The organism is Sporosarcina newyorkensis (genome assembly GCF_900167515.1).
GTDB classification, from domain to species: Bacteria; Bacillota; Bacilli; order Bacillales_A; family Planococcaceae; genus Sporosarcina; species Sporosarcina newyorkensis.
In genome coordinates, this window is the sequence record NZ_FUYJ01000002.1 from 346,028 (window position 1) to 403,698 (window position 57,671).

At 42.8% G+C, this 57,671-nt stretch carries 56 protein-coding genes and 2 pseudogenes (2 of these 58 running past the window's edge); 48 read left to right on the forward strand and 10 right to left on the reverse strand.

All coding sequences use genetic code 11. From position 1 onward, the window contains the following. From B5D59_RS05890 to B5D59_RS05905, 4 genes are all read left to right on the forward strand, one after another. Positions 1 to 339, forward strand: partial view of a sensor histidine kinase gene (locus B5D59_RS05890; RefSeq protein ID WP_176132514.1) — the final stretch only. It extends 810 nt beyond the left edge of the window; the window shows 339 of its 1,149 coding nt (coding positions 811-1,149); the start codon falls outside the window, past its left edge; it ends in the stop codon at positions 337 to 339. 28 nt (positions 340 to 367) lie between these two features. Next, positions 368 to 1,048, forward strand: a complete 681-nt coding sequence (locus B5D59_RS05895; protein WP_040758372.1) for a response regulator — start codon at positions 368 to 370, stop codon at positions 1,046 to 1,048. A gap of 74 nt (positions 1,049 to 1,122) precedes the next feature. Beyond that, positions 1,123 to 1,686 carry a nuclear transport factor 2 family protein gene (locus tag B5D59_RS05900; protein ID WP_078817233.1) on the forward strand — a complete coding sequence of 188 codons (564 nt, stop codon included), beginning with the start codon at positions 1,123 to 1,125 and terminating at the stop codon, positions 1,684 to 1,686. Positions 1,687 to 1,857: 171 nt separating this feature from the next. Next, the gene (locus B5D59_RS05905) at positions 1,858 to 2,235 is read left to right on the forward strand and encodes a YhjD family protein (RefSeq protein ID WP_040758371.1); all 378 of its coding nucleotides are present in this window, start codon (positions 1,858 to 1,860) and stop codon (positions 2,233 to 2,235) included. Here B5D59_RS05905 and B5D59_RS05910 read toward each other — a convergent pair. The 3 genes from B5D59_RS05910 to B5D59_RS05920 form a co-directional block, all read right to left on the reverse strand. Next, positions 2,198 to 2,734 carry a competence protein ComK gene (locus B5D59_RS05910; RefSeq protein WP_009765877.1) on the reverse strand — a complete coding sequence of 179 codons (537 nt, stop codon included), beginning with the start codon at positions 2,732 to 2,734 and terminating at the stop codon, positions 2,198 to 2,200. The two genes, B5D59_RS05905 and B5D59_RS05910, sit on opposite strands and share 38 nt — an antisense overlap. Positions 2,735 to 2,890: 156 nt before the next feature. Next, a complete protein-coding gene (locus tag B5D59_RS05915; protein WP_078817235.1) occupies positions 2,891 to 4,054 on the reverse strand; it encodes a M20 family metallopeptidase in 1,164 nt (387 codons plus the stop codon). Positions 4,055 to 4,199: 145 nt separating this feature from the next. Further along, positions 4,200 to 4,709 (reverse strand): antibiotic biosynthesis monooxygenase family protein, encoded by a 510-nt coding sequence (locus B5D59_RS05920; RefSeq protein WP_009765875.1) that lies wholly within the window; start codon positions 4,707 to 4,709, stop codon positions 4,200 to 4,202. Positions 4,710 to 5,142: 433 nt separating this feature from the next. Between B5D59_RS05920 and hemE the strand changes: the two genes are divergently transcribed. The 3 genes from hemE to hemY are packed head-to-tail and all read left to right on the forward strand — an operon-like array spanning position 5,143 to position 8,604. Further along, complete coding sequence (hemE, locus tag B5D59_RS05925; protein WP_078817236.1) at positions 5,143 to 6,186, forward strand: uroporphyrinogen decarboxylase; 1,044 nt, start codon at positions 5,143 to 5,145, stop codon at positions 6,184 to 6,186. A gap of 39 nt (positions 6,187 to 6,225) precedes the next feature. Next, positions 6,226 to 7,152 carry a ferrochelatase gene (hemH, locus tag B5D59_RS05930; RefSeq protein ID WP_078817237.1) on the forward strand — a complete coding sequence of 309 codons (927 nt, stop codon included), beginning with the start codon at positions 6,226 to 6,228 and terminating at the stop codon, positions 7,150 to 7,152. Positions 7,153 to 7,188: 36 nt separating this feature from the next. Beyond that, positions 7,189 to 8,604: a protoporphyrinogen oxidase gene (hemY, locus tag B5D59_RS05935; RefSeq protein WP_245799467.1), complete on the forward strand. Its 1,416-nt coding sequence runs from the start codon at positions 7,189 to 7,191 to the stop codon at positions 8,602 to 8,604. Positions 8,605 to 8,850: 246 nt separating this feature from the next. On the opposite strand, the gene yhfH is transcribed toward hemY, so the two are convergent. After that, complete coding sequence (yhfH, locus tag B5D59_RS05940) at positions 8,851 to 8,976, reverse strand: protein YhfH (protein ID WP_009765871.1); 126 nt, start codon at positions 8,974 to 8,976, stop codon at positions 8,851 to 8,853. A gap of 206 nt (positions 8,977 to 9,182) precedes the next feature. Here yhfH and lplA point away from each other — a divergent pair, with 206 nt between their 5' ends. From lplA to B5D59_RS05990, 10 genes are all read left to right on the forward strand, one after another. Beyond that, entirely contained in the window at positions 9,183 to 10,175 is a 993-nt protein-coding gene (gene lplA / locus B5D59_RS05945) for a lipoate--protein ligase (protein WP_078817239.1), read from the forward strand. Beyond that, positions 10,172 to 10,384 (forward strand): hypothetical protein, encoded by a 213-nt coding sequence (locus tag B5D59_RS05950; RefSeq protein ID WP_078817240.1) that lies wholly within the window; start codon positions 10,172 to 10,174, stop codon positions 10,382 to 10,384. Before lplA ends, B5D59_RS05950 begins: the two co-directional genes overlap by 4 nt. Positions 10,385 to 10,465: 81 nt before the next feature. Continuing rightward, positions 10,466 to 11,167, forward strand: coding sequence for a response regulator transcription factor (locus B5D59_RS05955; protein WP_009765868.1), 702 nt, complete (start codon positions 10,466 to 10,468; stop codon positions 11,165 to 11,167). Continuing rightward, positions 11,167 to 12,234 (forward strand): sensor histidine kinase, encoded by a 1,068-nt coding sequence (locus B5D59_RS05960; protein WP_078817241.1) that lies wholly within the window; start codon positions 11,167 to 11,169, stop codon positions 12,232 to 12,234. The genes B5D59_RS05955 and B5D59_RS05960 overlap by 1 nt, the downstream gene beginning before the upstream one ends. A 1-nt stretch (position 12,235) precedes the next feature. Continuing rightward, positions 12,236 to 12,994: an ATP-binding cassette domain-containing protein gene (locus B5D59_RS05965; RefSeq protein ID WP_143759334.1), complete on the forward strand. Its 759-nt coding sequence runs from the start codon at positions 12,236 to 12,238 to the stop codon at positions 12,992 to 12,994. Next, a complete protein-coding gene (locus tag B5D59_RS05970; protein WP_078817242.1) occupies positions 12,966 to 14,900 on the forward strand; it encodes an FtsX-like permease family protein in 1,935 nt (644 codons plus the stop codon). The genes B5D59_RS05965 and B5D59_RS05970 overlap by 29 nt, the downstream gene beginning before the upstream one ends. 733 nt (positions 14,901 to 15,633) lie before the next feature. Beyond that, positions 15,634 to 17,187 (forward strand): fatty acid--CoA ligase family protein, encoded by a 1,554-nt coding sequence (locus tag B5D59_RS05975; RefSeq protein ID WP_009765864.1) that lies wholly within the window; start codon positions 15,634 to 15,636, stop codon positions 17,185 to 17,187. Between the two features lie 142 nt (positions 17,188 to 17,329). Next, complete coding sequence (locus tag B5D59_RS05980) at positions 17,330 to 19,300, forward strand: S9 family peptidase (protein ID WP_078817243.1); 1,971 nt, start codon at positions 17,330 to 17,332, stop codon at positions 19,298 to 19,300. 116 nt (positions 19,301 to 19,416) lie between these two features. Next, positions 19,417 to 20,862 carry an aspartate ammonia-lyase gene (gene aspA / locus B5D59_RS05985; protein ID WP_139365954.1) on the forward strand — a complete coding sequence of 482 codons (1,446 nt, stop codon included), beginning with the start codon at positions 19,417 to 19,419 and terminating at the stop codon, positions 20,860 to 20,862. Between the two features lie 563 nt (positions 20,863 to 21,425). Then, positions 21,426 to 21,719 (forward strand): late competence development ComFB family protein, encoded by a 294-nt coding sequence (locus B5D59_RS05990; RefSeq protein ID WP_078817245.1) that lies wholly within the window; start codon positions 21,426 to 21,428, stop codon positions 21,717 to 21,719. 21 nt (positions 21,720 to 21,740) lie between these two features. Here B5D59_RS05990 and B5D59_RS05995 read toward each other — a convergent pair whose 3' ends face one another. After that, positions 21,741 to 22,550 carry a flagellin gene (locus B5D59_RS05995; protein WP_078817246.1) on the reverse strand — a complete coding sequence of 270 codons (810 nt, stop codon included), beginning with the start codon at positions 22,548 to 22,550 and terminating at the stop codon, positions 21,741 to 21,743. Positions 22,551 to 22,662: 112 nt separating this feature from the next. Between B5D59_RS05995 and B5D59_RS06000 the strand changes: the two genes are divergently transcribed. Continuing rightward, the gene (locus B5D59_RS06000) at positions 22,663 to 23,061 is read left to right on the forward strand and encodes a flagellar protein FliS (RefSeq protein ID WP_078817247.1); all 399 of its coding nucleotides are present in this window, start codon (positions 22,663 to 22,665) and stop codon (positions 23,059 to 23,061) included. Between the two features lie 40 nt (positions 23,062 to 23,101). On the opposite strand, the gene B5D59_RS06005 is transcribed toward B5D59_RS06000, so the two are convergent. Both B5D59_RS06005 and B5D59_RS06010 read right to left on the reverse strand, forming a co-directional pair. Beyond that, positions 23,102 to 23,308, reverse strand: coding sequence for a hypothetical protein (locus B5D59_RS06005; protein ID WP_078817248.1), 207 nt, complete (start codon positions 23,306 to 23,308; stop codon positions 23,102 to 23,104). 61 nt (positions 23,309 to 23,369) lie between these two features. Continuing rightward, entirely contained in the window at positions 23,370 to 24,146 is a 777-nt protein-coding gene (locus B5D59_RS06010) for an enoyl-CoA hydratase-related protein (protein WP_078817249.1), read from the reverse strand. A gap of 704 nt (positions 24,147 to 24,850) precedes the next feature. Here B5D59_RS06010 and B5D59_RS06015 point away from each other — a divergent pair. From B5D59_RS06015 to B5D59_RS06075, 13 genes are all read left to right on the forward strand, one after another. After that, positions 24,851 to 25,699: a DegV family protein gene (locus B5D59_RS06015; protein WP_078817371.1), complete on the forward strand. Its 849-nt coding sequence runs from the start codon at positions 24,851 to 24,853 to the stop codon at positions 25,697 to 25,699. Positions 25,700 to 25,774: 75 nt separating this feature from the next. Further along, positions 25,775 to 27,088, forward strand: a complete 1,314-nt coding sequence (locus B5D59_RS06020) for an ATP-dependent helicase ComFA (RefSeq protein WP_078817250.1) — start codon at positions 25,775 to 25,777, stop codon at positions 27,086 to 27,088. Further along, on the forward strand, positions 27,085 to 27,702 hold the full coding sequence (locus B5D59_RS06025; protein WP_078817251.1) for a ComF family protein: 618 nt from the start codon (positions 27,085 to 27,087) through the stop codon (positions 27,700 to 27,702). The genes B5D59_RS06020 and B5D59_RS06025 overlap by 4 nt, the downstream gene beginning before the upstream one ends. 6 nt (positions 27,703 to 27,708) lie before the next feature. After that, complete coding sequence (locus B5D59_RS06030) at positions 27,709 to 28,125, forward strand: TIGR03826 family flagellar region protein (protein WP_078817252.1); 417 nt, start codon at positions 27,709 to 27,711, stop codon at positions 28,123 to 28,125. A gap of 122 nt (positions 28,126 to 28,247) precedes the next feature. Beyond that, on the forward strand, positions 28,248 to 28,514 hold the full coding sequence (flgM, locus tag B5D59_RS06035) for a flagellar biosynthesis anti-sigma factor FlgM (protein ID WP_040758361.1): 267 nt from the start codon (positions 28,248 to 28,250) through the stop codon (positions 28,512 to 28,514). Between the two features lie 18 nt (positions 28,515 to 28,532). Next, positions 28,533 to 29,036: a flagellar protein FlgN gene (locus tag B5D59_RS06040; RefSeq protein WP_078817253.1), complete on the forward strand. Its 504-nt coding sequence runs from the start codon at positions 28,533 to 28,535 to the stop codon at positions 29,034 to 29,036. A 15-nt stretch (positions 29,037 to 29,051) separates the two neighbouring features. Further along, entirely contained in the window at positions 29,052 to 30,578 is a 1,527-nt protein-coding gene (flgK, locus tag B5D59_RS06045) for a flagellar hook-associated protein FlgK (protein ID WP_078817254.1), read from the forward strand. Between the two features lie 18 nt (positions 30,579 to 30,596). Beyond that, on the forward strand, positions 30,597 to 31,463 hold the full coding sequence (gene flgL / locus B5D59_RS06050; protein WP_078817255.1) for a flagellar hook-associated protein FlgL: 867 nt from the start codon (positions 30,597 to 30,599) through the stop codon (positions 31,461 to 31,463). 69 nt (positions 31,464 to 31,532) lie between these two features. Continuing rightward, positions 31,533 to 32,084 carry a DUF6470 family protein gene (locus B5D59_RS06055; RefSeq protein WP_078817256.1) on the forward strand — a complete coding sequence of 184 codons (552 nt, stop codon included), beginning with the start codon at positions 31,533 to 31,535 and terminating at the stop codon, positions 32,082 to 32,084. Positions 32,085 to 32,121: 37 nt separating this feature from the next. Then, positions 32,122 to 32,553 carry a flagellar assembly protein FliW gene (gene fliW / locus B5D59_RS06060; protein ID WP_078817257.1) on the forward strand — a complete coding sequence of 144 codons (432 nt, stop codon included), beginning with the start codon at positions 32,122 to 32,124 and terminating at the stop codon, positions 32,551 to 32,553. 1 nt (position 32,554) lies between these two features. After that, positions 32,555 to 32,776, forward strand: coding sequence for a carbon storage regulator CsrA (gene csrA / locus B5D59_RS06065; protein WP_078817258.1), 222 nt, complete (start codon positions 32,555 to 32,557; stop codon positions 32,774 to 32,776). Positions 32,777 to 33,069: 293 nt separating this feature from the next. After that, entirely contained in the window at positions 33,070 to 33,894 is an 825-nt protein-coding gene (locus B5D59_RS06070) for a flagellin N-terminal helical domain-containing protein (RefSeq protein WP_078817259.1), read from the forward strand. Positions 33,895 to 34,332: 438 nt separating this feature from the next. Further along, positions 34,333 to 34,647 carry a hypothetical protein gene (locus tag B5D59_RS06075; RefSeq protein WP_078817260.1) on the forward strand — a complete coding sequence of 105 codons (315 nt, stop codon included), beginning with the start codon at positions 34,333 to 34,335 and terminating at the stop codon, positions 34,645 to 34,647. 163 nt (positions 34,648 to 34,810) lie between these two features. Here B5D59_RS06075 and B5D59_RS06080 read toward each other — a convergent pair whose 3' ends face one another. Next, on the reverse strand, positions 34,811 to 35,404 hold the full coding sequence (locus B5D59_RS06080) for a hypothetical protein (protein WP_078817261.1): 594 nt from the start codon (positions 35,402 to 35,404) through the stop codon (positions 34,811 to 34,813). Positions 35,405 to 35,920: 516 nt separating this feature from the next. Between B5D59_RS06080 and B5D59_RS06085 the strand changes: the two genes are divergently transcribed. The 14 genes and pseudogenes from B5D59_RS06085 (at position 35,921) to B5D59_RS06150 (ending at position 51,888) form a co-directional block, all read left to right on the forward strand. Next, complete coding sequence (locus B5D59_RS06085) at positions 35,921 to 36,520, forward strand: DUF8042 domain-containing protein (RefSeq protein ID WP_078817262.1); 600 nt, start codon at positions 35,921 to 35,923, stop codon at positions 36,518 to 36,520. Next, positions 36,507 to 38,375, forward strand: a complete 1,869-nt coding sequence (locus B5D59_RS06090; RefSeq protein ID WP_176132515.1) for a motility associated factor glycosyltransferase family protein — start codon at positions 36,507 to 36,509, stop codon at positions 38,373 to 38,375. The genes B5D59_RS06085 and B5D59_RS06090 overlap by 14 nt, the downstream gene beginning before the upstream one ends. Then, positions 38,372 to 39,373, forward strand: a complete 1,002-nt coding sequence (locus B5D59_RS06095; protein ID WP_078817264.1) for an NAD-dependent 4,6-dehydratase LegB — start codon at positions 38,372 to 38,374, stop codon at positions 39,371 to 39,373. The genes B5D59_RS06090 and B5D59_RS06095 overlap by 4 nt, the downstream gene beginning before the upstream one ends. Beyond that, on the forward strand, positions 39,370 to 40,530 hold the full coding sequence (locus tag B5D59_RS06100) for a LegC family aminotransferase (protein ID WP_078817265.1): 1,161 nt from the start codon (positions 39,370 to 39,372) through the stop codon (positions 40,528 to 40,530). Before B5D59_RS06095 ends, B5D59_RS06100 begins: the two co-directional genes overlap by 4 nt. Continuing rightward, positions 40,527 to 41,663, forward strand: a complete 1,137-nt coding sequence (neuC, locus tag B5D59_RS06105; RefSeq protein ID WP_078817266.1) for a UDP-N-acetylglucosamine 2-epimerase — start codon at positions 40,527 to 40,529, stop codon at positions 41,661 to 41,663. Before B5D59_RS06100 ends, neuC begins: the two co-directional genes overlap by 4 nt. Continuing rightward, positions 41,660 to 42,739, forward strand: coding sequence for an N-acetylneuraminate synthase (gene neuB, locus B5D59_RS06110; protein WP_078817267.1), 1,080 nt, complete (start codon positions 41,660 to 41,662; stop codon positions 42,737 to 42,739). Before neuC ends, neuB begins: the two co-directional genes overlap by 4 nt. Beyond that, entirely contained in the window at positions 42,732 to 43,361 is a 630-nt protein-coding gene (locus tag B5D59_RS06115; protein ID WP_078817268.1) for an acetyltransferase, read from the forward strand. Before neuB ends, B5D59_RS06115 begins: the two co-directional genes overlap by 8 nt. Continuing rightward, a complete protein-coding gene (locus tag B5D59_RS06120; protein ID WP_078817269.1) occupies positions 43,358 to 44,410 on the forward strand; it encodes a nucleotidyltransferase family protein in 1,053 nt (350 codons plus the stop codon). Before B5D59_RS06115 ends, B5D59_RS06120 begins: the two co-directional genes overlap by 4 nt. After that, the gene (locus B5D59_RS06125; protein ID WP_078817270.1) at positions 44,403 to 45,083 is read left to right on the forward strand and encodes an acylneuraminate cytidylyltransferase family protein; all 681 of its coding nucleotides are present in this window, start codon (positions 44,403 to 44,405) and stop codon (positions 45,081 to 45,083) included. Before B5D59_RS06120 ends, B5D59_RS06125 begins: the two co-directional genes overlap by 8 nt. Positions 45,084 to 45,329: 246 nt before the next feature. Further along, positions 45,330 to 46,319: pseudogene (locus B5D59_RS06130) on the forward strand (transposase). A 397-nt stretch (positions 46,320 to 46,716) separates the two neighbouring features. After that, complete coding sequence (locus B5D59_RS06135) at positions 46,717 to 47,802, forward strand: DUF2920 family protein (protein WP_078817271.1); 1,086 nt, start codon at positions 46,717 to 46,719, stop codon at positions 47,800 to 47,802. Between the two features lie 814 nt (positions 47,803 to 48,616). Next, positions 48,617 to 48,729, forward strand: a pseudogene (locus tag B5D59_RS06140) (flagellin); the annotation flags it as partial. A 599-nt stretch (positions 48,730 to 49,328) separates the two neighbouring features. After that, positions 49,329 to 50,648, forward strand: a complete 1,320-nt coding sequence (locus B5D59_RS06145; RefSeq protein ID WP_078817272.1) for a serine/threonine-protein kinase — start codon at positions 49,329 to 49,331, stop codon at positions 50,646 to 50,648. A 718-nt stretch (positions 50,649 to 51,366) separates the two neighbouring features. After that, positions 51,367 to 51,888 (forward strand): hypothetical protein, encoded by a 522-nt coding sequence (locus tag B5D59_RS06150; protein ID WP_078817273.1) that lies wholly within the window; start codon positions 51,367 to 51,369, stop codon positions 51,886 to 51,888. Positions 51,889 to 51,917: 29 nt separating this feature from the next. Here the strand turns inward: B5D59_RS06150 and B5D59_RS06155 are convergent, their stop codons facing one another. Next, on the reverse strand, positions 51,918 to 52,964 hold the full coding sequence (locus tag B5D59_RS06155) for a hypothetical protein (RefSeq protein ID WP_078817274.1): 1,047 nt from the start codon (positions 52,962 to 52,964) through the stop codon (positions 51,918 to 51,920). Positions 52,965 to 53,452: 488 nt separating this feature from the next. On the opposite strand from B5D59_RS06155, the gene B5D59_RS06160 reads away from it, so the two are divergent. Continuing rightward, on the forward strand, positions 53,453 to 53,698 hold the full coding sequence (locus tag B5D59_RS06160; RefSeq protein ID WP_078817275.1) for a hypothetical protein: 246 nt from the start codon (positions 53,453 to 53,455) through the stop codon (positions 53,696 to 53,698). 121 nt (positions 53,699 to 53,819) lie between these two features. On the opposite strand, the gene B5D59_RS06165 is transcribed toward B5D59_RS06160, so the two are convergent. Further along, complete coding sequence (locus tag B5D59_RS06165; protein WP_078817276.1) at positions 53,820 to 54,092, reverse strand: hypothetical protein; 273 nt, start codon at positions 54,090 to 54,092, stop codon at positions 53,820 to 53,822. Between the two features lie 890 nt (positions 54,093 to 54,982). On the opposite strand from B5D59_RS06165, the gene B5D59_RS06170 reads away from it, so the two are divergent. Both B5D59_RS06170 and B5D59_RS06175 read left to right on the forward strand, forming a co-directional pair. Beyond that, positions 54,983 to 56,341 carry a reverse transcriptase domain-containing protein gene (locus B5D59_RS06170; protein WP_078817277.1) on the forward strand — a complete coding sequence of 453 codons (1,359 nt, stop codon included), beginning with the start codon at positions 54,983 to 54,985 and terminating at the stop codon, positions 56,339 to 56,341. Between the two features lie 811 nt (positions 56,342 to 57,152). After that, positions 57,153 to 57,671: the 5' portion of an IclR family transcriptional regulator gene (locus B5D59_RS06175; RefSeq protein ID WP_078817278.1), read on the forward strand. Its footprint extends 249 nt past the window's final position; the window shows 519 of its 768 coding nt (coding positions 1-519); it begins with the start codon at positions 57,153 to 57,155; its stop codon lies off the right edge, out of view.

Below are 57,671 nucleotides of genomic sequence, written 5' to 3' on the forward strand. Positions count from 1 at the left end.
CTAACTATACATTTTCAGAGCAGTGGAGCTGAGAGAAGATTTGATTCCAACTTTGAAGTGGGGATTTTCCGCCTCGTTCAAGAATCTGTCAATAACTGCATCAAGCATGCAAAAACAGATGAAATTTGGGTGAAAATCGAGTGGTTGCGTGAAACTGTAAATATACTCATAAAAGACAAAGGTTGCGGTTTTGATACAAATGAAGTGAAAGATAAATCATTTGGGTTAATTGGAATGCAAGAACGCGTGGATTTATTAAAGGGAGAAATGAAAGTTATTTCGAGTATTGGTGAAGGAACTTCGCTTCTTTTCCGAATCCCGCTAGATGAAGAAAGATAAGCTACATAAAGACTTGGAGGAACAGAACATGGAATCAACGAAAATTTTAATAGTGGATGATCATCAATTATTTCGCGAAGGGGTTAAACGCATTTTAGACTTTGAAGAGTCGTTTAACGTAGTAGCGGAAGGTGATGACGGGAGTGAAGTGGTTGAATTGTTCGAACAATTTCAGCCGGATGTAGTACTAATGGATATTAATATGCCCCGTATGAACGGTGTAGATGCTACGGAGCAATTGGTGAAGGAATACCCGGACGCAAAAGTGATCATGCTATCCATTCATGACGATGAGTCCTATGTGACACACGCTTTGAAAACGGGGGCACTTGGCTTCATGCTGAAAGAGATGGATGCCGATGCGATTGTACAAGCGATCAAAGTAGTGGCTGCTGGGGGATCATATTTGCACCCGAAAGTTACACATAACTTAGTATCAGAATTCCGCCGCTTGAGTGAGAGAGAACATAAGGGATCTTTCCAGCAAAACGACATTCGCCGTCCGCTTCATTTATTGACGAAACGGGAATGTGAAGTATTGCAATTGCTGACGGATGGACAAAGCAACAGGACGATCGGTGAAACATTGTTTATTTCCGAAAAAACAGTGAAAAACCACGTCTCCAGTATCTTACAAAAAATGAATGTAAACGACCGGACACAAGCAGTTGTCACGGCAATTAAAAATGGTTGGGTAGAAGTAAAATAATTATCTTTATAAAAAGAAAAAGGACCTTTGCTGAATTAAGTTAAAAGGTCTTTTTCTCTATGTAGGAGGAAAAAATGAAGAAAAAATTAGCAGCCGCATCTATTAGCGTCGCACTGATTTTGGGTGCATGTTCGAATGCGGGAGAAACCAATCCAAATGACATCGACAACGGGGAAGCGGCTCCGGGCAGCGGGGCGATCGACCATGGTGTCGACGATAACAAAGTGGGCTTTAGCATGTCGGGTGATCAAATCGAAGAAGCATCGGATGTTCCGGACGAAGAAAAGAAAAAAATTCTCGCAGCATTCGACCGATATATTGAAACGTTGAACAACAAGGACGTGGATGGTTATCTGGCTACGTTGTCTAAAGAAGGCTATGATCTGAAAGAAGAGCGTAAAGCGACAGAAGAAATGCTGAACACAACAGACATGAAGCGCGAGGCAGATAACGAAACAATCGTAAAATATGATAAAGATACAGCTCAATTGTTTGCTACGATGAAAACGACTTTTACTGATTTGGAAAGTGGAGTAGAAAATGTTCCGGAAGGTCGCCAAGTGACAGTGTTCCATAAAGAAGATGGCGCGTGGAAAGTCTTCTCGATTCATTTTATCGGGGATGAACCACAAGAATAAAAGGCTTTCAGCCAAAAACTGCACCCTGCTTGTTAGGTATGATCTAACAAGTGGCGGTGCAGTTTTTGTATGAAGAGAAACAAAAATTACCATACTAATACTGCTTGCTTTATGAGCTTAAAGGAATTATAATCAGTATGCGAACATAAGTTCTTATAGGAGGCGATGTTTATGCCTTTGATTCCTGCGGAGGCATTGCCGTATTTGGAGAACCATATTTATTTGCCCATGCTAATGACCATTCTAGAAAGAGATCGACAATTAGTGGAAAAAGTCCCCTTTAAACTGAAAAGTCCCTATCTGAATTTGCTGGAAGATGCAATGAATTCGGTAACGACAGATTTGCAAAAAACTGCTGTATATTTGCGGCAGCACAAGATGAAAGTAATCCGACAATCTTCAGATGAGTTATTCACAGAATATCTATTCGTGCATGATGGCTATGAAGACTACCGCCGTTACTTAAACGTACGCTTGCGGAACCGTACAGAAGAGCTATTAAATCAGTATCTCAGGAAATTGGAGAGTCAGAATTTTTTGGCTCCATGATCATATAGTAAGAACTTCTCAGTTCTTCCTGAGCGTTATCAAAACGCTCGGAAAGGAAATGCGACAGTGCAAGTTGCCGATAGACCGTAGCGATGGAAGTGTTTAAAGACATCCGAGTATCATTTTTTAGAACGACCGAGACTCCATCCTTATGCTGGTGCGCATCTTTTACGGCATGATAGGCAATCCAAGAATTTTTATGGAGCGATGGGGACAATAAAGGAAAAAACAGTAGTGGCCGATCGTTTGAATGGGTCAGCATGATCGGCGGTTTAGGCCGTTTCTTTAAGTCGCTTTTTGAACTGTTGATAATCGAATCGAAATTTGTACGATAATGCGTGCAAGAATCCCTCATGATTTCCAAAGGTGTTTTCTCGACAATGAAAGTTCGATCATTTTCTACTACTTTTGTATAGTAAGGATTCGAATGTTGCCCGTGAAGTAATGCAAAAGTATGAAATGTGACTACGTAAGACGATAAATTTTGTTGATTTACCATAGCGTACCCTCCCCTTTCATAGGACAATATAAGTGTTTCTCTCATTATATGACAGAAAAAACTAAAATCAACAACAAAATACAGAAAAGGTGAATTATTTAGTTAACTACATGAAAAAAGGCTGCCAACAGAATAAAATATGTTGACAGCCTACGTTCACTTTTGGTATTCGATTGCTGCAGCGCCGAGAGTTTTTGCCGCTGCCATCATCGCTTTTTCATCGATGTCGAATCGAGGATGATGGTGAGGATATGCGTCCGTCGGTTTAGCTCCTGTAAAGAAGAAGGTGCCCGGTACTTTTTCCAGGTAATAAGCAAAATCTTCTCCACCCATCTGTGGTTTCATTTCTTCAACACCTGCCAAATCAGGAATTGACTCAGCGACAGATTTAAGGAAAATTGTTTCTTTGACATGATTGACTACTGCAGGATAGCCGCGGGTATACTCTACTTTAATCTGGCAATCATTTGCAATAGCGGTACCTTCCGCCACGCGGCGAATCTCCTGTTCCATCAAATCACGGAGTTCTTGTGTGAATGTCCGAACCGTCCCAACGATCACTGCCTGATCGGCAATGACGTTGTATGCGTTATCCGAAATGAATGATCCGACAGATAAGACTGCCGATTCAATGGGATCAACACGTCTAGAGACGATCTGCTGTAAGTTCATGACCAATTGGGAGCCGATGACAATAGAGTCCTTTGTTTGGTGAGGAGAGGCGCCGTGTCCGCCAGCTCCCTGAATAGTGAAGTGGAAACGATCGGGTGCTGCCATGATCGGACCGTCTGCATAATAAATGACACCCGACTCAAACAAAGACCAAAGATGCGTACCAAAAATGACATCTACTTCATCCAGACAACCGTCTTCAATCATGGCGATCGCACCGCCAGGAGCCAGCTCTTCTGCGTGCTGGTGAATAAACACATATTCACCTGCCAACTCTTCTCGCATTTCGTGGATTGCCTTCGCAAGCTGGAGAAGTGTCGCAGTATGGCCGTCATGGCCGCAAGCGTGCATGACTCCCGGAACTTTAGAAGCATAAGGTGTGTCTTTTTGATCTTGAATAGGCAATGCATCAAAATCAGCACGCAACGCGACAGTCTTTCCAGCTTTTCCGCCTTTAACTTTAGCCACAACTCCATTGCCACCAACGCCAGTACGAACGTCAACACCTAATTGTTTATAAAAATCCGCAATATAGGCAGCAGTCTTTTCTTCTTTAAATGAAATTTCGGGGTTCATATGTAAATGGCGGCGAATCTCTACCATGTCATCATATGATTGTTCTAATTTCTTGAATAATAAATCTCTCATCAAAATTCCCCTTTCAACCTAAGTACGAAACTATGCATCCTAGCTACTAGTATAGCAATGCGAAAGGACAGCCGCAAATAGGGCAGTCTGATAATTCAGGCGAAAGCAGAGCTGAAGGAGGAAAAGAAGGTTTGACGTGGATACGTCAAATCTCCTCAGTAGGTGTTTTGTATGTGGCGGTATAAGGTGCGCTCGAAAAAATATGCAAAGTGGCTCCGCCTTGGTCTTTAAAATTATTAGGGTTGGAAAGTTTTGAACCAGGGGAGTTATGCCATAGTTCATAAAGCCGCTTCTCTGTCCATTCAGTCAGTATGATGTACGTGTCGGAACCGATAGGACGTAACAGACGAAAAGCAATGAAACCTGGAAGGTCTTTCAATTTAGTGCCCATCGTTTTGTAGTGATGTTCAAAAATCGGTTTGCCTTCGTCGGTGACTGCAACGTTATCCAAAGCATAATATCCGTTCTCAGAAAGCTGCCCTTCTGCTCCTACAACCTCATATTTTCTTGGAGTTTGGAAAACGGATGCTCCACTAGTTTCGTGAAGCAAAAGTGTATGACCACCGCCATTCATTAAGATGATCGATTCGTTCTTGTACTTTTCTTTAACCTTTTCCATAAAGTCAATAGTTCCTGTTGTCATATAAATATTCATCAATAGTTCCTCCTTTGGCTAGTAACATACGAATTAAACGGCTGAATCCAGTCGATCGTGTTCTATCTTATCCTGTTTGTGTATTCTATAGTAAATAGTTCCCCTTAATACTAAAAATCAAACTCAAAGTAAGTTAGTTAGGGGGAATGATTGTCTAAAACATGGCGAAGTGGTCAAGAAGCAAAGCACAAAATTATGACAAAGGGGCAATTCGCTATACATTGACTTATCAACAGTTTATGATGAGAAACGAATAATAATTTAACTTCACTCTACCGTGCTTGAATTTCAACGGAGTGAAATTAAAGCCTCCAGCGAATGTCACAGATTTTTAAAGGGAATTTTCGAGTGAGTTCGAAAAAATCTGGACACAATTGCGCCGAGGCGTAATTGATTGATAAACGTAAAATAATGGAAAGAGGGATCGGTAAACATGACAACGTTTAATGATACGTTGCTGCGTGCTGCCAGAGGAGAAGAGATTGGCCACACACCTGTGTGGTTCATGCGTCAAGCAGGACGTTCGCAACCGGAATACAGAGAGATTAAAGAGAAGTACTCCTTGGAAGAGATCACGCACCAACCTGAATTATGTGCATATGTGACGAAATTGCCTGTCGATCAATACGATGTAGACGCGGCTATTTTATATAAAGATATTGTAACACCATTAGTTGGAATCGGAATTGACGTGAAGATAAAGTCCGGCGTTGGCCCAGTCATTTCTAACCCGATACGTTCGATAAAAGATATCGAGAAACTTGGAGAGTTTTCGGCAGAAGACCAAGTTCCATACGTTTTGGACACGATTAAAATCTTGACCCAAGAACAACTGAATGTACCGTTGATTGGTTTTGCTGGAGCACCTTTTACACTTGCCAGCTACATGATCGAAGGGGGACCTTCCCGCAGTTATAATTTAACGAAATCCTTCATGGTGTCTGAACCAGAGGCTTGGTTTGCGTTGATGGATAAATTAGCGGACATGACGATTGCCTATATTCAGGCGCAAGTGGCAGCCGGAGCAAAAGCTGTTCAAATATTTGATTCGTGGGTAGGTGCACTAAACGTGTCAGACTACCGTATCTTTATTAAGCCAACGATGACACGTATTTTCTCAGAACTTCGCAAGTTAAACGTTCCATTGATCACATTTGGCGTAGGTGCGAGTCATCTGGCAAATGAATGGCATGATCTTCCTGTCGACGTAGTAGGACTGGATTGGCGATTGTCCGTTAAAGAAGCAGGAGAACGCGGGTTGACAAAGCCGCTTCAAGGGAACTTAGATCCATCCATGCTGTTGGCGGATTGGTCGATCATTGAAGAACGCGCGAAACGAATTGTCGAAGAGGGTGTCGAACACGGCAGCCATATCTTTAATTTAGGCCATGGTGTCTTCCCAGAAGTACAGCCGGCTACATTGAAACGTTTGACAGCTTTCGTGCATGAATATAGTGCACAATTGCGCTCAAAATAAACTGAAGAATAATGTATTAAAACCAATGAGGTGAACAATATGACAAAGAAGAAAATGGGTCTGCTTGTGATGGCGTATGGAACACCATACTCAGACGAAGACTTGGAACCCTACTACACGCATATCCGCAGAGGTCGTCCGCCGGCACCTGAGCAATTGGAAGATCTGCGCAATCGCTATGAAGCAATCGGAGGGATTTCACCGTTAGCTAGAATAACGGAAAATCAAGCGAACGCGTTATGCAACCGTTTGAATGAAGTGCAAGACGATATCGATTTTCAAGTATATGTCGGGCTGAAGCATATCGCTCCGTTCATTGAAGATGCAATACAAAAAATGCATAACGATGGAATAGAAGAAGCTGTATCTATCGTCTTGGCACCTCATTTCTCAACGTTCTCGGTAAAATCGTATAACGGTCGTGCGAAAGAAGAAGCGGACAAGCATGGAATTCGTATGACATCTGTGGAAAGCTGGTACAAACAGCCGAAGTTCATTGACTACTGGGCCAACCAATTGCGTCAGACATATGATGCGATGGACGAGTCTGAACGCAAGCATGCATGTTTGATCGTCTCGGCACATTCATTGCCTGAAAAGATCTTGGCAAATGGCGATCCGTATGCAGATCAGTTGAAAGAAACAGCTAAACTGATTACAGAAGCAGCCGGAGTGAAAACATATGCACTTGGATGGCAGAGTGAAGGACAAACCGACGAGCCGTGGCTTGGACCTGACGTACAGGATTTAACACGTGAGCTGCATGAAACAAAAGGTTACAAGTCCTTTGTTTATACGCCGGTCGGTTTTGTTTCCGATCACCTAGAAGTGTTGTACGACAATGATTACGAATGCAAAGTCGTTTGCGATGAAATCGGAGCGGCGTATCATAGACCTGCGATGCCAAACACAGATCCGTTATTTGTGGATGCGATGGCGGATGCAGTATTAGAAAAGTTAAAGTAAGGTATGGAATCCAGCAAGATCGGAGGGACGAAGGACATGAATGGGCGGAAAAAAGTAGTCATTATCGGCGGGGGCATCACAGGGCTTTCTGCGGCTTATTATATGCAAAAAGAAGTTAATGAACAGGGGTATCCTTTAGATATCACCTTAATTGAGGCTTCACCGGAGCTAGGTGGCAAAATCCAGACAGTGCGCCGAGACGGCTATGTGATAGAACGCGGTCCCGACTCCTTCCTGATCCGTAAAAAGAGCGTAGATCAATTGGCAAGTGATCTCGGAATAGCCGATCAACTCGTCCGAAATGCGACTGGACAAGCCTATATATTACTGCAGGATCAAATGCATCCTATTCCGGCAGGTGCTGTGATGGGGATTCCGACAGAGGTCAAACCATTCATTACATCGGGATTATTCAGTTTAAGCGGAAAACTGCGAGCAGCAGGTGATTTTGTGTTGCCACGCTCCGAAGTATCTGGTGATCAGTCGCTGGGGAAATTCTTCCGTCGACGCTTTGGTACCGAGGTAGTGGAAAATTTGATCGAGCCATTATTGTCAGGTGTCTATGCAGGCGACATTGATCAGATGAGCTTAGAATCTACTTTTCCACAGTTTTATGAAGTGGAGAGAAAGCATCGGAGCTTAATTTTAGGCATGAAAAAAACAACGCCGAAACAGTTGCCGCAGAAAAACAGCCATAGCTCCAAAAAAATGGGTGCTTTCCACACCTTTAGGCAAGGGCTGGAATCTGTAGTAGAGGCGCTGGAAGAACAGCTCGATCCAGTAGTTGTCATGAAAGGGACTCGGGTAATCAAGGTAGATAAGCAAGACGACCGAGTGATTTTGACATTGAGCGATCAGCAACAAATCGAAGCAGATGCAGTGATCATGGCAACGAGTCATTCCGTAGCAAGCCAGTTGTTTGAACCGCATGGTCTGCTGAAGGAACTCGGAACAATCTCAACCACCTCCGTCGCGACCGTTGCACTTGGTTTCCCAAAAAGTGCAATGAAACGCGAAATTGACGGAACGGGTTTCTTAGTGCCACGCAGCAGCAATTACTCAATTACCGCCTGCACACTCGTCGACCGCAAATGGCCAACGACCACACCGGACGATAAAGTGATGGTCAGAGCCTTCGTCGGAAGAATCGGAGAAGAAGCGATCGTCGATTTGCCTGACAGTGAGATAGAGAAAATCGTCCTCAAAGACTTAGGTGAAATCCTAGACTTAGAAGGTCAACCCGAATTTTGCATCATCACACGCTGGAAAGAAGACCGACCGCAATACCGAGTCGGACACAAAGAAAAAATCCTAAGAGCGAGACAAGAACTCCACGAACAATTCCCTATGATTCAACTCGCAGGCGCCTCCTACAACGGAGTCGGCCTGCCCGATTGCATCGACCAGGGAGTAGCCGCAATGGAGAACATCTTGACCGAGCTCTTTAAATAACCAAAACAGCCAGAACGCTATGCTCTGGCTGTTTTTTTATGTGAATTTTTTGATTGATAAATATTATCTGTTAAGAACAGTTCACTTTTAATTTTAGATTTGAAGTTTTAGGTTTTAGATTTTTATTTTTGGGGTGGGAGAAGTTCAAGTTGATTGGAGCGGAAATCAACGGTGTGCAAAGCCTGTATCTATTTCAGACAACAAAAAAAGCGAATATCGAGATATTCGCCGAATGAAAGTTTTATATTATTTAATGTTGCAGTGGTCACATTGATTAGAGTAGCACTCATGCTGCTCTTCGATTTCGTTTCCGCATGTCGCACAAACCTTCGCCGGCAAGTTCTTGAAAAACTCTACGATACTTTCAACCATATCTGATCAATTCCTTTCCCTTGTTGTATAACTCCTTGATATATTCATAGTGTATTATAACAGGTAGCAAAAGTCAACACTCTGCAAATTTATCTGTTAAAATAGGTTCAGACCTTTGGTGACGCGCTTTCCACAGGTTTTGGACAAGTTAAATTGAAAGAATTCACAGAAAATAAATGTGACAAAATTGTGAGGAGAGATAGGAAATGCAATTTATTGACAATAAAGGGGTAACAGATCCACGAATTAACTTGGCAATTGAAGAATATGTCTTAAAGACGATGGACGTCGACAAAGATTCGTATTTACTGTTCTATATCAATGAACCATCGATCATTATCGGTAAGAATCAAAATACCATTGAAGAGATCAACACAGAATTTGTGGATCGTGAAGGCATTCATGTCGTCCGCCGACTATCTGGCGGCGGAGCTGTCTATCATGATCAAGGAAACTTGAACTTCAGTTTCATTACGAAAGATGATGGAGATTCATTCCGGAACTTCAAGAAGTTCACTGAGCCCGTAACGGATGCGCTCGCGAAGATGGGCATCAAAGCAGAACTGCTTGGTCGTAACGATATTCTGATCGATGGACGGAAAATTTCAGGAAATGCACAGTTTGCGACAGGTGGCCGGATGTTCAGTCACGGGACATTGCTGTTTGACACGGATATGGAAGGTGTCGTCAACTCGCTGAAAGTGAAAAAAGACAAAATCGAGTCGAAAGGCATTAAGTCGATCCGCAGTCGTGTTGCCAATATTTCCGAGTTTCTTGAAGAGCCAATTTCGATTGAGCAATTCAGGCAGGAAATATTGAATTCGATTTTTGATGGAGAAGAAAATATTCAATATAAGGAACTGACAGAAGAAGACTGGTCAAATATTCGCAAGCTATCTGCTGAGCGTTACGGAAATTGGGATTGGAACTATGGTCGTTCTCCAAAGTTCAATGTGCAGCAATCGAAACGTTTCCCGGTCGGGGGCATTGATGTACGCTTGTATGTTGTAAAAGGATGTATCGAAGATATCCACATTTATGGAGACTTTTTCGGGGTTGGTGAAGTGGCGGAGATTGAGCAGCAGTTGACTGGCGTAAAATATGAACGTAAAGCGATTACGGAGGCGCTGGCGTCGATGGATGTGGAGAAGATTTTAGGCGGTATTCAATTGGAAGAGTTTGTTGGACTGATTTATTGAATGAAGAGGAAGCGCGTGTCTTGCGAGGCACTGCGCTTTTTTTCGTTAAGGATATGGTTTGGTTCGGTGCAAAAGGAGTTTGGCGCGTTAGTCTGCTGCTTTGGTTCGGTCAGGGTGGAGAATGGTTCGGTTCGTTGTTGGAATGGTTCGGTGTGATGAGAATTACGTTCGGTTCTGCATCTTTTTTGCGCGGTTCGTTTGTTGATTAGTGAAGAAGCAAGTAGACGGGCTGAGATTTTATGTGGATGAACAAATGCGCTATACTAAATGAAGTAGGAAAGTGAGGGATTGTGGTGAAGCATCGAATTTTCATTGTGGAAGATGATCAGAAGATTGCGCAGTTGCTGGCGGGTACACTTGAGAAGTACCAGTATGAAGTGGCAATTATTGAAGATTTTGATCGGGTGGTGGAAGAGTGCGTGGCATATAATCCGCATTTGGTACTGCTCGATATTAACTTACCAATTTATGACGGCTATTATTGGTGTCGTCAATTGAGACAGCATACGATGTGCCCGATTATTTTCATTTCGGCACGTTCAGGTGATATGGATCAAGTATTTGCATTGGAAAACGGCGGGGATGATTTTATTACGAAGCCGTTCCATTATGAAATTGTGTTGGCAAAAATTAAGAGTCATTTGCGTCGATCCGTCGGGGAGTATGCGCCGAATCAATCGGAGCGGGTTATCGATTTCGGCGATTTGACATTGTACATAGAACGGATGGCGTTACAAAAGGGAGGGGAAGAGATTCCGCTTCAGAAGAAAGAGTGTGTCATCTTGGAGCTGCTGATGGGTGAGTACCCCAAAGTGGTCTCAAGGGAGCGGTTGCTTGAGGAGTTATGGGATGATCAGTCATTCGTCGATGAGAATACGCTCAATGTCAATATGGCACGCGTTCGTAAAAAGTTGACGGATTACGATGTGAGTTCTTGGATTGAGACGGTGCGCGGTGCGGGCTATCGCTTTGTACCGGAGTCTGAGGCGTAATGAAAAAGGCTATTTTGCTGTTCGTTCGAGAACATATCCCATTCATGCTGTTTCAGTTGGGGCTCGTCCTGTTCATTTTGCTGCTGTATTGGCTGGATGGCTTCCGGAATCCAAACACGGCCATCTATTCGGTAGCGATGAGTGTACTGCTGACTTCAGGTTATTTGGGCGGAAAGTTCATTATGCGACGTTCATTTTATTCAGCTATTGTTGAAAAACCTGAAAAAATGGAGGACGCGCTCATCCGGCATGTATTGACCCCGGAACATCGAAAGACGACCGAATACACGCGTCAATTGTATCGTTTGTATCAACATGAGGTGCAGACGCTCTATAACGTCCAACATCGTCATCTGCATTTCATGAATCAGTGGGTGCATCAAATGAAAACGCCGATTTCTGTTATTAATTTATTGTTGCAGGAGGAGGAAGTGGACAAGAAGAGCATCGGTCAGGAAGTGGAAAGAATCCGGACCGGCCTGGAGATCGTCCTCGTCAATGCACGGCTTGAAACATTCGAAGATGATATGCAAATTGAACGATTGCCGTTAAAAAATGTACTGCAGGAAGTGTTGAATGAAAATAAGCGTTTGTTTATTACAAACGGTTTGTTTCCTGTCTTAAATGTAGATGAACAACTGACTGTTGCGACGGATCGCAAGTGGATCAAATTTATGCTCAATCAATTCATCACAAATGCAGTAAAATATACGTTTGAAAAAGGCAAGAAGATACATGTGACGGCTATGCAAAATGCGGAGGGCCTGCTGCTTGAAATCAAAGATGAGGGAATCGGCATACCGGCGTCCGATCTGCATCGTGTGACGAAGGCGTTTTTTACAGGCGAAAATGGCAGACTGTCTGGTGAATCGACGGGCATGGGCTTGTATATTGCATCAGAAGTGTGTCAGCGATTGGGCCATGAATTGACGATTTCATCGAAGCAAGGAGAAGGTACGACGATCGCCTTGTTATTCAAAGACGGAAAGGCGGGTGAACAGCCAGATGCACAATCACAAGATAAACAATCACCAAATAAACAACCAAATGAGGAAACCAATCGTTGAGATGAAAGATGTCACGAAGATTTATGAAGGAAAAGTGATGCACCGCGCATTGAAACAGTTGGATTTTGACGTAGAGGAAGGGGAATTCGTGGCAATCATGGGTCCTTCGGGGAGTGGTAAGACTACGCTGCTGAATTTATTGATGGCTACAGACATCCCAACATACGGCAAGATCGTCATTGGCGGAGTGGAGCCGGAAACTTTGGGTCAAAATGAAATTGCCTTATTCCGCAGACGGCAAATCGGCTTCGTCTTTCAAGAAATTAATTTACTGCAGATGTTGACGGTAGAGGAAAATTTGGTGCTACCGCTGACTCTTGATGGTTTACCTGTAAGGGAAATGAAAAGCAGAGTGCAAGATATGGCGCAGAAATTGAATTTGGAAGATATTTTAGAACGCCGACCTGATGAATTATCGGGTGGTCAGGCACAGCGCACGGCGATTGGACGCGCGTTGATTCATCAGCCGAACATTGTGCTGGCAGACGAGCCGACAGGGAATTTGGATTCGAAGTCTGCGAAAGATGTGCTGGAGCTGTTGGAGAATATTAACACGCATGAGCGAACAACGATCATCATGGTGACGCATGATCCGATCGCTGCGAGTTATTGCGATCGTGTGCTGTTCATTAAGGACGGCGAATTTTTCAATGAAATTTATAAAGATGAGCGCAGGCAGACTTTTTTCCAGCGCATCTTGAATGTGCTGTCATTACTTGGAGGCAATGTGCATGACTTTTCGTCAGTTCGCTTACCGTAACGTTCTCCGAAATCGTCGTGTCTATGCCGCATTTTTCATGGCTAGTGTGTTTTCAGTCATGGTGTTTTTCCTGTATTCAATGCTGCTGTTTCATCCGTCAATTGAGAATTCGTTTCTAAAAGAAATTTCATCTCTTGGTATGGGAATTGCGGAACTTATTCTATTTATCTTCACGTTATTTTTCCTGTTTTATTCGATGCGTGCATTTTTACAGGCGCGTTCGAAGGAATTTGGCGTGTTGTTGTTGCTTGGGATGGCGAAACGGCAATTGTACCGATTGATTTTCATTGAGACGATGTTACTCGGTTTTGCTTCGATCCTTACTGGGATTTTTATTGGCTTTATGTTCTCCAAATTCTTTTTCATGATCGTTAAAGCGATCGTGCAAATTCCCGTGCTGCCGCTTTATTTATCGTGGAAACCATTTGGGTTGACCATAGGCGCGTTCCTCAGTTTATTCGCGATTATTTCGTATATTGCACCAGTGTTCATCCAACAAGGGAATGTATCGGATTTATTGCATGGTGATACGGCAGTGCAGTCGGTTTATACGTACTCAAAAAGGCGCGGCGTTTTCGGCGTCATCTTGTTAGCGCTGGCGTATGGAATGGCGGCATTTGTCTCACGCTCGAGCATTCTCAGTCTATTTTTCTTACTGCCGCCGTTTATCACGTTCGGGACGTACTTCTTTTTCACTGATACGCTGCCGCTTATTTTGCATGCGCTTCGCAGTCAGAAGCATTTTTTCTGGCGTGATTTCTGGATGATTTCCATATCAGAAAGCATTGTTCGACTGAAAGAGAATGCGCGGATGTTTTTCATCGTGACGATCGTTTCGACGATTGCGTTCATGTCGGTCGGAATTCTCGCATCGCTGACGTCATTTGCTTCACAATATCGAGAAGTGAATCCGCTTGGCTTAGTCTATAAAAGCTTTCCGGATAATGAATTTGAATATCGACATATTGCGCAGCTGACGAGTGAATTGGAGCAGCAAGGGCTGGGTTACTCGGCTGTGCGTTTACGCATTCTCGAACAGCAATCTTCTCATACGCGAAACAAAGTGAATATCGTCAAATTGGCGGATTTGAACGAACTTGCTGCTTCATTCGGCAAAGATTCTATCAGGTTATCGCAAGGGCACGCCTTATTCCTGCCTTCCAGTTCTTCCGCTGCGGAAATGTTGCAGAATAAATCGGTACGAACGAAACTGTCGGATAGTAATGTAACATTAGAGGTAGAAGGGGTCTATCCGTATAAGTTGTTCCCGCCGAATGCGATAGGGCTCAATACGATCGTGCTGAATCATTTGGATTTCGATCGGGTGGAAGAACAGATTTCCGCCGATTCATTGGCGTTTACGTATTATGCGTTCAATATAGAGGATTGGCAGAAGACGAAAGACATCGGGTTATCGATCAATGCGCAAGTGTTGGCCGGTCTCATGCTGGACGATCGACAGCCGGTTCGCTTTGAATTTGAGAACCCCGGACTGAATTATTCTCATATCCGCATGACGTTCTCGTTGTTGTTGTTTATCGGCTTGTTGCTGGCGGGCGTGTTTTTCCTGGCGTCGGGCAGTTTTATTTATTTCAGGCTCTACACGTCGCTCAATCATGATCGAAGGCAATATGCTGTGCTGCAACGGATCGGCATGACGGATCGGGAGTTTAAGAAAATCGTCAATCGTCAATTAATCCCGCAGTTCTTCTTCCCATGGGGCGTGTCATTCATCCACAGCGCGTTCGCGTTCCTGTCGCTGCAGGTGATTTGGGATGCGCTGGCTGAAATTTCAATCGTCAAAGAACTGACACTCGTGTTGCTCGGCTTTGCGGTCATGCAAGTCTTCTATTTCTACTTGATCCGCTGGCGTTATATTTCACATATTAAGGCACCTACTTCTTGAAGTGGGTGTTTTTTTAGAGTCAAAATTTAAAATACAGCCAGTAAGCGGTCCAGGATTTCCGCTCCAGACGGTACGCTTTCCGGGGGGCGTGGCCTTGAGCCTCCTCGTTCGCTGCGCTTCCTGCGGGGTCTCAAGGCGCACGCTAATCCCCCAGGAGTCGACCGTCTTCCACTCCAATCCATAGCCAGCATATAGAAACACATTGCAAGTTCATTGTAATTTTTTTAAAGTCTAAGAAGCGTTCCCATAGTCAGAGTACATAACTGACATCTTTCATTGACTTAGTTTAAGGGCTTTAAGTGATTTCAAGAACAATAAGCCAGCGGATAATACTGCTTATCATAAGCTTTTGAGCTTTGATCACTTTTATAAGAAAACACCACTTTGTCACTTATAATTTACAATGGAGGAGCCATTATACTTCCCATCAAAAACTAGGGATTGGAGCGAAAGACGGGCGACTCCTGTGGGATTTAGCGCGAATGATGAGACCCTGGACTGAGCGAAGCGAGGGAAGCGGCTCATCCGCGCCCCACGGAAAGCCTCCCGTCTGTAGCGGAAATCCCGGACCATAATCCCATGTTCACTTTCTGTTTTAAATTACGAAATAAAACCTGTAGCAGGTGACAAAATCTATAAAACTTTCAGTAAACGGTTGCGGATTAATTATTCTATCGATATAATGAATGAAATACTGAATGGTTACTCATTCATTTATTAGGGAGATGAAAGTATGAATTTAGTTTCAAGCGTTCACCAGACAGCCCAGACAAAACCCGACAAAGTTGCTTATCGTTTTATGGAAAAAGACACTACATATGCAGAATTTGATCTATCCGTATCGATGTTTGCCTCTGCATTGAAAGAGTTAGGAGTCAATGAAGGAGATAAAGTTGCGTTTTTATTAGGCAATACACCGCATTATTTAATCTCCCTCTATGCCACGATGCGTCTCGGTGCAACAGCCGTGCCGATCAATCCACTCTATACGCCGGACGAAATTTCATTCATTTTGGAAAATAGTGATGCGAAAGCTGTCATTGCGATCGACCAGTTGCTGCCGCTTGTAGAAGTCGCGAGCCATTCATTCCCGACGATTGAAAACTATATTATTTGTGAATTGAGCCCCGACACGCCTGAAAAAATGGCGGGACTTGCGGACTCTGTGAAAACAAAAGTACATGCGTTCATGGCATTGATGAAACAATCGCAACCGCTCTCAGAAATGGTGAAGGTTGATGAGGATGAAAGCGCTATCATACTCTATACATCCGGTACAACAGGACATCCGAAAGGTGCGATGCTGACACATAAGAATATTTATTCCAACGCGCGTGATGTCGGGAACTATTTGGACTTCTCTGAAGATGATCGAATTGTTGCGACGTTGCCGTTATTCCATGTGTTTGCTTTGACGGTTGTGGCGAACGCACCATTGCTTAAAGGAGCAACCATTTTGCTGGAGCCGCGCTTTAGTCCAAGCGAAATCTTTTCATTGATCCGCAAACAGAAAGCGACCGTTTTTGCAGGTGTGCCAACGATGTATAACTTCCTTTATCAGTATCCTGACGGTAAAACAGAAGACTTTGAAACGGTCCGACTTGCTATTTCGGGAGGCTCTTCATTGCCAGTTTCCCTGCTGCATGATTTTGAAGAGAAATTCCAGGTCAGAGTCTCTGAAGGCTACGGATTATCGGAGGCTTCACCTGTCACATGTTTCAATCCACTAGATAGGGAGCGGGTACCCGGTTCGATTGGTACGACGATCATGAATGTGGAAAACAAGGTTGTCAACGAGCTGGGTGAAGAAGTGGCAGACAATGAAGTGGGCGAATTGATCGTCCGCGGACCGAATGTCATGAAAGGCTATTATAAGTTACCGGAAGAAACGGCTGCAGTCTTGCGAGACGGCTGGCTCTATACGGGCGACCTTGCACGGCGAGATGAAAACGGTTACTTTTATATCGTAGACCGCAAGAAAGATATGATTATCGTCGGCGGGTTCAACGTATATCCGCGTGAAGTAGAAGAAGTGTTGTTCAGCCACCGCGATATTATCGAAGCCGCTGTAATCGGCGTGCCGGACGTCAATTTCGGTGAGGAAGTTCAGGCATATGTGGTTCTGAAGGAAGGCTCGAAGGCGACAGAACAAACAATCCTTGATTTCTGTGCGAAGCGCCTGGCGAAGTATAAAGTACCGAAGTATATCGAGTTCCTTGATGAGTTGCCGAAAAATACGACGGGGAAAATTCTTCGACGTTCATTGAAAGATCAAGTGAAAAACTGAATTGTTCAAGACGAAAGGACCTTCCTGTTCATTGGGAAGGTTTTTTCGTTGTGGAGATCGGTTTCTATAGGATGAATGGTTGCCAAAGTTTGCGTAAACTTGTTATGGTTTAATGAAACAACTATAAAATAGGAGGGATTGGATGGAAAAACGGCCAGTAGGAATCAATGATTTATTCGAAACGAAGTCAGTGACGAATCCTGTACTGTCACCAAACGATGAGGAAGCAGTCGTCGTCGTGACAGAAATGAATAAAGAGGATAATGAATATTATTCAGCGATTCATCATATCGATTTGCGGACGCAAAACGTGACACAATGGACGTTCGGCAAGCAGAAAGTGAGTGTGCCGAAATGGTCTGCTGACGGTAAGATGCTTGCGTTTTTGTCAAATCGTACGGAGAAAAACCAGCTGTATGTCCTGCAGACTGCCGGCGGTGAAGCGAGACAACTGACAGAGTGCAAAAATGGCGTGGGTTCATTTGAATGGGCACCTTCCGGACAAAAGATTTGGTTTAGCGGCAGTCTGAAAACGGGCGAGACATTTGTTTCGAAAGAGGAAGCGAAAAAAGAGTTTCCGCAGCCAGTACGCGTTACGAAGATGAAATATAAAGCGGACGGAGCAGGCATTTTACCGCAAGACGAGTTTGCGCAGATCGGTTGCGTGGATTTAGCGACGTGCAGCGTGACAAATTTCACTTCAGAGCCGTGTGATCATTCATTAGAAGCGGTGTCGCATGACGGCGAGCAGTTGGTCGTTGGCGTGAATAGAAAGGAAAACGATGATCAAGACTTCAGCTCGCCATTGATTCTCATTGATACGGCAACGAAGGAAGAGACTGTGCTCGTTGATGAACAAGGTTATTTCGGCGATGTCTATTTTTCAAAAGACGACCGCTATATCGCTTATGTAGGAGCGGACTTGACGTTTAAAAACGCCACGCAAGCGGAAGTATTCGTCTATGACCAAGCGAATGGGTTGACCATGAACTTGACCACGGGAATCGACGCGCCAGTCGGTGATGACAGTATTTCGGATCACTTACAGCAAGCCGTCGCGCCGGGAGTGGTCTGGACAGAAGACGAACAGCTCTACTTCCAGCTGTCGGTCATGGGCGACGTGCGCTTGTATGCGGCGACATTGGACGGTGCGATTTATCCCGCGACAGGTGAAGATGAGCACGTCCATGGATATGACGTTGCGTCGAATGGAGAATTCGCGCTTCTAACGGTCAGTACAGCAACCCATCCAGGAGAGCTATACCTCCAGACGATCGCCACAGGTGAACGGACTGCGCTCACTACATTCAATGAAAATTGGTTGAAAAAAGTGCAACCTGTTGCGCCGCAAGCTGTTCAGTATATGAGTGGCGCCACGGAAGTGCATGGATGGCTGCTAAAACCGGCAGACTATGAAGAAGGCAAACAGTATCCACTGATCGTCGAAATCCATGGCGGACCGCATGCGATGTACGGTAATACGTATTTTCATGAGCTTCAGGTTCTTGCTGCTAATGGCTACGGTGTGTTGTATGTCAATCCTCGAGGTAGCCATGGCTATAGTCAGGTGTTTGTCGACGGAGTGCGAGGAGACTATGGCGTAGGTGATTACGAGGATATCATGGCAGGTCTCGACGAAGTCTTAGCGCAAGAATCTTGGATTGATTCGGATCGGCTGGGTGTTACGGGTGGAAGCTATGGCGGGTTCATGACGAACTGGATTGTTGGTCATACGAATCGCTTCAAAGCAGCCGTAACACAACGCTCGATCAGCAACTGGATCAGCTTTTTCGGTGTCTCGGATATCGGTTATTATTTCAGTGACTGGCAGTTGAATGCGGATATGCGAGATGCGGATACATTATGGAAGCACTCGCCGTTGAAATACGCCAAGCAGATTGACACGCCGTTATTGATTTTGCATTCGGAAAATGATTTCCGTTGTCCGATCGAGCAAGCGGAGCAATTGTTCATCACGTTGAAGGATTTAGGGAAAGTGGCGGAATTCGTTCGTTTCCCGCAGTCGGATCATAATTTATCGAGAACCGGCAAGCCGAATTTACGCGTTGCGAGGCTAAAAGAAATTATTGGCTGGTTCGAACGCTATCTATGAGGTAAGATTAGATAGTAAAAAACCTGTCGAAATTACACTATACATCGCGAAAAGTGTATACGTATAATTGGGATGAATATGTAAATACAGGAAAAATATTTGAGAAGAGGTTCTGCATGATGGTAGAGGAATTGTTGTACAGAATAGAGAAGGATTTCATCGGAGAAAAGAAAGTGCCACAAGATGCTTATTATGGCATTCAGACACTGAGAGCAGCAGAGAATTTCCCAATCACTGGCTACCGGGTCAACCGCGATTTGATTCGTGCGATCGCGATCGTCAAGAAGTCTGCTGCACAAGCGAACCGCGACATCGGCCAATTGGATGAAGAGCTTGCAAAAGCAATTATTCAAGCGTCGGACGAAGTCATGAACGGCGCATTGCGCGATCAGTTTTTGGTCGATCCGATCCAAGGCGGCGCGGGTACATCCGTCAATATGAATGCCAATGAAGTCATAGCCAACCGAGCGCTTGAAATCCTTGGTCATGATAAAGGTTCATATGATGTAATCAGCCCGAACTCCCATGTCAATATGGCGCAATCGACAAATGATGCGTTCCCGACAGCGATCCATATTGCGACACTTGTCAAAGTCGATAAATTGCTCGAGGTCATGGAGGCGCTTCATAAAACATTCCTGAAAAAATCGATCGAGTTCCAATCCGTTCTGAAAATGGGACGCACGCACTTGCAAGATGCTGTACCGATTCGTCTTGGTCAAGAATTCGAAGCATACGCGATGGTGCTGCGCCGTGATATCGAACGCGTCCGTGTCTCTCGTGTCTATTTGTATGAAATCAATATGGGTGCAACAGCTGTCGGAACAGGTTTGAACGCCGATCCACTCTATATCGAAAAAGTAGCAAACTATCTATCAGAAAACAGCGGCTTCGAATTAAAGTCCTCCACGCATTTAGTGGACGCAACTCAAAATACAGATTCATATGTACAAGTCTCCGCAGCGTTGCGCGGCACCATGTTGAATATGTCCAAAATCTGTAACGACTTGCGTTTGATGGCGTCAGGCCCACGCACAGGCTTGTCTGAAATTTCATTGCCTGCAAGACAGCCGGGCTCTTCGATCATGCCAGGAAAAGTGAACCCAGTCATGGCAGAAGTCATGAACCAAGTCGCGTTCCAAGTTGCCGGCAACGACATGACGATCGCGCTCGCTTCAGAAGCGGGACAATTCGAATTAAACGTTATGGAACCAGTTCTAGTGTTCAACTTATTGCAGTCACTGAAGATCATGACAAACGTCTTCGAAGTGTTCCGTGATTACTGCTTAGACGGCATCACAGCAAACGTCGAGCATTTGGAAGAATACGTGGAGAAGAGTATCGGCGTCATCACAGCGATCAATCCACACGTCGGCTATGAAGTAGCGTCACAGATTGCGAAAGAAGCGCTGCTGTCGAACAAGTCGATCCGTGAGCTCTGCATTGAGAAGAAAGTACTGACAGAAGAGGAACTAGACCTGATCCTGCACCCGTTTGAAATGACGAAGCCTGGGATTTCAGGGAAAGATTTACTTAAGAACAAGATTGTTTTGTCGAAGTAAGTAGTGAGTGGTGGTTTAGCTTTTACGGAAGAGTGAGTGTTCTTTGCAGGAGTATGGGTCGGGTATCCGGGGGTTTGCGCTTCAGGCGGGACGCTTTCCTGGGGGCGTGGCTTGAGCCTCCTCGTTCGCTTCGCTTCTGCGGGGTCTCAAGGCGCACGCTGATCCCCAAGGAGTCGCCCGCCTTACGCTCCAATCCCTACAAGGCGAGCTGAAGCACTTAGTAAATACTTTGAAATTATAAGGTGTTTGCTGTACCAGTGGAAGGTTCTTCAGCTTTAGAGCTAGAGAGATTAACGCTTAATAAATAAGCGTTAGTGTAGTGAATGCAATTGTTTTTTATCGAATTTAGTTGATTGTAGTGGAGGGCGGCGACTCCTGTGGGATTAGCGTGACAGGTGAGACCCTGGACTGAGCGAAGCGAAGGAAGCGGCTCACCGCACGCCCCACGGAAAGCGTCCGCCCGCAACGGAAATCAACGGTGCCTAGGACAAAATGTAACCCATATCCACTCAACGCAAGCAGAACACTAACTCCCTGTGCAGGTTGAAAAGGGGTATCAGAAAATGAAAGTGCAGAACGTTATGGAGATTGTCGTCAAAGATGTCATTGAGAAATACAAAAAAGAGCTCAACATGTCATGCACATGCGATCACTGCATGAACGACGTGTTGGCGATGACGTTGAATAATCTATCGCCTCAATACATCGTCGACGAAGCAAACAGCGCCTACATACGAGCCATTCATCAAGCCGATCGCCAAGGCGCCACCGCCATCTTGACAAAAGTGGCCTGGGCCGCAGGAGTTGTGGCAGAGAACCCACGCTGTGAAAACGTAAAAAACCCTTCCAACGAATAAAAGTTGGAAGGGTTTTTGCATTCACTTCAGAAGCGATAGAACATCCTGCAAATTACTATTCACAGTCTTGATCAGCAACTGATCGCCCTTTTGCCGAATATCCTGCTGGACGAAATTCATCATTTCCCCCGCCATATCGGTATCCGCCAGCAACGAAAGCGATTTGGTCAGATTGCCTTCGAACACGAGAGCATTTGTCAAATGGTGCTCGATCGATTCCATCTCAGAGCCGACTTTCGTTAAATGACCGCCGACAACGCCGATTGCTTTATCAATCTTCGAAATCAATTCCTCCGCGTCTTTCTGTGTCGCGATGGAAGCACCGTCAAGACCGAGTTTGTCCGTGCTGACGTTAATATTACCAATCGTCAATTGCTGTCCTGGATTCGCACCAACCTGTAAAATCAGCGCCTTATCTTCTCCAAGGATCTTCTTCGTATTGAACTCCAGTTTACCTGCAGTGTCATTAATGGACTCCATGATCTGGTCCAGTTCCAATGAGCTTGCTTCTCGATCCTGGTCGGTCAATGTGCCGTTTGCCGCAGCAACTGCCATTTCACGCGCTCGCTGAAGCAAGTTGTTGACGTTATTCAGTCCTTCATTGGAAGATTCGAGAACGGAAAGTCCGTCTTGCATATTGCGCTGCGCCTGGGAGAGTCCCCGGATTTGAGCACGCATCGTTTCGGAAATGGCCAGGCCGGAAGCATTTTGACTTCCTTTTGCCACTTTCGAACCGCTGCCGAGCTTTAACAGCGTCTTTTCAATATCCGTCGCATTCCTTTGCGCACGATTCGTTGAAAACGCAATATGTTCTTGGCTGTGTATTCGCATCCTTTCACCTACTTTGACTATTCATTTGTGCATCAGATTTTATATCGGCCGATTTCATTCAAAATCAAACGAAACAGACGATAATAAAAGAAAAACATTTGGAGTGAGCGGCATGTACATAAAACGTGCGATCGAAGTCTATCAAACGACAGCGAGCACGACGACCCCGACGATTGACTCCATAATTCAACTGCTGAATGAAATGAGCAGTTTGCTTTCAGAAACACAAGCCACTACGGAGCGAGTAGCGAATCCCAATGTTTCGGAACCGCTAAAGAAGCTGCAATACGTATTGTTCGAGCTAATGGGCGTGGTGGATCACCGAAGTGAAGAGGGCAAGCGGCTAGTGTTGCAGTATGTTGTGATCAATCAAAGTCTTTTGACTGTGCAATTACATAAACACTACGAATTGCTGCCGGAGATCCGGGAACAGATCGATCAGCTGGCGGAAGCGTGGAGTGAAGCGCGCCGAAACCAGCGGCGTGAGCGATTTACGACGAATGGTTTGTGAATGAAGAAAGGCCATCTTAAAAGTCAGTGAAAAAGACTTTCTAAGATGGCTTTTTTCGTTTATTAAACTTTTTTTGAATAGCTGGCAACTGACTGTAGTCGCCGCCGCACCAATCTGCCTGCGCACCGAACCAAACAAGGTCCCCACCGAACCAATCTATCCGTATACCGAACCAAACAGAAGCGCCACCGCGCCAAACTATCGGTGCACCGAACCAATCCCCGCTACCACCGCACCAAACTCTCATCGAACCGCGCCAAATCAAGCAAATGCAGTGCCGAAAATAACCAGCTAGTTATTTTTGATCATCAGCGTCCTTTAAACACTGGTTTCCGCTTCTCAGCAAACGCTGTCAACGCCTCCACCCGATCTTCCGTCGGCAACGTCATTTCATACGCCTTCCGCTCGATCGCAAGCCCGGTCTGCAAATCTGCATTCATCCCTTGCTTAATAGCGAACTTCGCCTGCTGAATTGCAATCGGTCCATTTGCGAGCAATGAAGCCACGAAACCTTCAGTTGTCTCCTCCAACTGATCGGCAGCCGCTTTTTGCGTCAGTATTCCATAGTGCAGTGCTTCATCCGCAGTCAATCGCTTCGCTGTCAAAATCAACTCGAGCGCCTTCGCTTCACCTATCAACCTAGGCAATCGCTGAGTACCGCCAGCGCCCGGGATGATCGCCAGCCCAGTTTCTGTCAGTCCCATGACCGCTTCATCCGCCGCAATCCGGAAGTCGCACGCCAAAGCAAGCTCCATCCCACCGCCAAACGCAAAGCCATTGATGACCGCAATCGTCGGCTGAGGCAGCTGGTCAATCATCGTAAAGACATCACCAATTTTATTCAGATTCCGTCGCACTTGAGCTTCCGTCAACAGTTTCCGCTCCTTCAAATCAGCCCCCACACTAAACGCCCGATCCCCGCTGCCTGTGAAGACGACCGCACGAATGTCCGGATCAATCCGAATCGCCTCCACCACTTGCCCGAGTTCCATCAGAAGATTAAAGTTGAACGCATTCATCGCCTCTGGTCGATTCAGCGTTACATAAGCCACCGAGTTCCGTTGCTCATACCGAATTTCCTGCATCATGAAAACCCCTTTCAGTTTGGATAGTCTACTTACAAGATAGCATGAGTGGGAGGTTGTTGTCAGAATATTGGAGAAAAATGAAGTGGGAAATTGTGAGTGGTCCGGGGATTTGCACTCTGGGTGGACGCGTTCCGCGGGGCGCGCGGTGAGCCTCCTCGTTCGCTGCGCTCCTGCGGGGTCTCACCTGTCGCGCTAATCCCGCAGGAGTCGCCACCCGCCGCTCCAATCCCTACCTCGAGAAGGTAAGAATAAAGTGTAGTTCATCGTAATTTTTAAGTGACAATGTATTGTTCTCCTATAATAGTTCAAAAGCTAAATGGCATGGAGCATTACCTGTGGTCTTGTTGATGCTAAATTCACTTAACGCTCTTAAACTAGTCAATGAATGATGCCAGTTTTGTACTCTGACTATGTGAGCACTTCTTAGACCTGAAAAATTACAATGAGCTCGCTATGTGTCTATCCACGCAAATTAAGGATTGGAGCGGAAGACGGGGCGACTCCAGGAGGATCAGCGTGAGCCTTGAGACCCTGGACTGAGCGAAGCGAAGGAAGCGGCTCAAGCCACGCCCTCCGGAAAGCGCCCCGTCTGGAGCGTAAATCCCGGACCGCCCACAAAGTTAATCTCTTATATAGGCTTCAACTTCACAGATGCCATCTTAAACAATTTCAGGTAGAATAGGGGACAGGAGTTGATCATGTTGAAAACAGCGATTGTGACAGATAGTACGGCGTATTTGCCGGATGACATAAAAGAAGAACTTGGAATACACACCATCCCCTTAATGGTGACGATCGATGGGAAATCGTTTGCGGAAGACGTCGACCTGACGACAGAAGCATTCTATGAACTGGTACGCGGAAAAGGTCCGCTTCCAAAAACATCCCAACCTGCAATCGGAGACTTTGAAACGCTCTACACACAACTGGCGAAAGACTATGACGCCATCATTTCAATTCATCTATCCAGTGGCATCAGCGGCACATATATGGGAGCGATGCAAGCAGGTGAAATTGTAGAAGATATTGAAGTCTTGCCGTTTGATTCGGAAATATCCGCGTATCCCCAAGGTTTTTACGCGGTGCGGGCAGCCCAACTGGCGAATGAAGGTGTCGAACCACGTGCGATTTTGGAAGAACTTCATGAAATGAAGAAAACGCTAAAAGCGTATTTCATGGTGGACGACCTATCCCATCTGCAGCGTGGCGGCCGATTATCCGGCGCGCAAGCGATTGTCGGCGGACTTCTACAAGTCAAGCCTCTACTGCATTTCGAAGATAAAGTCATCGTGCCGTTCGAGAAAATCCGTACGACGAAAAAAGCGATGAAACGAATTGCGGATTTATTGGCGGAAGATGCGAAAGATCAGTTGCTCGACGCAGCGATCATTCACGCAAACCGCTATGAACAAGCAGTGGAATGGAAAGAAATTTTAGAGAAAAAACATCCGAACGTCGATTTCACGATCAGCCATTTTGGTCCGGTCATCGGCACCCATCTCGGAGAAGGGGCCATGGGACTCGGCTGGGTGAAGCGGCGCGGAACATAAAGGAGGATTCCTTCTATAGCCAATTACGATGAGCTACAAAAGTTCCTGGCAGGCCGCATTTGGTTGCGCCACGTCATGCCATTTCCACCCGAAACGATTGCCGAATTAATTGAACGAGGAGCAATTCAAACTCTGGCAGGCGTTACAGCCAAAATGACTTGGCACGGTACACACTTTACGTGCCGCCGTTGCCTCAATGAAGATCAATCAAAGTTTACGAGTTTCCAATGTGCGCAATGTGAAACGACGTGTGCTTACTGCCGCAACTGCTTAAAAATGGGACGCGTCTCGCGTTGTTCGGAATTGCTCATTTGGACTGGACAAGCTTCGATTTATCCGACAGAGCATCGAATGGACTGGCAGGGAAACTTGACGCCAGCCCAGCAGAAGGCAACAAACGAGTTGCTGGACAGTACGCAACAAAGTATCTCCCATCTACTTTATGCAGTCTGTGGTTCTGGTAAGACGGAAATGCTTTTTAAACCTATTCACCACTTGCTGAATGAAGGCAAACGCGTTTGTCTCGCGGCTCCAAGAGTAGACGTCATTCTAGAATTGCTGCCGCGTCTGAAAACTGCATTCCCTGACACCGTCATTGAAGCACTTTATGGCGGGGCAGATGTAGAGCGCTTTGATGCACAGTTAATTCTTGCGACTACACATCAGCTGTACCGATTCCAAGAAGCGTTTGACGCGGTCTTCGTTGACGAAGCAGATGCATTTCCTTATACTGCCGACGAAACACTGCAACAAGCAGTGCGAAAAGCAGCAAAGGCAAACGCACCGATTCATTTCGTCACTGCCACACCTTCAGCACAATTGCTAGCCATGAATAAAAAAAACGGCAATATTTCCATCCTCGCGAGGCGCTATCATGGCAAACCATTGCCTGAGCCGCGCAATGAAACATTATGGAATTATGAAAAACAGATAAAGAAGAAACGCATCCCCCAAAAACTGCTGAATTGGACGAAAGAACGCCTGGATAAACAACAGCCGTTTCTCATCTTCTTTCATCAAATTGAATTGATGGAACTTGCGGAGCCACTTTTTCAGCAACTCGAAGACAGGATCTGTGCTGTCCACGCGGAGCATGCGGATCGAAAAGAACGCGTACAATTATTAAGGAAAAAAGAAGTACCCGGCCTTTTGACCACAACCATACTTGAACGCGGCATTACGATTCCGAACGTGCAAGTGGCGGTCGTCGGCGCGGAACAGACGATTTTCAATAAAGGTGCACTCATCCAAATCGGCGGCCGGGTCGGGCGTTCCGTTCCGAATACATCCGGCGATTTTGTGCTGTTTCATCAAGGCATCACGAACGCAATGGACGAAGCAAAGCAGGAAATCCGCAAGCTTAACAAACAAGGAGATCCCTTGCTATGAACAGTTGCCTATTATGCGAAAAGCCGCTCGACGACCAGCCGACGTGGCAACAATTTCTAGGTATCGAAAAGCAAACCTCAACCTGTCCAGTGTGCTTAGCGAAATTCGAACGGATCGACAGTATCACAAAAACCGATCAGTTGGACTCTATTTATTCGCTCTATGCATACAATGAGCAAGCGCGCGAATACCTGCACCAATTCAAATTTCTGCAAGATATCGCACTGGCGTATGTATTTGCGAGTGACCTGCGAAGCGTGTTGATTGATCCGAAAAAAATTATTGTGCCGATTCCGATGCACCCGGCGAGTAAAAAGAGGCGAACTTTCGCGCAAGTCGATGCGTTGCTCGAAGCTGCTGGCATTCCATTTCAAGAACTTTTGCAAAAAACGACTGAGTCGGTGATGGGCGAAAAAACACGGAGTGAACGTCTGGCGATAATTGAACTATTCACCGCGTCAGCCGATATAATAAGTAATGAGAAGATCTATGTGCTCGTTGATGATATTTATACGACCGGTACCACTTTGCAGCACGCTGCGCATACGTTAAAGCAAGCGGGGGCTGAACGAGTGGAAGCGGTGACATTATTCAGAGCTACAGGAAAGAAGTGATGAGACATGGCAGAACTGAGGAATTGTCCGACATGCGGAGATTTTTTCAATTACACGGGTGTCCGGGATGTGTGTGCGAAGTGTGCAATGAATGAAGAGAAAATGTATGAAACGGTCTATCGGTTCTTACGCAAACGCGAAAACCGTGCGGCAAACATCGACCGGATCGTCGAAGCTACAGGCGTGACCGAGAGCTTACTGCATCGCTGGGTGCGTAAAGGAAGACTTCAGCCCGCATTGTTTCCGAATTTAGGCTATCCATGCGACAAATGCGGCTCGTTGACGACGACCGGTAAACTTTGCGTAAAGTGCACTGACGAGATCAAACGTGAATTGAATACGATCGAAGCAGCAGAAGAACTGCGTGAAGCGATGAAAGAACAAGACCGAGCGACGTATTACTCGCAAAAAGACAGGAAGTGACGAAAAAACGAGCAGTTCGTACTGTTCGTTTTTTCATCCCAAAGCCTCTAAACGTTTAAGGAATTCTGCCGAAGTAAAGAGTAGGACCTATCTGAAGGCTTAAAACGAAAGGAGCGAGAACTATGAAAATTGAAAGATTCAACACCCCAGCGGTCAATCCATACCGCAATCAGCAAATGAAAGTCGATCAAGCAAAACAGTCGAATCAACTGAAGACCGACAAACTGGAGATTTCATCGGAAGCAAAAAAGTTATCTACGGCAACACCTATTGAAACGGAACGTCAGCAACGCGTGCAACAGTTGAAAGCACAAGTGCAATCCGGCGACTATCAAGTGGATGCAAAAGAACTCGCTTCCAGCATGCTGTCTTATTACAATAAGCTGTAACAGAAAGTAGGTAACCACATGTCCATTGAACCGATCTTAACGACGCTCAATCACCTGGAAAAACTGCATACGAGCCTGCTCCGTCTGTCCAACGACAAGACCGCACTGCTGAAAAGCGGAGACATCAATGGGATTGACCAGCTGTTGAAGGAGGAGCAAGCCCATTTGGCGGCAATTGTACAAATGGACCAGCAACGCGTGAACGCCGTGAAGCAGTATTTGACTGAACAAGGAAGTCCAGTCCCTGCCGAACCGACGATGACGTATTTGATTGAACGAGCGAACGAACCGGACAAACAACCATTAGCAGAGGCGAAGGACCGTCTCCTGCATGCGATTCATGAGTTGAAACAGCAAAACGAACTCAACCAACAAATGACCTACCAATCCCTTCAATTTGTGAATCTATCGCTGGACATGGTCCGTCCGCGTCCGGAAACCGCCAACTATTCAAAAAACGAAGTACAAGGGCAGTCGCCAGGAGCCAAACCAAAACTCTCCTCATTCGACTCCCAAGCCTAAGGAGGACAACACAACATGCGCTCAACATTCATGGGATTAGAAACAAGCAAACGCGGATTGTACACACAGCAATCCGCTCTTTATACGACAGGACATAATATTAGTAATGCCAACACGCTGGGTTATTCGAGACAGCGTGTGAACATGCAGGCTACTTCCGGTTTTCCGGGAGTGGGGATGAATGCAGGGACGATGCCTGGGTTTTTAGGGACAGGTGTGGAGGCTGGGTCTATCCAAAGAATCAGAGATGGGTTTGTAGATAAGCAGTTTCGGGATGAGTCGAATAAACTCGGTTATTGGGAATCACAGACAAAGGCGATCGCGCAGATGGAGGATGTGCTGGCGGAGCCTTCTAAATATGGCTTGCAACAGTCATTAAGTGACTTTTGGCAATCATTGCAGACGCTTGCAGCGAATCCGGAGAATGGTGGAGCTAGGGCAGTAGTAGTGGAGCGTGGGGTGGCAGTTGCTGATTCTTTTAACTATATTCATAAATCGTTGGAAGAAATTCAAACAAACCTTGGGAAAGAGATTGGTGTATCTACGAAAGACATCAATTCCATTCTCACACAAATCGGTGAATTGAACCGTCAAATTGCAGAAGTTGAACCAAACGGATATTTGCCGAATGATTTATATGATGCCCGTGATGGATTACTTGATCAGCTATCAACATATTTGCCGATTGAAGTCAGTTATGAGAAGACTGGCGGACGTGCACCTGCGATAGCTGAGGGAACAGTGACTGTAAAGATCAAGACAGATGGTGACCCGATTACGGTAGTACAGAAAAAAGATGTCGCAAAGATATCTGTAGACGATGCCGACACAGAAGGAAACCCTACTGGTGCGATAACCGGTTTCACATTTACGGGGAATGGTCTAGCTACAGGTGGAGATCTAGATGTAAATGAAATGCAAGACGCAGGCTCTCTGAAATCATTGGTGAATTCATTTGGATACGTAGACGGCGATGTGAAAGGCTTATATCCAGATATGCTTGCAAAGTTAGATAAAATGGCAGATGCCTTTATGAAAGAATTTAATGCAGTACACAGTGGTGGTGAGCCGCTTCCTACACCTGACGGTCAACCTGCAAAACCTAAGGTGAATAATTTCTTTGAAGGAACAGGAGCAGCTGGAATTAAAGTAGTCGAAGCAATCCAAAAAGATCCTAGCAGAGTCAATGCTTCAGGTGCAGCGGGTGAAGTAGGGAATGCAGAGAATGCAAAGAAATTAGGGGATGTATTGTTTAAACCCTTAGGTGATTTGGGTGGCTCTAGCGTACAAACCTATTATTCAGGTGTAATCGGTGAACTCGGCGTAGAGGGACAACAAGCAGTCAAAATGACCCAAAACTCCATGACACTACTAGGCGCAGTATCTAACCGACGTGACTCGGTCAGCTCCGTCTCACTCGACGAAGAAATGACCGACATGATCCGTTTCCAACAGGCATACAATGCATCGGCCCGCATGGTCACCGTCATGGATGAAACACTTGATAAAATCATCAACGGCATGGGCGTTGTCGGTAGATAATAAGGAGGAATCATAGCAATGCGTGTTACACAATCAATGCTTTCCAATAATATGCTGCGTAACTTATCAACCAGCTATAATAAAATGGGCAAACTGCAAGAACAATTGAACACTGGTAAAAAAGTTAGCCGTCCATCCGATGATCCGGTTGTTGTTATGAAAAGTCTTGGTTATGGAATGACGGTAGACAAGGTGGCGCAGTATCAGAAGAACTTAGGAGAGGTCAATAACTGGCTGGATAGTTCGGATGATGCGTTGGATGGAGTAGGACAAGTATTACATCGCGCAAAAGAGCTAGCGACGAATGCTGCAAATACTGGAGCTATGACGCCAGAAGACCGAGATAAGATTAAAATTGAACTTGAACAAATGCAAAAACAGCTACAAGACTTGGCCAATACAAAAGTTGGAGACAAATACATTTTTAGCGGTACGATGACAGATAAACCATTATTCAATGGCACGGATTATGAAACTGGAGATGCGTATCAAAAAAATGTGGAGATTGAAGTTTTTGATGGTGTTAATTTAAGAGTCAATACAGTTGCAGGTGAAATGTTTAAAGAGATTGATGATTTGTTTGAACAGATTAAAACAGAAGGTGAAAACTTTGATTTCGGCGGAGCACTTACTTCAATTGAAGGGCAATTGGATAAAGTCCTAACAAACCGAGCTGACATCGGTGCCCGCTCTAATCGTGCTGAACTCATGGACAACCGTCTTCAAATGCAAGAAGGTGCAGCAAAAAAACAACGCTCTGAAAATGAAGACATCGATTATGAAGTAGTCATCACAGAACTCATTACATCCGAATCAATCCATCGCGCGGCACTATCCGTAGGCGCGCGGATCATCCAACCGTCACTAGTTGACTTCTTACGCTAATATCAGGAGACAGACACAGCAAAGAAGTGTCTGTCTCTTTTCTCTACATACGAATGGAGGTCACCCACAATGAACATCCCACAGTTACAAATCCAAACAACACCAGCTAAGCTAGGGCTGCAAATCGATAAACCGATACAGGAAATTGAACAACCTAAAGCGACACAAAATATCGAACAACCAGCCGCCATCCTAGAAATGTCTACGACGCGTCCGCGGCTATCATTGGATTCAACTGAAAACCGAGCGGATATCGATTTGAAAAGCACGCTAAGACGCAGTGCGGAAAATGCTCAATATGGTATGCAAAAAGCTTTGGAAGGAGCAGGAAGGCGCGCACAAGAAGGCCAGCAACTAATGAAAATCGAAAACGGGGCCAGCCTAGCGGACGTCATCAAACAAAGCACCGACCGACCACAAGCCGACATCAACGTCCGCTTTGTTGGTGACCGGACAAAACTACAAATGAGCTTCTCACCCGGCTCACTGGACACCAATGTAAGAACCCAAAAGCCGATAGTAGATGCACAAATAAACCGTCCGATCCATAACTACACCCAAGGAAAAGTATCCCGTGTAATGGAACAATACAACTCCATCGACATCGACTGGAAAGTCTAAAACTAGTATCCAAACAATGATAAAAGGAGCAACCAACATGCAAATCCAAACGAAATTCCACGGCTCTGTCCATATAGAACCCACCGAAACCTGGCACTTCCCAAAAGGTCTGCCAGGATTCGAAGAAGAAACCAAATTCGCCCTATTACCAATAGAAGGAAACACAGCATTCCAAGTACTCCAATCAACAAAAAATACAAATACAGCCTTCATCGTAGCCAATCCATACACCATAGTCGACAACTACTCATTCGAAATCGACGAACCGACTATTGACTTACTAGAAATTACAAAACCAGAAGACATCATGGTACTAGGCATCCTATCCATGAAACAACCATTTGAACAATCAACCATAAACCTTCAAGCACCATTAATTTTCCAACTGCACAACAAAACAGCAAAACAAATGATCCTGAACGATACCCATTTCGAAGTCAGACACTCAATCGGCAAAGGAGGAAATTAACATGCTCGTCCTTTCACGCAAGACAAACGACACCATTAAAATCTCAGACAACATCGAAATCCGCATTCTTGAAATAAAGGGTGACACAGTACGTATCGGGATTGAAGCACCAAAGTCAGTCGACATCCTACGTGGAGAGCTAGTCCAATCCATCACTGAAACCAACAGCGAAGCCATCACCCTGGACGCCAACCTGTTTACCACCCTACTCAAAAAAGACTAACCACCAACCAACAGCCCACCAGGCTTCCGTCACAATTCACCGTAATTCGTGAATTGTGACGGCACTTGGCATCCCGGCATCACAAGAATCCCCCACGTCTATCAACCAACCGCCATAACTCCTACACATTTAAAAACAATCGAAAAAAATTTCATAAACTACTAAACACTTCACCCGGCCATCCGATATTAGTAGTGTAAGCGGGAGAAAGAGTTCGGCCGGCTCCAGACACCGCCACAAAAACCCGGGTCACATGGACGTGAACCCAACAAACACTCAAGGAGGAAATTAAAATGATTATCAATCACAACATTGCAGCACTTAATACACACCGTCAACTAGGTTCAAACAACACGGCAGCTTCTAAAAACTTGGAGAAACTATCTTCTGGTTTGAAGATCAACCGTGCTGGAGATGATGCAGCTGGTCTAGCTATTTCTGAAAAAATGCGTGGTCAAATCCGCGGTTTGGACATGGCTCAAAAGAACTCACAAGATGCGATTTCTTTGATTCAAACAGCCGAAGGTGCTTTGAACGAAACACATGATATTCTTCAACGTATGCGTGAATTAGCAGTTCAGTCTTCGAACGATACAAATACAGATGGAGATAGAGGCGAGTTGCAAAAAGAGCTCAAGCAATTAACAGACGAAGTTGATCGTATTGCTAACACAACACAGTTTAACACTAAAACTTTAATGTCAGGAGGCCTATCAGGTACGGATAAAGGTCTGAAGTTCCAGGTTGGAGCTAATTCTGGACAAACTGTTTCCTTAGAGTTTGCTAACATGAAAGCTTCTGGTATTGGAGTCTCAGGTTTATCAATTGAAAAGCAATCAGGTGCAGAGAAGGCTATTACTAAGATTCAATCCGGCATTGACAAAGTTTCCGCAGAGCGTTCTAAGCTAGGTGCAATGCAAAACCGTTTAGAACACACAATTAACAACCTAGGAACTTCTTCCGAAAACTTAACAGCTGCAGAATCACGTATTAGAGACGTCGATATGGCGAAAGAGATGATGGACTTCACAAAGAACAACATCTTAACTCAAGCAGCACAAGCAATGTTGGCTCAAGCACAACAGTCATCTCAAGGAGTTTTACAACTTCTTCGATAATGTTGTACGGGCGTCTTATCTGGCAACGGATAAGATCATCACTGGGTGAATTGCTGGAACCTCCTGAGAGCTCTTCTTCCACAGCGGAACTGGAAACGGTAAACGCGACGGCCTGAAAAAGAAGAGATTGGACAATCAGCAGCGAAGCCCCTGTCGGGAAACCGTGGGGAACGTTCAACGACTAGGATATACCGTCTAAGGCAGCCGCTATGACGATGAAATCCGTAGGGTGTTACCAACTGTAACATTCGAAGTGCCCAGCCCCTTGTAGTATGAGGGTGAAGATATAGTCTATTCCATGATCGAAAGACATGGCGGCAAAGCAAGCCAACCAACAACCACAAGGCGTACTTCAATTGCTACGTTAATTTGGTTAAAAAGACACGATCTGATAACTCGGATCGTGTCTTTTGAAATTTATGGCAAGGAGGATTATAAATGAATGTTGAAAAGCAAATTTTAGTGGGACAGTTTAAACAATGGAATTACTCCGTCCACACAAAATATATAACTCCACGACGTTGCAGGCTAGATTTGAAATATATATTGAGTATTGAAGAGTTAGCGAGAGAAATAACTATAACAGCTGTAGATTCTGAAATAACAGAGGGGAAAGTGGAATCATTAATCAACAATTTAAATAATATTCTAGAGCTTGGCAATTGGATGATTGCCACTGAATTTGCTAGAAAAGTTATAAACAAAATTGATGTTTATTCCGTCGGCTCTACAAAATCAGATGTGATTTTGTAGCTTTGATTTACCAACAGATAACTAAAACTAGGTATTAACCTAGTTTCGTGTTATAATCTCCTGGACAGTAGGACGTGGACGTTTTTTTCATAGAGATTTAGAAGAGGTCGCTTTAGGTGGTAAAAAGGTGTTGGAGCATGAATCTTTAGCACCTATTCTCCCTTTATAAACATCTTTTTCGTCTTAGTTCCTTCAGTTTATACACAACCGACCAATAAGACCTGCCTAATTCATCTGCAATCATCTGGTCGGCAACTTTTGTATTCTTCAAGATAATCATTCGCTCGATTTCCTCCTTGGTATAAGCCTTAAATCTTCCAGATGAACTGATGACAATCTTTATAACCTTCCTGTATTTCACGTGTAATGACTCTGTCTTCAATGTTATATTTTCTTCCAAGTTGGTCTTGTATCTCATGCAGTCTATTTCTTTCACATACGAAGCAATCACATTAAACAAATACTGTACATCCTGTTCCTTATTCAGCTTTAATAGATATTGGTGGCCGTCCGGATGGCCTGACAATACATAGTTGGTCCCAAATGTTTTATTCACATGATCTGCAAGCAACTGACAAGCTGCCGTCATCCAGATAAAGTGCTGCCAAAAATACAGGGTGTGTACAGCGAGTGAGAAACGCTTGGTCCAGTGTCTTACGTCCGCTTGGGTATAGAATTTCACGCAGCTGTGATAATTTCCACTCACGATATCCCCGCTGGCCTTCTCCGAAATGTTCTTGATAATAACAGTTAACACTCCGAGCTGCCCCTATGCTTATATAACCGTCGCCGAGCAGGCTGCCGAACAGAAGCTGCTCCTGATAGTGCGACGGTTCGAATGGTGAGATGCTGTTTTCAAACCATTTAGATCTGTCAGTTAAAAGCTGCCGTTTCAATCCTTCCTTATATAAATCATATTTCTTGATGTGATGTTTTTTACCAGAGTACGAACTTGGCTGATAGTGAGATTGACAGCGTCAGCTATAATTTTGTAGGAGTAGTGGGAAAATGCTGTTTGATATAGGAAATGGTTTCATCACTTGGCATAGTGAGATCCTCCTTCTCAGATTAAAGTAAACCACATATAGGAACGTATGTTTTTTATCATAGCATTAGCATGGCAATTGACGTAATGATATCTATATCTTGCTGAATCAGTTATTCCAACAATACCATCTTCAAAGCTCTTCCTTCAAAATACTGATTTTCCGCCGATATATACTATATAAATATGTTACACTTTACATAAAACTATCAACTGGAGGCGTTCTCCGTGGAACTGATTTTTCAACAGCAGACGACCACTCTCGACAATGCAACTGCTGAAAATATTATTGAACAAATTAACAACTTATTGGCGAAAGATTATTATTTAAGTCATTTTATCGCAGACGGGGCAGAAGTCTATGAAGATCATGAAAACTATCTGAATGAACATGCTGAGAAAATTGAAAAGCTAGAAATTATTGCGAAGACAGTTAAGGAATTTGTAAATGATCTGCTTCTTTCTGCTGAAGAATATACACAGCGCGCAATCCCGGAACTGGCGCCGTTAGCAGAAGCTTTCTATGATAATCCACAACCTGAAACATGGACGACTCTTGATCAGCTGCTTGGCGGACTTCAATGGATCAATGAAATGCTGATGACCATCGGAAAAAGCATGGCGGTACCGTCGAATTGGCAAGGATATATTACTATTTCCAACAAATTGCAGGAAGATATTTTGAGTTTGGCCGAAGCTATAGAGAATGAAGATAATGTATTGATCGGGGATATCATTCAATATGAATTGTTGCCGAACTTTGAGGGATTAGAAAAAGAAATACAGTTGACTATGGACAATGAGGGTTTGCGCCATGATCTTAATTGATAATCGCAATGTGCTGCGTTTTAAAGACCGGGAACTATTGCAGCGTCTTTCTAAGTGGGATGACCAGCCGGCGAGCGGGACGGTGTTCTCTGAACCGGCAAGAACTGGGGCACTTACAATAAAAGTACTGCATGACGGTAAGCCTCTCTACTTGCAAAGTAAATACGACCCGCAGAAAGAAGCGCAGCGATTTGCCGGGAAATTTGATGGGGAAGTCATTAAACATGTACTCTTTGCGGGCATAGGCACCGGCGCGCATATCGAAGCGTTCATGGAAAAGCACCCTAATGCGAAGTTTTCTATTTATGAACCAAACGAAGAATTACTGCATATGTATTTATCGAACTTTCGTCTTGACGAACTGCCCATTCGGCAGTTAGAAAAGATTTTCACTGGAACTAAAGAAGAAACAGTAATGTTTGAGGTCCAGCAACTTCTGGCGGCATCTAATAATGTCCTAAAGATTATTACACTGCCTGTCTATGAAAAGATTTATGGAGAACAAATTCAAATCATCTTCCAAAAAGCCCTTGAATCAGTGAAAGACAGACACAGCGTTCTTGCAACTAATGTCGCTTTTCAAAAGCGATGGACCATTAACTCCATAAAGAACTTCCCTACTGTTTTACAAACGCCGAATATCTTGCGTGACATTAATCGGAGCGCTTTTGAAGGGAAGCCTGCAATCATTGTTGCTGCCGGGCCTTCGTTGAATGAAGAGTTTGAGAATCTGAGGTATATTAAGGAACATGGTTTAGCTTATATCTTTTCAGTTGGTTCTGCGATTAATGCGTTGATTGAGCAGGGGATTTATCCGGATGTGGCTTGTACGTATGACCCATCTGAGAGAAATCAGAAAGTATTTGAAAAATTAAAAGAAAAGAATATACCTGAAATACCTTTGATTTTCGGCAGTTCCGTGGGATTTGAAACATTAGAGAATTATCCAGGAAGCATGTTCCATATGATCACCAGTCAAGATTCAGTTTCACCTAAACTATTAGATACAGCTCAATCTATTGATATTGTTTTCGACGCTCCATCTATTGCAGTAGTAACATTGCAATTATTAGCCAAGCTAGGTGCAAACCCTGTTATTTTAGCGGGACAAAACTTAGGTTATCTTCAAAATCACCGGTATGCAAAAGGCATTCGCTATGATTTTGTGGAAAATGAACTTAACGAGGAAGAGCAGGAAAAATCTTTAAAAATTAAAGATGTGGAAGGAAATGAAATTGAGTCAAGTGACGACTTTAACCGTATGCGCAGTCAGCTTGAAATGTATATCGCATCTAATCCTTCTGTAAAAGTTATTAATACAACTAAGAAAGGCGCACATATAGAGGGCGCTGAGTATATGGTTCTAAAAGAGGTTATTGAAACATTTTTTTCTGAAAAGCAGGTTATAGATTTTTTTAGTTCAGTTACCAATTGTTATGACGTAACATTCATAAAAAAACGTTCCGCACTTTTAGCTGATATGGCTAGTTCAATTCGAAAAGAAATACAAATTCTTTTAAATGAACTTGAACAAATTCAACTTGCAAAAGAGCAAAGACGTTTTCGTAACATAGAAAAGCAATTTGCGGCTTTTGACCAACTATTCAACCGCCTGAAACAAAACGAATATTATCAGGGTTTCCTAGAACCGCTTGTGCGGGTGCAAAATGAAGAACTTTCTTTAAAAGTCAAAGATATACGTTATGAAGAAAATGTTGAGAAAAAAGCTAATACAGTTGTCAATTCTTTCGGCCGCTACTTGCACGAAGTGGCTATTCATCATGATTTTGTTCTGCCGTATTTTGAAGAGATGAAGTCTGAGATCGACTCTATGAATGGAGAAGATACTATATGAAAAATAAAGTATTAGTCACTGGAGCTGATGGTTTCATCGGCTCTCATTTAACAGAAGAATTAATTCGAAGTGGATATGATGTCAGAGCTTTTGTTTATTATAATTCTTTCAACTCATGGGGATGGCTAGATACCTTGTCTTCAGAGGTAAAGAAGGAATTAGACGTATTTACAGGTGATATCCGTGATCCGTATGGTGTCAAAGAAGCAATGAAGGACTGCACACATGTGTTGAATCTAGCAGCACTCATAGCGATTCCTTACTCCTATCATTCGCCTGATACATACGTAGATACGAATATCAAAGGAACGCTTAATGTAGTGCAGGCAGCCCGTGAGTTGGGAATGGAGAAAGTTGTGCACACTTCTACAAGTGAAGTTTATGGAACAGCACAATATGTACCGATAGATGAAAATCATCCATTACAGGGACAGTCTCCTTATTCAGCTACGAAGATTGCAGCAGATCAAATGGCCTTGTCTTTCAATAAGTCGTTCGATCTCCCGGTTGCTGTTATTCGTCCGTTCAATACATACGGACCGCGACAGTCAGCTAGAGCCGTCATTCCGACAATTATCGGACAGCTCGCAGCAGGACAGACAAGCATCAAATTAGGTGCTGTCAGTCCAACACGTGATTTCAATTATGTAAAAGATACAGTGAATGGATTTATTTCTGTTATGAATAGCAGCCGTTCCGTTGGAGAAGTTATTAATATCGGTTCCAACTATGAAGTTTCTATCGGAGAGACTGCTGAAATCATTGCAGAGTTAATGAATGTTGATTTGCACATCGAAACAGATGAACAACGGCTGCGTCCAAGTAAAAGTGAAGTGGAACGGCTGTGGGCGGATAATCGTAAAGCTAAAGAATTACTTGGGTGGGAACCTATCTACGGTGGCAAAGAGGGCTTCAGACTAGGCTTGAAGGAAACGATTGATTGGTTTACTAATCCTCAAAATTTAGCCACTTACAAAACGGATGTGTATAACATATGAATGATCAATGGATTGAATTTGCCGATCAAATTAAGAGAATGTACGGTAAAAATATTGTTCCGTTGCATGAACCAACTTTTGATGAAACAGAAATCAAGTATGTAACCGATTGTGTTCAATCAGGATGGGTATCTTCTGTCGGAAGCTATGTTGATCGTTTTGAACGAGATCTTGCCGAGTATACTGGCGTGAAGAGGGCGGTTGCTGTTGTAAACGGGACTTCAGCTCTGCATATCTCCTTGAAGATAGCAGGGGTACAGGCTAATGAAGAGGTATTCATGCCGTCTTTAACTTTCATTGCGACCGCCAATGCAGTCAGTTACCTGCAGGCTATACCTCATTTTGTAGATGTTAATGAAAGTACTCTTGGGTTGGATCCTCAAAAGTTGGAGGAGCATATTAAAGATATCGGAGAAATAAAAAATCGGCAACTATTTAATAAGCAAACAGGGCGACTCATTCGTGCAGTCGTTCCTATGCATACATTCGGCCATCCTGTTGATTTGGATCTTTTACTTGAAGTATGTGAAAAATACCATCTTGTTTTGGTGGAAGATGCGGCAGAATCTTTAGGTTCCTATTATAAAGGGAAACATACAGGCGGATTTGGTCTTGCATCCGCATTAAGTTTTAATGGAAATAAAATCATCACGACTGGCGGAGGCGGAGCGATTCTTACGAATGACGACCAGTTGGCTGACTATGCAAAGCATCTGACAACTACGGCAAAAGTACCGCATAAATGGGAATATGTTCACGATGAAATTGGTTACAACCATCGGATGCCAAATATAAATGCTGCATTGGGTTGCGCACAATTAGAAAAAATTGAGGGGTTTATCCAGTCTAAAAGAGATTTGGTCAATGAGTATCAAAGACTGACCAAAGATATGCTAGGAGTTAAGTTATTTACCGAGTGCGACTATGCTAAAAGTAATTACTGGTTGCAGGCACTTTTTATTGATCCTGAACAATATAAGTTAGATGAAATTCTTGCGCAGCTCAACGGTGAAGACGTAATAGCTAGACCGATTTGGACTCCTTTGCATCTATTACCAATATATGAAACAAGTCCGAAAAGCAATTTGGATATTACTGTTTCAATTAAGAGGAATTTAATAAACGTTCCATCTAATCCTTTACGAAAGGGTGTATGAGTGTGAATAGGAAAAAAGTTTGTGTGGTTACTGGTACACGAGCGGAGTATGGTTTGCTATATTGGCTTATGAAAGAAATTCAAGATGATCATGAATTAGATATGCAGTTGATTGTAACAGGTATGCATCTATCTCCAGAGTTTGGATTGACTTACGAACAGATTGAAGAAGATGGTTTTGTAGTTAATGAAAAGATAGAAATGCTCCTATCGTCTGACACGTCTGTAGGCGTGATCAAGTCAATTGGCTTGGCCACAATTGGTTTTGCTGAAGCTCTTGAACGTCTGCAACCTGATATGGTAATGGTATTGGGAGACCGATTTGAAATATTGTCGGCAGCTCAGTCGGCACTTATACATAATATACCGATAATCCATTTACATGGAGGAGAACTGACCTATGGTGCTTACGATGATGCCATCCGTCATTCTGTTACAAAAATGGCAACTTGGCATTTTGTCAGCACAGAAATACATAGGAAACGCGTAATTCAAATGGGGGAAAACCCGGATCGCGTTTGGAATGTTGGTGCGTTGGGAATAGAAGGTATATTAAAAGCTTCATTATTGGATAAGGTTGAATTGTATAAAGAGCTTTCTATCTCTAGTACAAAGCCATTCTTTCTAATAACATTTCACCCTGAGACGAATGGATGTATAAACGGCATAACACCGCTTTTAAATGTCTTAAATAATTTTAATGAGTTTAACTTGCTGTTCACTAAATCAAATGCAGATAATGGCGGGAGAAAGATTAATAAGTTAATCGAGGATTTTATTGCAGAAAGAAGCAATGCCTATCTATTCGATTCTTTAGGTCAATTAAAATACTTGAGCGCTGCCAAGCATGCTGCTGCAGTGATTGGTAATTCATCTAGCGGACTAATCGAAGTTCCATACTTGAATACCCCCACTGTGAACTGTGGTGAACGTCAGTCGGGAAGAGAACGTCCTTCCTCAGTTATTCAGGCTGAACTGAATGAGGAGTCAATTTACAGGGCTATACAAGAAGCGATTAATTACTCAGGATCTTATGAAACAATATTTGGAGATGGACAAGTCTCCGAGAAAATCGTAAGCGAAATTAAAAGTTTTCCGAAAGAACCTATCCGAAAGGAGTTCTTTGACTTATGAATGATCAGATATATATCATCGCCGAAGCAGGCGTCAATCATAATGGATCTATACTATTGGCCAAACAATTAATAGACACCGCTAAACACGCGGGCGCAAATGCAGTGAAATTCCAGACGTATAAAACTGAAAACTTGGTCACGAAGGAAGCGCAGCAGGCTGATTATCAAGTGGATAATATCGGAGAGAAAACATCGCAGTTTGAAATGTTGAAAAGTTTGGAGCTTACTTACGATGAATTCAGGGAATTGAAAGAGTACTGTGATCAGAAGTCCATTACATTCTTATCGACACCTTTTGATTTTGAGAGTGTCGATTTTTTGCTTGATGAGATGGACATGCAACAAGTGAAAATTCCATCTGGTGAATTAACAAACAGCCCTTTATTGCATTATATAGCAACGAAGCGGCGTTCGATCATTCTATCAACAGGCATGGCCACGTTGAGCCAAATTCATGAAGCTTTGTCATTCATCGCATACGGCCTTGCTTTGCCAAATCATAATGTTGAAGTAGAAGCAGTCAAAGAATTTTATTCGACAGAATCGGCAAAAGAAGTATTAAAGAAGTATGTAACGGTTTTACATTGCACAACTGTCTATCCGGCGCCGCCTGAATCGGTGAATTTGCGTGCTATGAATCAAATGCGTAAAGAATTACATTTGCCAATTGGTTTTTCGGATCATACGACAGGGATCTCCATACCTATAGCGGCCGTATCTATAGGAGCAGTAGTTATTGAAAAACATTTTACACTTGATCGAAAACTGCCCGGACCTGACCATGCAGCTTCGCTGGAACCGAGTGAATTAGGCAAAATGGTTAGTGAAATTCGACGTGTTGAAAAAGCAATGGGCAACGGCATGAAGGAACCTTCTTCTATTGAGTTGGCAAATCAGCATGCAGTTCGGAAAAGCTTAGTTGCCACTACTACTATTACTGAAGGTGAGCTATTCACTCATTCAAATATTACAATTAAGCGCCCTGGCAATGGGATGTCGCCAAACAGCTATTGGTTGTTACTAGGACGACCGGCTAATAAATCATATGAAAAGGATGATTTGTTGGATGAATAAGCCGGTGATTATCTTAGGAGATGGCGGACATGCGTCTGTCTTGGCTGAAATCCTTCTTTTAGAACAAAGAAATGTTTTGGGCTATACTTCTCCCGAGCCAAATAAAGTCTTTTTCAGTCTGAATTACTTAGGAGCGGATGAGGCAATCCGAGCATTCGATCCAAGTGAAGTTGAGCTGGTATTGGGGTTAGGATCAGTTAACTTGCCATATGTAAGATCGACTATATTTCAACACTTTAAAATGCTAGGATACACATTTGTTACTGTAATTCATCCATCTGCCATAATTGCCCCTTCTGCTAAAGTCGAAGAGGGGTGTCAAATTATGGCTGGATCTATCATGCAGACGAATAGTGTGATAGAAGAAAATGTAATTCTAAATACAGGTACAAAGGTAGACCATGATTGTTCAATAGGCTGTCACTCTCACATCGCTCCAGGCGTCACGATTTCAGGAGGCGTACAAATTGGTGACACTACCCACATAGGTACAGGAGCAACAATTATACAAGGGATCAAGATCGGAAGCCATGTGTTGATAGGTGCAGGCTCAGTCGTGATAAATGATATAGCAGACGGCAAGACCGTGTATGGAGTGCCGGCAAAGGAGGCGAAGCAATGAGTACCTGGAAAGATGTATTGCTAACACCCGACACATCTATCATTCAAGCAATGAAATTGATTGACGAGACGACCATGCAATTTGCAGCAGTCGTCGAGGTGAACGGCAGGTTATTAGGAACTGTGACGGATGGAGATATCCGGAGGGGGATTCTGAAAGGGCTTGCTTTAGACTCGTCTATTGATGAAGTGATGAATCAATCCCCACATGTTGTGCAACAAGGTAAGCATCCGTCGGCATATAGGAGATATATGAAACAATATGGGATTAAACAGCTGCCAGTAGTAGATGAAAAGGGAAATTTACTGCGGATTATATTCTCTGATGAATTAAAAAGATCTTTAAGGAAAGACAATAAAGTTGTTTTGATGGCAGGTGGTCTCGGAACACGGCTCCGTCCGTTAACAGAGTCTATCCCAAAACCTATGCTAAACGTGGGAAATAAGCCAATACTTGAAACGATAATAGAAGGCTTCAAAAATTATGGATTTGAGCAATTCATTTTAACTGTGAATTATAAAAAAGAAATCGTAAAAGATTATTTTCAGGACGGTTCACATCTTGGTGTGAATATAGGATATATCGAAGAAGATAAACGTCTTGGGACAGCTGGGGCTTTGTCTCTTTTAGCTGAAATACCGGATCAACCGATTTTCGTTATGAATGGGGATTTATTGACAAAGATTAATTTTGAACAACTCTTGGATTTTCATTTGGAAGCCGAATCTAAGGCTACAATGTGTGTTAGAGAGTATGAATATCAAATACCATATGGCGTAATTGAGACAGAAAACGACAGATTGTTATCTATTGTGGAAAAACCTGTTCATAAAAGTTTTGTGAACGCAGGTGTTTATGTATTGAACTCGGAAGCACTAGAGTACATACCACGCGATGCATTTTTTGACATGCCACAATTATTTGGAAGTCTTATGAGAGAGCGGCAAAACGTTTGTGCATTTCCATTGAGGGAATATTGGCTAGATATCGGACGAATGGCAGATTTTGAGAAAGCTAATGGGGATTATGGAGAGATATTCTATGATTAATGACAAAAAAGTGCTGGCAGTCATCACTGCAAGAGGGGGTTCAAAAGGTGTCCCTGGGAAGAATATAAAAAATTTGGCGGAGAAGCCCTTAATTGCATGGACAATTGAAGAAGCGCAAAGATCACAATATATTGACCGATTGATACTTTCCTCTGAAGATAGAGAAATCATAGAAACTGCGAAAAAATACGGTTGTGACGTGCCATTTGTCAGACCAGATGAACTAGCACAAGACACAACTCGTGGTATTGAACCCATCTTGCATGCATTACAAGAAGTGGAAGGCTATGATTATGTTGTATTATTGCAGCCTACTTCTCCGTTACGAATAGCTGAAGACATTGATCGAACCATTGAAATTATGATAGAAGAATCTGCCCCGGCATGCGTAAGCGTAACAGAAACACAAGAGTCACCATATTGGATGTATAGGATAGAAGACAATCAACAGTTGCAACCTCTTCTATCTCAGTCAGATTTATCGAAGCGAAGACAAGATTTACCTTCAGTTTTTGTACTGAATGGCGCGGTTTATGTAGCTGAGGTTGAATGGCTAAAAAATACGAAATCCTTTTTAACAGATTTAACCGTTGCTTATAAGATGCCTAAAGAACGTTCTTATGATATTGATACTGAGATGGATTTTAAAGCTTGTGAGTGGATGTTGGGTTGACTTGTTTAACGTAGGATATTTACAGGAGAGAAAAGGGTAAGAATGAAAATATAGTAATTTAAACACTAATGTCGCATTAAAATAAAATCTTACATTACTTAGTTCAGAATAACTTTGAAATAATCTTTTCCATAAAAAAGTCCTTTATAATAGGATGGAAGTAGTAATCCATACAAATCCAAAATAAAGGGCAATCTTTTGGATAAGATTACACGAAAAACTGCATTTGAGTAATGACTATAATCAATTTCCAATGAATTATTTACGGAACAGTTCCAACTCCATTGTCTTGTCTACTATACTAAGGAGTTGCATATGGCTTCGTTTATGAACTTATTCTTCTATGCACAGCTTCATGAAACGGAAACGTCAGTGACAGCGTATTTTACTAAGAACAACAGGAAGCTACGAACTTTGATTCCAACAGCTTCTCGCAGCCCGGCAGGAGATTGCGCCAGGTACTGACGGAATTCTTTCAGGTCATTTTTCTCGACTTGGTCGCACAGATTTATGATGCTACCGATTCCCAGACGCGACGCAAGCGAATGACTCCACTGAAAATTATCGATTCCAGTACATTGCCTTTGAATTTGATTAACCACCTACGGGCGACGTTTCGAAAACCAAGTTCGGTAATCAAGCTTCCCCTGCGACTTGTGCTCTTTGGAAAGGGCTGGTGCCTTCCTGACCAGGCGGTTTTGACAAGCGCCAAGGATCATTGATCGCGGTCAGCTAGAAGTGCTAGTCGGCGATAAGGAATGCATGTATGTGCTCGACCGCAGTGGTCCGTTCACTCGAGCACTTCGAACTGCGGGAAGACACTGTCGTGTTGTCCGATGAAATGGTTGTCATCGGCACGTCCCGCAATAGGTCGGAGAATCTGTTCCATATATTGAAAGTGTTAGGTTCCATAGGCAATTAACTGAACCTGGTCACGACCGATTTGATTTGTCTGCAGATGAAATCGCGGAACTATATAAGTCTCGTTGGGCCATTGAACTGTTCTTCTAACGGATGAAACAATATTTGAACAGCAAAAAATTCTTCGCACAAAACCAGCAAGGCATGCACAATCAAGTGTATATTGCGATGATTGTATATTGCCCGAAAGTCCTTGCCCAGCTGCGGACTGGAAGTAAGCGAACGTTCTTGCAGATCATCTGCTATTTGAAAGCTTCTTTATGGAAGCCCGCATATATCTGGCTTCGAAAAATCGAAGGAACAAGCATGCCATAACGTGGGCGATCAGTTTCTGTCACAGTAGACAAAAGTTATAGTGGGAAAATGGATCTATACTGTCTCTGATCTGGTGTCTTCATTTTTTACTTGAAAGCCAAAAAGAGAGGTCGGAATATTTTAAACCTATTTATGCGACATTAGTGTAATTTAAAATTACTCATAGAATAACGGAGTGCAGTGCTAATATTACTGTTTGTCAAACAACTCTTGCTCGTATTGATTTGATAACACTAATCTGTTGCTTCTGTGCTCTCTGTCTAGATAATATAATATTTTATTCTATGTCTAATAAATTTGAATTCTAGGAAGTTTCTTCTTATCGTTCGACTATTTACTCCAATTTATTGGTTGAAGAAAAGGGCAAGGAATTAGTGACGTTTAAAAGGAGACTATGATGGCAGGAAATCAAAGTATAACAATACCTGCGCATCCTAATATATATAATGGTTCAACAGGCCGGGATCTTCGAATTGATTTTTCAATTCCAAATTCAGGAATGTCAGATGAAACAGGAATATTAATTTTGGTTCCTGGTTTCGGTGCCCATATTGAATCAAAGGTATATAAAAAAATGCGTGATGTATTTGCAGATAAATATAACCTTGTAACAGTACAATGTTCATTTTTCGGAGATGAATTTATGCAAGGGGCAGACAACTTTAATCTAAAAAACGGAATGGTGGAAGTGGAGAGGCATCTGAATGTCGATGGGTTAGAAGCGCTTCAGAGAAATCCATCTGATTTATTGAATTTACTTTCAACGAAATCTCTGAGGCTTCCAGTAATGGCAAAGCTTGTTGAAACAAATGATAATTTTAATGATATGGGATTTATGCAGGCTATTGACATTGTGACAGCGCTAGAGACGATTAAAACCATTTTAAAGGAAAATGGATTGCCTTTTAATGAAAGAAAAGTTATTGGTTATGGACATTCTCATGGGGCACACCTATTACATTTAAGTAACCGATTGGCCCCACACTTATTTTCATACATCGTCGACAATTCGGCTTGGATTGAGCCGGTCTACTTATCGGCTAATCGATGTTTATATCAGCAATATGGCTCCATGCTTCTTCAAATTGAATTTGATTATCTTGCAAAAGAGGTTGTTACAGACAAAAAAGCACTAAGTCTCAATACGCTTTACGATAACTTTAATAATCATGCTAAGATGATTGTTTTTCAAGGAACAAATGACAGTTTAATCGATTACCGGTTAAAAGAAAAAGTTGTTTCGAAAATAGAAAACTCCATATTTGTGTTAGTTGATGTAAAAGATATAGATAATCAAATATTCAAATCTAATATGCATGGCTTGGATGCCGATTTCCTCAATATGTTTGAATGGGCTCTTGAAAAAATGGGTGATTATGAAAATGAGCAAACGATGAAGAGAATCGATGAAATCCAACTTTCCAATACAAAGATTACTGTGAATTATAATCATGGGTTACCGGTGTTTGTGCTAGAACTGTGAGGTAAAATGAAAGCATGGACAATTATGAGTGAAGTTGCGATTTTAATGCTAACAGTTATTATCATTTCATAAGCTCAAGCTCTCGATGTTCCCTAAATTTAGACACTGTTGTGAGCAACGTGAGCAATCAACTCAATACTCCGACACAAAGAAGGATATATTCAATCCGTAGGCTTGTCTGCCGCTGATTCATAAGAATGGAAACGGAAAGGACATTTTGGCATGATTCAAAAACTTAATTGTGGGCATTGGTGCGTATTTCGCGAGTAAGGCGGCAGCAGAAGTGCTGGTGAAGACGGTCGCTGCGGAAGAGAAGGGACACAATGTATACATAAAGCTATTCGATCCAATCCATCCCGTATCAGAAAAGATTCCGGACGACGGCATGCCGCGATGATTACGAGAACATATGCAATACACAACTATAGTTGCGGAATCCCGTATCCGCCGTGGATTATGTCTTAGCTGCCTAAGCAACAACAGACACAGTCGTCCTGACTGGTGACGGTCAGAGAGTACGGCCGGGTGAATTGCTGGAAACCCCTGAAACTTTTCTTGCCACAACGTAACTGGAAACGGTAAGCGTGACGGCTCAAAAAAAGAAGAGATTGGGCAATCAGCAGCCAAGCTCCTGTCTCGAAAGAGTGGAGAAGGTTCAACGACTAGGATAGACCATCTAAGGCGCAAGCTACGATGATGAAATCCATAGGAGACGCAGGACTGAGTAACTTGCCGATCCGAAGTGCCCGGCCCCTACCCGAAAGTGGAGGGTGAAGATATAGTCTAGTCATTAGTGAAAGCTAATGTTCGCACGATGGCGAAAGAGATGATGGACTTTACGAAGAACAACATCTTAACTCAAGCAGCACAAGCAATGTTGGCTCAAGCACACAGTCACCGCAAGGAGTATTACAACTTCTTCGATAATGTTGTACGGGCGTCTAACCGGGTAACTGGTTAGAGCATCACTGGGTGAATTGCTGGAACCTCCTGAGAGCTCTTCTGCCACAGCGGAACTGGAAACGGTAAACGCGACGGCTTGAAAAAGAAGAGATTGGACAATCAGCAGCGAGGCCCCTGTCGGGAAACCGTGGGGAACGTTCAACGACTAGGATATACCGTTTAAGGCAACCGCTACGACGATGAAATCCGTAGGGTGTTACGAGTCGTAACATTCGAAGTGCCCAGCCCCTTGTAGTATAAGGGTGAAGATATAGTCTGACCTCGTTTAGAAATAACGGGACAAGTCGCAAGCAAACCAGCAGCCTCAAGGCGTTCTTCAGTTGTTACGTTAATATTAAAGACCCTAGATTTTCTAGGGTCTTTTTTACCTTTTAAGCCCCGAATGAGAATTTACTCCGATATAAGTTATCAAGTAAAGCAAAAAAACTGACTGTAAATGAAACTGCTTTGAATTGACCTAATTGCGGAAAACTTCATGTATTTAATAGAGAGCCAAATAGCGATATTCCAAATTAGAAAGATAAATACATTTACTATATATTTTATGTTGGAGGTAACTAACTATGGTTCGAGAAAATAAAAGGAAGATCGGACAATTTATCAAAAAAGAAAAGAAAATTACATCTACATTGGGGATAATTGATGTAAAAGAAAAAATTGGCGAGGGCGGGAATGCCATTGTATATAACGCCCAGTTCGGAAAGAGTCAGGTGGCATTAAAAGTTTTAGCAGAGGAAAATGGCTCCTCAAAGTACAATAGATTAATTACTGAATTTAGAGAAATCGTTCAGCTAGCAGAAACAAGAGCTGTCGTACCAATTTATTACTTCGGGCATTTGGAGATTGATGGTACACAGTTTCCATACATTTTAATGAAAAAATACCCTCGTACTTTAAAAAAATGGAAAGAAGGAAAAGAGTTTTCGACCTTTAGTGAGATAAATGGAACTTTCGAAAAGCTTCTAAATGCCATATCTGTTATTCATAAGAATAACATCGTTCATAGAGATTTGAAACCTGAGAATATATTGATTGGTGATAATGATGAAATAGTTTTAGCTGACTTTGGAATTTCCTGGTTTGACCCTGAGTTTTACGAAAGATTTGTACATACAAGGAAAAGTGATAGGATGGCAAACTACGATTTTTCAGCGCCTGAACAATTTGAAAAAGATAGTCAACCCCACCCAACGATGGATATATTCGCGTTAGGTCAAATTATTACATGGTTAATAACTGGTGGGGTAGCAAGAGGTAGTAGGACACCCTTAACTGCAGTTGATAAGTCTTTTGTGGTTATTGAATCAGTAATTAACAAAATGCTCAGTCGTTCACCTGTAGACCGACCGCAATCCATTGAAGAGGTGCGGAATATAGTGAGCAAGATTTTACAAGAAGTAAAAGAAGAATCTAACGCGCAAAAAGAGATAAACAGAGTTATCGGGGAATTAAGGGAATTCAATGACGTTTTATTATTTTGTTTCCCTGGAAAAAGGGGATTTATTGAAACAAATAACCCGAAAAAAATAAATAATATAATGACACGGATAAACAACTTAATAGGAGAAGTGGATTTATGGTGGACTCAGGGCTTTAGCAATAGCTCCATTAACAGAAGAATTTACAAAATTTACGAAGATACATGGGTTATGGATAGTATGGAAATGAAAATTGAAAAAGTATGGGCATTGAAAAACTCCTATTCCCTTGATCACCAATTTTTACTCATTAAGACGAAGCCTATGCCTCATTTTGGAATTTACGCAGAAGTAGGGGGTGTGCAATGGGAAGAGGCTGCATGGTATAAGGATAGATATATAACGAGGGAAGAGTATGATGATGGCGTTGCCGATATAGATGGGGAAAGTGTTTTGCTAGACTGAGATGAGCAAATCCGTATTAGGAATATGGAATCGGAATATTATTTTATAGCTACTCAGTCTCATCCTATACTTTTATCGAAAAACGACGTAGTCGTTGAAGAAGTTTATAAGAAGTTGTTAAGCTTCGGTACATTAGACGATGAGGACATAATTAAAATTAAACGATTGCACAGGCATAGCATTTCAATAATGATGAATTAGTATACTTGGTTTGGGGTGCCTATTACACAATTCAGACACTAGTCTGAATTGCATACATAACCTATCTACCTCTATACAGAAATGATGAATTTCACCCCGACAATGGGATGTCAGGTATAGCCACAATTCGCAAAAGGCGTGCGTATGTTGGCTATAAATTACGTACCAGATTCCCACAAAATTTGGACACTGATCTGGATTATATTCATTTCATACTCTAAAACAATAATCAACCAGTTGGCTTACAGTCACCCCGGTTTGTAAATCAGGTACCTGGTCCCCAACCAATTCAAACACAATACTAGTTTGTATACATGGTGGAAAGTACCAGACCCCCCACAATTGTTGAATTAGAAGTTGCAAAGGCATCAGATGGCAATTCGTACTTTAATGAATCATTTGGATGGTTTGCGCTTTCTAATCGGGAGTAGAAATTGTAGTTCTTTTTTCATGATTTGTCCTATTCACTCTTCCTATTTCATATTGTTTATAAAATAGAGGAAATGAGGAGAGTAAATTGGATAAGGTCAAGAGTAATTCGGATTTACTATTTTCTACTGTCGGATTAGTGGTCATCCTATTTTTGTTGATAGCTGCTGATAAATTACTTGGACCAATTAAAGACAGACTAGATCATGAAATTGCAGGTGAAAAATTCAATAATTTTTTTCAGGCTTTAGGAAACATTATAAAAGCGGCTTTTGTCAAACCCGTTATAGCAGTAGATCATACGTATAATCAATTTACCAATTTGTTTGCACCAATGCTGTTAGTAATACTAGCATTTATCATCGCAGTTACTGTCTGTATCGTTTTGTGTAAGTCCCTGTTGCAAAAAGAGGATGCGTTCCTCAATAAGATCATTGTTGGTATCTGGATTGTGATATTCCTTGGGCTGATTTATTTTATTGCTCGCGTTGGTTGGTATCTCATCGCCCTTAATTTCAAAGTTATGCTAGTCTCCGCCTTGGCAATTCTTATTGTCGGGTCAATCTTTACTGTCGGGGTAAAAGGAAGAAAAACTAACGCTTTATCCTAGTTGCTGGATAAAAGCAAAACCCCGCACAATTATAAAATCCCTTCACGTCGCAGTCTCCTCAACTTATAAACAACCGACCAATAAGACCTGCCTAATTCATCTGCAATCACCTGGTCGGCAATATTTGCTTTCTTCAAAACAACCATCCGCTCGATCTCTTCCTGCGTATATGCCTTAAATCTTTCAGATGAACTAACGACAATTTTTACATCCTTCCCGAATTTCTCCTGTAATGACTCTGTTTTCAATGAAATGTTTTCCTTCAAGTCGTTCTTATATCTCATACAGTCAATTTCTTTCACATATGGACCAATCGTATACAGTAAATGTCGTACTTCCTGTTCCTTGTTCAGCTTCAATAGACTTTGATGGCCGTCCGGATGACCTGACAATACAAAGCTAGTTCCGAACGTTTTATTCAGATGATCCGCCAGCAACTGATTCTCTTGCCGTGTGAAATTCAGTGTATACAGCATAATACTCGGCATGCAGTAAACGGTCCGGTTGCGTTCATTATACCGGAATGAAACCGTCAGGCTGCCGTCATCCATATAGAGCGCAGCTAGAAAAACGGGGTGGATACAACGGGCAAGAAATGCCTCATCCAGTGTCTTGTGACTGCCCGGATATAGGGCATGACGTAATTGCTTAAAATACGGATGGCTCGCTGAACGTAGATAATTGCCGTTAATGTTAAATGGCAGGCCGCTTAGCTGTGCTAGTTTCCATTCACGATACTCACGCTGATCTTCTCCGAAATGCTCCTGATAATGACAGTTTACGCTCCTGGCCGCGCCTGTACTGATATAGCCGTCACCGAGCAGACTGCCGAGTAGAAGTTGTTCCTGATAGTGCGAAGGCTTAAAAGGGGATAGGCTACTCTCAAACCATCTGCGCCTGTCAGTGACAAGTTGCCGTTTCAATTCTTCTTTATATAATTCACATTTCTTGATATTATGCTTTTTTGCCAAGGTACGAACTTGGCTGATGGTAAGATTAACAGCTTCCGCTACAACTTCTGTTGGGGTAGTAGGAAAATGTTGTCTGATATAAGTAATAGTTTGATCATTCGGCATAGCGAAAATCCTCCCTTTTTAGATTAGAAGAATATCCCTGGAAAAGAACGTTTGTTTTCATTATAGCATGCTCCTGCTGAGTGCCGATATATTATTTGTGTACTTTAGTGGAAAATGCTAGGTCTCCACACAATTATTTTGAAAACCCTTTGTTGGGCGTGAGTGGTAAAAAGTCTTTTAGTTATGTATAGCAGTATTCCGACCAGCAAAATTTTCAATTCGGTGAATGGATTGAAACCTCGGTTTCCGATTTCCTTGCTTCGTTATACAGCCATCCCCCAGCAACTTCCCGCAAATCCGGTGATATAATTGCTTGCTGACCTCCATTAAACTCAACAGCTTATAGGAAAGCTTGTTCTATTATCCTATGTTTGCCGGCTTAACCCGACTTGGAACATCAGGCAGACTATCTAGCTTGTTTCCAGTAGATAATCTACCTGATTAGCCGATATAAACAGTACTACTTAATGAAAAAGGAGACGACGGTTATGTATGAAAACTCCAAAGAGGAACTCGAACTGCTTAAACAGCAACTGGAGCGAGTTAAGCAGCAAGATCGGGTCCTTGCAGAGATTGAGATGCGGTTGAATAAGATGAAGAAGATGAAGAAGATGAAGAAGATTGTAGAGTACGCGGCGGGTTATCAGCTGTCAGGGGAAGAGAGTGAACTGTTGAATAAGCAGCTGCGTGAACATCAGGCGGCGATTCAGTCGCTGGAGAATTATTTGGCGTAATTTTGGTGGGAAGTCCTAGGTCTCCACACAATTAATCAAAAGAACCATCCTTTGCTGTTGTAAGCGAAGGATGGTTCACGAAAAAATAAGCGCAGTTCATCTAAATTAAGCTATTCCTCATTCATTGTAATCGTCTTAAATCACGAAGATCCGTCTCTTGCTCAAGCGATCGCATTGCCAACGATTCCAAAATCTTATCTTGGCGTTCCTGTCCCCGTTTCAAAGAAGCAAGCTCGCCATGTAGTTTATGAACATCCAGTGTGCGTGCTTCCACGTGGGCATCCTTTTCATCCTGCCGGTCGAAGATAGCCTTTGTGAGTTGCGTATTCTCTGATAGCTGTGACTTGATAGAAGTTAGCTCGTCTGCTATTTGTTCCAGCAACGTTATTTCCATAACCTCTCATCCTTTCTTAAGCATAATACTTTTCCTGTTAACTTCCAATTTGACGATTGAATTTATAGTTAAGTTGAGTTAGATCTAGAAACTTATAATAACACGCATTGCGTGAATTTCAACGGCGTGTCAAGAAAATCCACGTTACATAAAGGGTTATGCGAATGATCTCTGGATTTTTGAATACTGTATGCGATTTCATTCAAATACAGTTTTGAATTCTGTTTAAATTTTGTAGAGACCTGGTGCCACAATTAAAAAACGTGGTTTCAAGACTCCGGTGAACATGTGTATCCCATAATCCATACAGGACAGTTAAGTTGCCAGTATTAGTGAGATACACCTGTGCAAGATACAACCAAGAAACTAATCTGACTTATATATACATCCCGCACACTAAAACAATAATCTCCAACTTGCTTGTGATTGCTCAGAAACGAGCCAACAGAAATCCTCAATATTATCCCTTAAAGATAATTTGAAACTTTGCAAAAGTGTGGTATTATTGAAGTGCTTATAACAATGGTTATAAGGTCACTTGTTTCAACGAATCGATCTTCTGGCTTGTAAACAGACAAGGATAACCAGCTGAGCGACAGGAAGTTGAAATAGTTGCCAACGATTCCAATTCCTTGAGGTGAAGGTCACAAACGACTCTGAGCACAATCATGGACAGGCAGCTCCAATCTCCTGAGGTAATTATAACAAGTATCTTGATTAGTTTAGATAGCAGTGTCCCGTGGTAAACGACGGCCTAGGCCGCGGCAGACTATGGCCTTCACTGGTAGCTTTCAATTGATAATTGACAGCTGGTAGTGGGTGTGCTGAGCAGGTAGCATTCAAGAACTGCATTGATACCTGCTTTGCTCTATTAAAAGGAGTGACGCACCTTGATATACAAAAAAGAAAAACACGGTTATAAAGCAAAGAAATATATACACTTTGATGATAAAAGAAAATTTAACGGTAAAACAGAAAGTTATGTAAGCAATCACAAGAAAATTCAAACACATAACTTTTACCCGTTGATCCGATATATTAGCAAGACCGAAAAATATGTTTTTGATGAATCGCGTCCTGACAGTCGTCCCATTAAGACTAAAAAAAGGATGATTATGTATGCGAGTCATTTAGATAATTTTATTTATAAGTATTATGGAGATAAGTTAAATGATGCCTATAATAATTGGGTTCGGAAAAGATCTATAGATGAAACCTCGATTGCTTATCGTTCTAAAAAAGGGGAAAAAGGAAAAAGTAATATCGACCATGCTGCTGCTGTCATTAACAAAATAAAGAGTTTCGGGTCATGTTACATAATGATAGGAGATTTTAAAGGTTACTTTGATCAAATAAAGCACAGGAATTTAAAAGACAAAGTACTTAAAGTTATGGAAATCAAAGGAGATCAGCTACCGAGGGATTGGTATAAAGTATTTCGTTCAGTCACTAAATACTCTTACTATAACCAAAAGCTTCTTCATAAATATGTAGGATCGCCCAAAGAGCTAAAACAACAAAAAAAACATAAATATTTTTTAACTTCAAAAGACTTTCGTGGTTTCAGAACCATTTATAAGCCTACTACTAATGAGGAGAAATATGGAATTCCACAAGGTACAGCTATTAGTGCTGTTTTGTCTAATGTTTATGCCATTGATTTTGATGAACAGGTAAATCAATTGGTGCGTAAATATGGAGGGATCTATAGGAGATACTCTGATGATTTTATAGTAGTAATACCTGAAAACGGCGGTATTGAAGTAACAGAATTTAAGTCCATACAGGATGACATATATTCTTTAGTAAAATTAAATGGAATGTATATTGAAAAAAATAAGACAAAGTCTTTCATCTATAATAGGAATTGTATTGAGGACTTTTTCACTTCCTCCCCGACACGGATGGATTATTTAGGCTTTGTCTTTGATGGGGAAACTGTAGAAATGCGTGCGAAAAGCCCTTCAAAATTTTACCGTCATGCAAAGAGATTAATTGCAAAAGCGAAAAACACTATGGAAAAGCAAGGCCTAAACAAGTTACCCTATAGAAAGCAAATTTATAGGTTGTACACTGACTTAGGGATAGATAGAAGACCCTACGGGAACTTTATAACATACGCTACAAGATCGCAAGAAATTTTTGATGAAATTTCTCCACAGACTGATAATTTGATGTTGAAACAAGTAACCCACAGGAGAGAAAAGATAAATAAAATGCTAGGTTATACAGTAAGTCACACTAAGTAAACGCATATTATTCTGTACGAATTACTGTCTACAAATTAATATTGACGAAGTTTTTAGTGCAGGGTGTTTGCTAGACAATTCAGACGCTACTCTATTTTGGCAATCTGTACAACAAATGTATGCCTTCCTGAAGCGGACAACATAACAATAAAACTATCCTTTGTCGTCGTAAGTAAATGCTGGGTTACAAAAAAACGTAGTTAGGGATAAGTACTAGGTCACTGCATAACTCAGACACTACACTGAATCGTATACATTTCACACTCTAAAACAATAATTAACCAGCTGGCTCACCGTTAATCCGATTTGTTGCCGTATACTACCGGTTTTTTTACACTGGAAATCTTGAATTCTAATTTGATACGCGCTCATTTCTGACACTACATAACATTTTTTGTGAATAGCTGAAACAATGGCGCGTGACACACAATTATACCTTCATGGCAAATAAGTGTAACCAACTTGTTTAGTTTTTCATTAATCTCCGCAGTCGGCTCTAAGAGAGAAATCATTGAGGGTAAGTAGATTTAAAAACTGTTCACGGAACTGTCGAACCTTTCCTTACAACAAGATACTAATCTACTTGGTGCGTATCTGCCACGGTCCCCACAAATCCAGATCAATTATCGAAAAGGATAGCCCTCTGCTCTAAAAATTAGAAGCAGCAGGGCTATTTGTGCAGCGTGCTGAAAAGGTACGTATTTTTTTATATTATACGCTTGCCTAAAATCTTGTTTTTTTACTGTATACCCGTATAATGATGATAATAAAACGTCGTTCCTTAATGGGGAACTTGGGAGGTTGTTAGTAAATGAGAGAAGTAGGAACTGTACAATCAGTTGACCGGGCATTACTGATCCTGGAAAAACTTAAAGAAGCTCCAAAAGGTCTCGGTGTTACTGAGTTATCGACGGAGTTAAAAGTATCGAAGAGTACAGCGCACCGGTTATTAATGTCATTGCTCAAGAAAGGATTCGTGCGACAGGATCCCGAAAATCAGAAATATATACTTGGCCTGAAGCTGATCGAATTCGGCCAGACTGTTACAGATCATCTGGATATCCGTAACATAGCATCCGGGCATCTCCGACAGCTGGCTGAAAAAGTAGGAGAGACAGCCCATCTAGTGATTAGAGAACGGTCAGAAATTGTGTATATTGATAAAATTGAAAGCTCTGCAACAATCCGGATGTTTTCTAATATCGGAAAACGTGCCCCTATGCACTGTACAGGAGTTGGCAAAGCCATTCTTGCATTCTTGCCTCACCAGGAAATCGTTACGATTGTGGAGGAAAAAGGATTAGAGGGGTTCACACCGAAGACGATCATC

Excerpts from the sequence above, each read along its gene's own strand:
- B5D59_RS05895 (WP_040758372.1), top strand. The coding sequence starts at position 368 with ATGGAATCAACGAAAATTTTAATAGTGGATGATCATCAATTATTTCGC.
- B5D59_RS05900 (WP_078817233.1), top strand. The coding sequence starts at position 1,123 with ATGAAGAAAAAATTAGCAGCCGCATCTATTAGCGTCGCACTGATTTTG.
- B5D59_RS05905 (WP_040758371.1), top strand. The coding sequence starts at position 1,858 with ATGCCTTTGATTCCTGCGGAGGCATTGCCGTATTTGGAGAACCATATT.
- B5D59_RS05910 (WP_009765877.1), bottom strand. The coding sequence starts at position 2,734 with ATGGTAAATCAACAAAATTTATCGTCTTACGTAGTCACATTTCATACT.
- B5D59_RS05915 (WP_078817235.1), bottom strand. The coding sequence starts at position 4,054 with ATGAGAGATTTATTATTCAAGAAATTAGAACAATCATATGATGACATG.
- B5D59_RS05920 (WP_009765875.1), bottom strand. The coding sequence starts at position 4,709 with ATGAATATTTATATGACAACAGGAACTATTGACTTTATGGAAAAGGTT.
- hemE (WP_078817236.1), top strand. The coding sequence starts at position 5,143 with ATGACAACGTTTAATGATACGTTGCTGCGTGCTGCCAGAGGAGAAGAG.
- hemH (WP_078817237.1), top strand. The coding sequence starts at position 6,226 with ATGACAAAGAAGAAAATGGGTCTGCTTGTGATGGCGTATGGAACACCA.
- hemY (WP_245799467.1), top strand. The coding sequence starts at position 7,189 with ATGAATGGGCGGAAAAAAGTAGTCATTATCGGCGGGGGCATCACAGGG.
- yhfH (WP_009765871.1), bottom strand. The coding sequence starts at position 8,976 with ATGGTTGAAAGTATCGTAGAGTTTTTCAAGAACTTGCCGGCGAAGGTT.
- lplA (WP_078817239.1), top strand. The coding sequence starts at position 9,183 with ATGCAATTTATTGACAATAAAGGGGTAACAGATCCACGAATTAACTTG.
- B5D59_RS05960 (WP_078817241.1), top strand. The coding sequence starts at position 11,167 with ATGAAAAAGGCTATTTTGCTGTTCGTTCGAGAACATATCCCATTCATG.
- B5D59_RS05965 (WP_143759334.1), top strand. The coding sequence starts at position 12,236 with ATGAAAGATGTCACGAAGATTTATGAAGGAAAAGTGATGCACCGCGCA.
- B5D59_RS05970 (WP_078817242.1), top strand. The coding sequence starts at position 12,966 with ATGACTTTTCGTCAGTTCGCTTACCGTAACGTTCTCCGAAATCGTCGT.
- B5D59_RS05975 (WP_009765864.1), top strand. The coding sequence starts at position 15,634 with ATGAATTTAGTTTCAAGCGTTCACCAGACAGCCCAGACAAAACCCGAC.
- B5D59_RS05980 (WP_078817243.1), top strand. The coding sequence starts at position 17,330 with ATGGAAAAACGGCCAGTAGGAATCAATGATTTATTCGAAACGAAGTCA.
- aspA (WP_139365954.1), top strand. The coding sequence starts at position 19,417 with ATGATGGTAGAGGAATTGTTGTACAGAATAGAGAAGGATTTCATCGGA.
- B5D59_RS05990 (WP_078817245.1), top strand. The coding sequence starts at position 21,426 with ATGAAAGTGCAGAACGTTATGGAGATTGTCGTCAAAGATGTCATTGAG.
- B5D59_RS05995 (WP_078817246.1), bottom strand. The coding sequence starts at position 22,550 with ATGCGAATACACAGCCAAGAACATATTGCGTTTTCAACGAATCGTGCG.
- B5D59_RS06000 (WP_078817247.1), top strand. The coding sequence starts at position 22,663 with ATGTACATAAAACGTGCGATCGAAGTCTATCAAACGACAGCGAGCACG.
- B5D59_RS06005 (WP_078817248.1), bottom strand. The coding sequence starts at position 23,308 with ATGAGAGTTTGGTGCGGTGGTAGCGGGGATTGGTTCGGTGCACCGATA.
- B5D59_RS06010 (WP_078817249.1), bottom strand. The coding sequence starts at position 24,146 with ATGCAGGAAATTCGGTATGAGCAACGGAACTCGGTGGCTTATGTAACG.
- B5D59_RS06020 (WP_078817250.1), top strand. The coding sequence starts at position 25,775 with ATGCCATTTCCACCCGAAACGATTGCCGAATTAATTGAACGAGGAGCA.
- B5D59_RS06025 (WP_078817251.1), top strand. The coding sequence starts at position 27,085 with ATGAACAGTTGCCTATTATGCGAAAAGCCGCTCGACGACCAGCCGACG.
- B5D59_RS06030 (WP_078817252.1), top strand. The coding sequence starts at position 27,709 with ATGGCAGAACTGAGGAATTGTCCGACATGCGGAGATTTTTTCAATTAC.
- flgM (WP_040758361.1), top strand. The coding sequence starts at position 28,248 with ATGAAAATTGAAAGATTCAACACCCCAGCGGTCAATCCATACCGCAAT.
- B5D59_RS06040 (WP_078817253.1), top strand. The coding sequence starts at position 28,533 with ATGTCCATTGAACCGATCTTAACGACGCTCAATCACCTGGAAAAACTG.
- flgK (WP_078817254.1), top strand. The coding sequence starts at position 29,052 with ATGCGCTCAACATTCATGGGATTAGAAACAAGCAAACGCGGATTGTAC.
- flgL (WP_078817255.1), top strand. The coding sequence starts at position 30,597 with ATGCGTGTTACACAATCAATGCTTTCCAATAATATGCTGCGTAACTTA.
- B5D59_RS06055 (WP_078817256.1), top strand. The coding sequence starts at position 31,533 with ATGAACATCCCACAGTTACAAATCCAAACAACACCAGCTAAGCTAGGG.
- fliW (WP_078817257.1), top strand. The coding sequence starts at position 32,122 with ATGCAAATCCAAACGAAATTCCACGGCTCTGTCCATATAGAACCCACC.
- csrA (WP_078817258.1), top strand. The coding sequence starts at position 32,555 with ATGCTCGTCCTTTCACGCAAGACAAACGACACCATTAAAATCTCAGAC.
- B5D59_RS06070 (WP_078817259.1), top strand. The coding sequence starts at position 33,070 with ATGATTATCAATCACAACATTGCAGCACTTAATACACACCGTCAACTA.
- B5D59_RS06075 (WP_078817260.1), top strand. The coding sequence starts at position 34,333 with ATGAATGTTGAAAAGCAAATTTTAGTGGGACAGTTTAAACAATGGAAT.
- B5D59_RS06090 (WP_176132515.1), top strand. The coding sequence starts at position 36,507 with ATGATCTTAATTGATAATCGCAATGTGCTGCGTTTTAAAGACCGGGAA.
- B5D59_RS06095 (WP_078817264.1), top strand. The coding sequence starts at position 38,372 with ATGAAAAATAAAGTATTAGTCACTGGAGCTGATGGTTTCATCGGCTCT.
- B5D59_RS06100 (WP_078817265.1), top strand. The coding sequence starts at position 39,370 with ATGAATGATCAATGGATTGAATTTGCCGATCAAATTAAGAGAATGTAC.
- neuC (WP_078817266.1), top strand. The coding sequence starts at position 40,527 with ATGAGTGTGAATAGGAAAAAAGTTTGTGTGGTTACTGGTACACGAGCG.
- neuB (WP_078817267.1), top strand. The coding sequence starts at position 41,660 with ATGAATGATCAGATATATATCATCGCCGAAGCAGGCGTCAATCATAAT.
- B5D59_RS06115 (WP_078817268.1), top strand. The coding sequence starts at position 42,732 with ATGAATAAGCCGGTGATTATCTTAGGAGATGGCGGACATGCGTCTGTC.
- B5D59_RS06120 (WP_078817269.1), top strand. The coding sequence starts at position 43,358 with ATGAGTACCTGGAAAGATGTATTGCTAACACCCGACACATCTATCATT.
- B5D59_RS06125 (WP_078817270.1), top strand. The coding sequence starts at position 44,403 with ATGATTAATGACAAAAAAGTGCTGGCAGTCATCACTGCAAGAGGGGGT.
- B5D59_RS06135 (WP_078817271.1), top strand. The coding sequence starts at position 46,717 with ATGGCAGGAAATCAAAGTATAACAATACCTGCGCATCCTAATATATAT.
- B5D59_RS06145 (WP_078817272.1), top strand. The coding sequence starts at position 49,329 with ATGGTTCGAGAAAATAAAAGGAAGATCGGACAATTTATCAAAAAAGAA.
- B5D59_RS06155 (WP_078817274.1), bottom strand. The coding sequence starts at position 52,964 with ATGCCGAATGATCAAACTATTACTTATATCAGACAACATTTTCCTACT.
- B5D59_RS06160 (WP_078817275.1), top strand. The coding sequence starts at position 53,453 with ATGTATGAAAACTCCAAAGAGGAACTCGAACTGCTTAAACAGCAACTG.
- B5D59_RS06165 (WP_078817276.1), bottom strand. The coding sequence starts at position 54,092 with ATGGAAATAACGTTGCTGGAACAAATAGCAGACGAGCTAACTTCTATC.